Genomic DNA, 56,455 nt, shown 5'->3' on the forward strand with positions numbered 1-56,455 from the left:
GGAATTGGTAGACGCGCTAGCTTCAGGTGTTAGTGTCTTAACGGACGTGAGGGTTCAAGTCCCTCTCTTCGCACCAACGTTGTCATCCTCCGGCTTTATTCATGCTTTCTTCCTGTTCTGACCGTTTCTTTGCCGTTTCAGGCTCGCCTTCTGATTTTTACACCTTCTCTGTTACGTCAGCATGACGCCCCTGCACTGTTGCTAATTCAGATGAAAATTCACGGAAACCGCCGCCAGTCCGGTCGCTAATGCCAGGCAGGATGGCAGCAGCAGATAGTGACGCAGGCGCTGATGAAAGAGCATCACCACCGTCAGCAACAGCGCAACGATCATCACCATTCGCCACTGACTGAATCCCGGCTCCCATAGGGCAAACAGCGGCAGCGCTATGCACGGCAGCAGAACCCCCCACGCACTATCCAGTTTTTTACCCAGTGCCCAGCTGATTCCCCACAGGCCGCAGGCCGCTACAATCGCTATCCCCATGACGCCAACCTCAAATGATAAGCATTCCCATTATCATATGACAGTTTTTCCCGTTCTGCAGCCTGTTTTTGGCTGGCCCGGCGCTGAAGATGACAGATCATCTGGAAAATGCTAGATTGCGGCCGATAACACCTTTAATAACAGCACTAGCAATATTTGCTCATTGTCCTGCAGACCCCTCCTTTCTGCTGGCTTGCGCTTTGGTATTTCAGGGTCGTCACGAGTATTTATAATGAAATTACAATCATATGAAGAACTGAAGCAGAGTAAATACCGGCTTTCAGTGATGCTTTTCCTGTTTTTAAATATCGCCGTTTCCCTCTTTTATCTGCTGCCAATAATGAGCACGGAAAAAAGTGAGACGACGCTGCCGGTTATGTGTGTCGCCGCCTTCAGCTCCCTCACGTTAATTGCCCATTTAATCTGGCCCAAAGTTAAACTCCCCCTGTTAAATCCTGTTGCGCTGCTATTAGGGATCTTCTGGGCCTGGCATATTAATTATCGCTTCCATCTGGTGTTCTATTTTGATGGTGGCTTTCTGATTATCAGCCTGATCAGCGTGTTATTTATCAGCGCCATCGCCCTGAGCGATTATCTGGTGGCTTTCTGTCTGCACGTCGCCCCGCCCGTTCTGACCGTATTGCTGCTCGACAATGGTCAGCACCTGCCGCTAATTCTGCTGACCATCTCCCTGCCGCTGATCGGTTTTTCATTGCAGCACCTGATGCGCCGCCGGGCTGACAACTTTACCCTGCGTCTGATGCATCAGCTTTACGAAGAGAAAGAGACCTTCAGCGACCTCAGCATGCTCGATCCGCTGACCGGGCTGTATAACCGCCGTGGTCTGAAGAACCGGCTCGACAATATTCTGGAAAACCACGCCGGCAGCCACTTTGTGCTGTTGCTGGATATCGATCACTTTAAGGCCTACAACGATAATTATGGCCATGCGATGGGCGATCAGGCACTGGCGCGGGTCTCTGTGGCGATCCGTGATGCGGTGCGTTCGCGCGATGTCGTTACCCGCTATGGCGGTGAAGAGTTCCTGGTGCTGATGACCAACGTGAACAGCTCCATTGCGATGAAGCTGGCAGAGCGCATCCGTCAGTATGTGGTGGATTTAGAGATCCCCCATCTGTTCAATGAGACTGTGTCAACGCACGTCACCATCAGCGCGGGAATTGCGCCGATTTACGACAACGAGTTCGACCAGGCCGTCGCCAATGCCGACAGCGCCCTCTATGTCGCGAAGAACCAGGGCCGGAATACCATTCTCGCCTGGGAAGATTTACCCAGAGAGGCGCCTCACACCGCAGAAGAGCCCGTATAACCCGCTGATAACCGGCGTCTGCCCCTGTTGATCTGACCGATCTGTCGCGGTCATCGCCGGGCTGATTACTCCTCTCCTCCCCTGCTGTTTTTACCGCCAGCAACCGCACGCTTTTACGCCGCTTGTAGAGTTAATCAATAACGATTATCATTTGCTTTCTTATCTACACTTTTCGCGAGTCGTCATGGCAACCGCTTCAGCTCAGGAACAGCGTTTCAGCGCTCAGTCGATGATCTTCCGGCAGAATGACCGTCCACTGGCGGAAAGTCTGTATGAACGGCTGCAACAGCAGCGCAGCTATCTGCTGGATTCGACCAGGCTCAGCCAGTCAGCCCCGCGTGATGCGCAGACCCTTGCCGTCTGGTCACACGCTGACGCCTTCGCCCCGCTTATCCGGCGCTACAGTGACTACCTCTATCGCGATCATCCCGATGCGGTGCGTGAAGCGAAACCCGTGCTCTCACTCTGGGCGCAGTGGTATTTCGGTCTGCTGATCCCGCCGCTGCTGATGGCCCTGCTGCAGGAGTCCCGCGCGCTCGACTGCTCGACTGAACACATTCGTGTCGGTTTTCATGAGCATGGCCATCCGGCCACCTTCTGGATTGATGTGCAGGAGGATGAGGAGGCGCGCTATCTCAACCCGCTGCAGCGCATCGACCGCCTGATTCAGCAGCATCTCATCCCGGCCGTGAATGGCATTACGCAGCATGGTGACATCAACGCCCGCCTGATCTGGAACAACATGGGGTTCACCTTCCAGTGGTTCCTGGGTGAGCTGAAAAGCCAGATAGATGAGACGCTGGTCCTGCAGCTGGAACAGGCGCTGTTCTTTAATCAGCGGCTGCTGGATGGCAGCGACAATCCCCTCTATCGCACCATGATCCCGCGTGACGGTGAACTGGTGCGGCGCAGCTGTTGCCAGCGCTATCGCATTCCCGATGTTCAGCAATGCGGCAACTGCACCCTGAGCAGCAGCTAAACAGACCCGATTCCCGCGAATTCTCCGTTTATCCCGTTTACAGGCACAGAGGCTTGTGGCAATTTTTACGCCTTCGATCAGCCTGGAGAGAAAGATGAGTCTGGAGTCTGTGCGCCAGTTCTTCGCCGAACACGCCCCTGAAATTGAAATTATTGAACTGGCAGAGAGCACCGCAACGGTCGGGATGGCCGCTCGCGCCCACGGCGTGACGCCAGGCGAAATAGCAAAAACCCTGTCGCTGAAAGTGAAAAACGAGGTGGTGCTGATCGTAACGCGAGGCGATGCCCGGCTGGACAATCGCAAGCTGAAAGCGGCGCTGGGCGCGAAAGCGCGCATGCTGAGCGTTGACGAGGTGATTAACTGGACCGGCCACCCGGTGGGCGGCGTCTGTCCTTTCGGTCTGGAAAATCCGCTGACCGTTTACTGTGATGTTTCACTGCGCAGTTTTGAAGAAGTCTTACCTGCCGCTGGCGCTATCCATAGCGCCGTCCGCATTTCGCCGCAGCAGATGGCTGAACTGACGAATGCCCGCTGGATTGATGTCTGCGAAGCGATCTGACCCTTTACCTCTGCTCAGCTAATCAGGCGTCTGAAAGCCTGCTCAAGGATCGATAACAGCAGCGTGTTATCGACGCGATGCAGGACATGCACCGAGGCGCCGCACTGCTCGGGCACACCCACAGAGAGCCGGAGCGGCTGCCGATAACGCCAGCTTTTGCCGCGCGTGGCACCGGGACGCAGCTCAATGTCGACCCGGTAATCGATCCCTGAGGCGACACGCTGATTCAGCAGCCAGGCGACCACCAGCGCATCGTGTATCCAGCATCCCGCCAGCTGACGGGTCTGCATCGAATAGTCGATCCACGGACGCAGCGTGTCGCGCACAAAGTCGGCCAGCGGATGATCGACGGCGGTCAGCCGGGTCAGATCCTGCTGGGTCAGCAGCGTCTGCGTGGTGACATCCATTGGCACCAGCGTTACCGCAGCACCACTGTGCAGCACCTGGTGCGCCGCTTCCGGGTCCAGGCCAAAGTTGGTGTCTTTGATATAGTCATCCAGCGCAAAGACGCCTCCCATGACCACAATCTCCGCCACCGATTCGGCCATCGCGGGATAGCGCTGCATCGCCAGCGCCACGTTCGTCAGCGGGCCAATCGCCACCAGCGTAATCTCGCCCGGATTGTCGCAAATCAGCCTGCCGATAGCGTCAGCCGCGTCAAATCCATCCGCGCTGACATCGGCTGGCTGACGGACATCCTGCCAGAGATCGGCCAGCGCCAGCTGATTAACCCGGTTATCGAGCGTCTCGCGCCACGGCGCCGGATCTTCCTGCAGCGCCTGTGTCGCCCCCTGCACCACCGGAATGGAGAGTCCCAGCCGGGCAATCAGATCTTTCGCCACGCGCGCGCCCACCTCGCTCGGCGTATTGCCCGCCACGGTGGTGATTAATTCCAGCGACAGGCCGGGTGAGGCTAAGGCCAGCGCAATCGCCAGGCCATCATCGGTGTTGGCACCTGCAATCCCATTACCGGGATCGCAATCAATAATGATTCTTTTCATCTTCTTATTCGTTAACTCTGAGATTACGGCGTGCAGCCGCAGGATTCACCGATTTCAAGATAGTGTGGAAACTCCTTTAACTGGGCTTCGCTCTGCCCCTCTTTCAGCATGTGGATCGCCGCACGCGCCATCTCGCGCAGTGGCTGACGCACGGTCGTTAATGTCGGAACATGAAACGATGACTGATTGGTGCCGTTAAAGCAGACCAGCGCGACATCCTGTGGCACCCGGATCTGATGCTCCGAAAAGGCCCGCACTGCGCCAATCGCCTGACCTTCGTTGCTGGTGAACAGCGCGCGGGGCACGCAGCCACGGACGATCATCGTCTGCACCGCTTCATATCCCCCCTGTGGGGTGTAGCTGGCGGGAAACATCAGCGATTCATCAATCGGCAGGCCGCGCTCCTGCATGGCATCGCGCCAGCCCTGAATACGATCCTGCGCATTAAGCATATCGACCGGACCGGTGATGATGCCGACCTGCTGATAGCCGTGGCTCAGCAGATGTGCCGTGACCTGCCAGGCCGCCTGGCGCTCATTGACGCGCAGCATGTTCACGCCCGGCTGAGGTTCCACCCGTTCCAGCATCACCAGGGGCGTGCCGCTCGCCTTAATCAGGTCGATGTATGGATGGCGATCGACGCTGTTATAAAACAGGCCATCGACCTGCCGGTTGAGCAGCCCCTGAATAAGCTCCAGTTCGCGCCGGCGATCGTCACCGGCATCGCCCAGCAGCATGACATGACCGTGATTCATCGACTCCTGCAACAGCACGTGCGCCATGGACGCAACAAACGGATTGCCGATGTTCGGCACGACCAGACCAAAGGTTTTGGTGTTGCCGGACGCCAGCGCCCGTGCAGCCGCATTGGGCCGGTAACCGGTCGCTTTAATCGCCTCCAGCACCCGCTGCCGGGTCGCCTCGGCGACCGGACGCGGCCCGTTGTTAATGACATAACTGACAACTGCCACTGAGGTGCCTGCCGCTTTCGCCACTTCACTGCGGGTCACTTTTCCCGTTAACGACTTAGGCACATCACTTTCCTCCCTAAAAAAACAGGCCGCTTTACACGGCCTGCTGCTTATTTCGTTTTGCCCTGTCAGATGGCGTCATCAGGCAGATTGAGATCCCGCCCTCGCGTCTCAGGCGCAACAAAGGTGGTAAAGAATCCAGTCGCGGCCATCGCCGAGAAGTAGACCGCAATCGGCCACCAGTGTCCGGTATAAGAGAGCATAGCAGCCGCAATCAGCGGTGCCGTGCCGCCGGAGAGAATCGAACCCAGCTCCTTCGCCACCGCCATTTTGGTGTAGCGATGATGCACGCCGAACATCTCCACGCCCCAGGCGGCCTGCACACCAAAAATACCCAGCGACGCCAGTCCCATGCCCACCACAATCACCGGAATGACCAGCATCGGTTCACGCGTATCCAGCAGCATAAAAGCGGGCCAGGCGTAGAGCATCAGCAGCAGACAGAAGACGCGATACACGATCCGGCGACCAAAACGGTCAGAGAGCCAGCCCGCAAAAGGGATGATCAGGAAACCCAGCAGCGACGCAAGGAACACCGCCGTGGTCGGGACCGATTTATCCACCAGCAGAACCTTCGCGACATAGCCGACGATGAAGCCCTGCGACAGATAGGAGGGACCGTTTTCACCGATGCGCAGCCCCACCATCGTCCAGAAGGCGCGGGTGCGCTGGAAGAACGGCCGCGTATCCTTCACCGGCGGGGTCGCCAGCACACCGGCGCGCGCCGCTTCCATCTCCGCTTTTCTGCGCTCAAAAACCGGGGTTTCGCGCAGATGACGCCGGATCCACAATGCCACCAGCGCGATCAGCGCACTGCTGAGGAAAGGAATACGCCAGCCCCACGCCAGCAGGCTCTGCTGATCCATCTGCACCACCAGCAGCCAGACCAGCGACGCCAGCAGTGTGCCGCTGTTAGAGCCCAGCGCGATAACGGAAGCGACCAGCCCGCGACGCTCTGCGGGCGCATACTCGCCCAGCATGACCGTACCGCCAGAGAGCTCTGCACCCGCGCCGAACCCCTGCGTGAAGCGCAGCAGGACCAGACAGGCGGGTGCCCAGACGCCAATCGTGGCATAGCTGGGAATTAAGCCGATAAAGGTGGTGGAGGCCCCCATCAGAATGATGGTGGTGATCATGACCGCCTTTCGCCCTTTGCGGTCGCCGAGCCAGCCGAAGAAAAGTGCGCCGATAGGCCGGGCAACGAAGCCGACTGACCAGGTGGCAAAGCTGGAGAGCAGCGCCATGGCCGGTGTCGATTCGGGAAAGAAGACATCGCCAAAGATGATACCGGCAGCCAGACCATAGAGCGCAAAATCCGCGTACTCCATCGCCGTGCCGAGCCAGCATGAGAATGTGGCGCGCCAGAAATCTTTGCGGCCTGAGGGGGTGTTAAACCGCGCATCGGCGGCTGAAGTGGATGACAGTGATGCCTGCTGCTTAACGGAATTGTGTGCCGTCATAACCCTATCCCTGAATGCGTATGCAGATCGATAAACGCCCGTCCATGGGTCGATTCCCTGATAAAAGCGGAATTCCCCGGTGGCGACGTTCAGTTGACTAACCATGATGAAAGGTTAAAGGATTCCCTGGTGTTGGAATCATCTGCCTCGCCCGTTTTCGCCGATCTTTTTTAACCGGTCACTTAAACTGAGCGAATGTAACTTAACAATCGATGGAGCCGACTGTGCATCGAGCACCGTGAGCAATCACTGGGGACCTAGTGTATCTACGCGCGTAGATAAATCAAGCGATCCCGCCGAAAAATGTTATTCAGACTTCACTATCACAGTGCGTCATCATGGTTTTTTATCGCAAATTCAGCCAGTTAACAGCGCCTCACTTTGCACAAAAAAAAGTCATCACTCGCGTTAAGTCAGCACTTTCTCTAATCATTAAGCATGATAAACAGGCGGGGCTGCTTTCATCGGACTCTGTTGTCGCACAGCTCTGTGACCGCAGGATGACACTCAGGCTCAGGCTGAAAAATCGCTGCGCGCGCAAATAATGCGTTACCCTGAAAAAAAGGCCAGGCAGAGAATGTATGACCATTATTCTGATGCGACACGGTAAACCCGATCATCAGGCCGCAGGCCGTCTGAGCGTGCAGGCGCTGGCAGACTGGTGCGAAGCCTACGATCGGTCACAGGTCAGTGACGGACCGCCGCCGCGCACTGTCCACATTGCCCGTCAGGCGGCGGTTGTTGTCTGCAGTCCCCTGCCCCGCGCGCAGTCCTCCCTGAGTCAGCTTGGTCTGCAGCCGCATGAGGTGAATGCTCTGTTCAGTGAAGTTGCCGTGCCGATGCTGCGAATGGGCGCGATGCAGCTGCCGATCCTCTGCTGGCTGGCGCTGCTGCGGCTGCTCTGGTTCTGCGGATATGCGGGTGATGCGGAGTCGCTGCCTCATGCGCGCCAGCGCGCCGCAGCGGCCGCAGAAAAGTTAATCGGGTACTCCGCTCAGGGCACCGTGCTGCTGCTGGGCCACGGCATCATGAATAAGATGATTGCCCGGGAATTACGCAAACGCGGCTGGCAGGCGGAGAAGCATGCCAGCAGCCGCCACTGGAGTTCCGCGATCTATCATCGCCCGTTTATCTGATCGAGCGAAAAATAGCCCAGCACTTCACACCCCGTTCCCACACGCGGCGTGGCAATCACTTTACGCTGCGCCAGATCGATCACGCTCAGCGTGCCATCATCCTGATTGGCAATCAGCAGCTGCTTTTTGTCGGGGGTAAAACAGCCATCCATCGGCATGTTACCCACCGCGATGTCACCCAGCGGATTCAGCAAATCGTCAAACAGCGTGACCAGGGGTTCCTGATCCCCTATTGCCACCAGCTGTTCGCCATCGTCGCTGAAGCGCACCACCTGGCAGGGCTGCTGATGGCCCGGCAGCGTCAGGCGCTGACGGATGCGGTGGCTTTGCCGATCGATCACATAGAGCAGCGGCGCGTCAGCCGCGCTGGCGACCAGATAAGGGTGTTTCGGTGAGGCCGCGATACCGGCAATCGGGCCAGGCAGCAGAATGGTGTCGATGACCCGCCCTTCCGCCTCACACAGATCCACCACCGTGATGGTGGCATCCTCTTCGTTGTCGGTGAAGAGCTTGCGACCGCTGGGAGAGAGCGTCAGCCGATGCGCATTGTGCGAAGGGATCGGAATAACTTTTTCGACCTTATCACTCTGTGGATCGATCACCGCCACGGCGGCGCTCTCCTCACAGCAGAGGTAGACTTTACCGTCGCGCCCCAGCTGACCGCTGTGGGGTGCCCGCAGCGGCGAGAGATCGATAAACCCGCTGATCGTCCGACGCGCTAAATCAATGACCGCCACTTTATGACCCGGATGGGGATTGTCGCCATGCACGCCGTCGCCATAGACCGGCACATAGGCTTTACCCCAGGGGGCCAGCATCAGGAGTTCATGCGGGCGCGGTGGAAAGGCGTTCAGTTCCCGCTCAACCGCGAACGTCTCCGGATTAAGAAACAGGACGCGATTGCCCCGCTTATCGACCGCCAGCAAACCCCATGATTCACTCTGCATGTGCGCTCCTTTCTCAGTAAGTTCTTCTTAAGCGTAGACAATGCGCTTCAGGCTGTCTGATTCGGCGGATTGATGAGCCGGGCTTACGTCACACATTAAGCGCAATCACGCCCGCTCCCGCATTCCCGTAAGCACCACGGTCCCGCGATTCAGATATTCCTGAATAACGGCGCGTGCCGGGATGAAATAAATGATTAATTACGGCCATACCTTTATTTTTATTTCGTACCCGGCCTGATTCCGTTTTATCCTAAAGTCAAAAAAAGGCATAGCTAATCAGTAAATAATGTTTTATTAAAAAGGTGCAGTGCAATTCCAGATAGCCGTGAGGAAACTACCGCGCGCTCAGGCACTGCGTCGCCACCAGGGAAACCCTTTCAATAATTCCCGCACGCATCGGGGTTGCAGCCAGTCTGTAATACCGCCTGTTTGCGCCACATGCGAACAGGCAGAGTCTGCACTATGACGGGAAAATAAAAATAACAGGTATATCATGACTGCACATCGCCAACGTCCAGCGCATAAAATCTGGCGCAACTGGAAAAGAATATCGTTCAGCAGCCAGATGTTATGGAATAAAAAACAGCAAAGACTCTGTCGGGCGCCGGAATATGATCCGGGTCAGGAAGATAATGTCGTTTTAATCGCTCAGCAGAAAGAGCTGCCGGAGATTCCAAAGATTGTCTGGATGGTCTGGCATAATGAACAGCTGCCTGCCTCGATGGCGCTCAATATCAGCAAAATACGGCGGGATAATCCCGATCACCAGGTCTATCTGGTGACACAGCGCACCCTGTCGCAATGGCTGCCCGACCTCCGCTTTATCTCGGCCGATCTGACGCTGGCGCATAAAAGTGAGATCATCCGGCTGGAACTGCTTCACCGTTACGGCGGCATCGGCATTGACTGCAGCACCCTGCTGTTCGAGGATCTCGCCTGGGTGCATCGCGTTCACGAGGCGCGGTCACTGGATCTGATCGGCTACTACCGTGAGCAGTCAACGCTGAACCTGCTTGCGCCGGTCATTGAAAGCTGGTTTCTGGCCGCCCCGGCGCAGAACCCTTTTATCCGTGAATGGCTGAAACAGCTGGCGCCGGTTAAAAATGTCGGCATCCGCAACTATTTCCAAGAGCTGCAGAAGCGCGATGACTTTCCGCTGCTTGTGCAGAATATGGATAACCCGTCCCGTCAGCTGCTCTCACTGGCGCAGCAGGTGGCGATGCGTGAATACCGGCGGGCCAATCTCTATCTGCGTAAAGGTGAAGCCAGCGCCTGGTATTATCAGCGCCTGCACGCCGACAGCAGCAGCGCCTTTGCGCAGTCAGTGCTGTTTCAGCAGCGTCCCCAGACGCCGCCACCGATTATTAAGTTAACCGGCAATGAGCGGCTGCATCTCGACTTCAATCTGCGTATCGGCCTCTATAACCGCAGCAGCCTGATTGGGGAGATGATGCATAACCGTTCGCCGGGACTGGCACTGCCCTCAGTGGTTAAAGCGGGCGCGTAACCAGTGTGTAAAGGTGGTGACCGCGCGCGGCACCTGTGCCGCCCAGGGTCGCACGATCCACAGGCGGGCGGCAAAAGCGCCGACCGGCTGCCACTCCGGCAACACCCACTGTAACGATCCCGCTGACAGCGCCTCACGGGCGCTGAAGTCGGGCAGCATGGCAATGCCCAGACCCTGCAGGGCCGCATCGCGGATCGACTCACTGTTGTTGGTGGCAAAACTGCCCTGAATCTGCACCTGAACCGTTTCGCTCTCCCCCGGCGCGACAAACCGCCAGCGCGGTGACTCGACGCCGCGCGGATAGTAAAGGCAGTTGTGCTGCGCCAGTGCCTGCGGCCTCTCCGGCACGCCCTGCGCCCTGAGATAGGCTGGCGAGGCCACCAGTACGGTCTGCGTGTCGCACAGTGGCAGCGCCACGTGCGTTTCCGGCAGCGTGTCACAGTGGCGAATCGCCAGATCAAACCCCTCGCTGCTCAGCGAGACAAGGCGATCCGTCACATCCAGCTGCAGGCGCACCTGCGGATAGTCGTGCAGAAACTCGCCGATAACCGGCACCAGTTGCTGGCGGGCAAACGCCACGGGTGCGGTGATGCGCACCAGACCCCGCACCGGCCCGGCGGTATCCCGCACGCTGAAAAAACTCTGTTCGATGCGGGCAAAAGGCTCGCGCAGCTCCTCCACCAGCTTCTCACCGGCGGAGGTAAGCCGCACGCTGCGCGTGGTGCGCTGCACCAGCATCAGACCCGCTCTCTCCTCCAGCTCTTTGATCTTCTGGCTCATCGCCGCTTTGCTGACATCCAGCCGCGCTGCCGCACGGGTGAAACTGCCCTGCTCTGCCAGTACCGTCAGCCAGTGCAGATGCTCCCACAGGGTGTCCGTCTTCATCTCTTTCATCAGCATTGTTCACAATAATGAATAATCATTTCAGGCTACGCGCTTTTTCCCGCCGGATAAAGCCGTCACCATAGGCCTCTTATTTCTCAGGAGAAACCGCTATGCCACTGCTGCAATTTGATGTTATTGAGGGCCGTTCAGAATCAGAGCTGCGTACATTACTGGATGCCGCACACCGGGCCGTGCTGACCGCTTTTAACGTGCCGGAACGGGATCGCTACCAGATTGTTCATGAAAACAAACGCTATCAGATGGTGTTTCAGGACACCGGGCTGGGATTCAGCCGCAGCGATAATCTGGTGATGGTGCGGGTCTTTACCAGTCCGCGCAGCAGCGAACAGAAACAGCGGTTTATGGCGGAGCTGGCGCGCGAACTGCGTGAGCATTGCGGCGTGCAGGGCAACGATCTGATGATCAGCTTTATCACCAATGACAAAGGCGACTGGAGTTTTGCCGACGGCGAAGCGCAGTATCTGACCGGCAAACTCTGAAAAGCGGCCCGGACGCCTGCTCTGCTGACGGTGCGCGCCAGCCACCGTCACGTCTGCTGAACGCCCGGCAGGCACGACACAAAATCCCTCTGCGCTTCCTCGCACAAATCCGCCGGATATGTTGCAGCCCGATGACAGCCAATATAGATTGTCGAAAAACCATCCCCCGACGATGGCCGGTTGCGTGACGCCCCGCGCCCCCCTGCAGAGAGAGGATTTCCCGTTGTCCGAATTTGTGTCAGTCGTGCTGTTTCTGGCTGCTATTGCTATCTATTCCTGTAAAGCCGGGCGTAACAGATTCTGGTTTATGCTTGTTCTTGTTCTGCTGGTGATATTTGTGGTGCTGAACGCCACCCTCTACGCCAGTAACTATTTCACCGGCGACGGCATTAACGATGCGGTGATCTATACCCTGACCAACAGCCTGACCGGCGCGGGCGTCAGTAAATATGTGGTGCCGGCCATCGGGCTGATCATCGTGCTGTTTCTGCTGTTCTGCCTGCTCTCCTGGGTGCTGCGGCGGCGTAAGCGTCCCCATCATCTGGGCTGGTCGCTGCTGGCGGCCGCCTGCGCGATCGGCTCGGTGCAGACCACCCCCGCCTTTCGTCAGGTCGCGACGCTGATCGTATCGCACACCCAGCTGGCCGATTCTGACTTCGACACCTTCTATAAAGTGCCGCGTAACCGCATTGAACAGCCGCGCCTCAACGTGGTTTATATCTATGGCGAGAGTTTAGAGCGCACCTATTTTGATCCGATTGCCTTCCCCGGCCTGGCACCTGAACTGAGCCGTCAGAAAGAGCAGAGTATCGATTTCAGCCAGACTGAACAGCTGCCGGGCACCGATTACACGATCGCGGGCATGGTCGCCTCACAGTGCGGCATTCCGCTGTTTGCCCCGTTTGACGGCAATGCGTCGGCATCACTCTCCAGCTTCTATCCGCAAAATGTCTGTCTGGGCGACATCCTGAAAAACTCCGGCTATGAGAACTGGTTTATTCAGGGTGCCGATCTGCGTTTTGCCGGTAAGGATGTCTTCCTGAAATCGCACGGCTTCGATCCTGCCAACCTCTATGGTTCGCAGGAGCTGAAAAGCCGCGTCGCCGATCCCAGCTACCGCAATAACTGGGGCTATTATGATGACACGGTGCTCGACGAAGTCTTTGAGAAGTATCAGGCGCTCTCCCGGGCCGGTAAACCTTTTGCGCTGTTTACGCTGACCGTCGACACTCACCATCCTGACGGATTTATCTCGCGCAGCTGTCAGCGCCGAAGCTACAGCATTGAGGGGAAACCGAACCAGTCCTTCAGCGCGGTCGCCTGTTCACAGGAGCACGTCGCGCGGCTGATCGATCGCATCAAAGCGTCACCGTGGTTTAAAAATACCGTGATCGTGGTGAGTTCCGATCATCTGGCGATGAACAACACCGCGCATCCCTGGCTGATCAAGCAGCCGCGTCGAAATCTCTTTATGGTGATCCGCGGGGATAAACCGCAGGCGGAGCTGCTGGAGGCAAAGCGCAGCACGCTGGATAATGGCGCCACGCTGCTGGATATTCTCGGCGGCGATAATGCGATAGGTCTGGGCCGCAGCAGCCTCTCTTCGCTGTCGCTCTCAACGCAGTTTGACGATATGAAGAGCAAGGTCATGAGCTGGAAGCCCGATATCATTCAGCTCTGGAACTTCCCGAATAAGATGGAGAACTTCACCGTCGATCAGACGAAGAATACCTTCAGCTTCTCCGGGACCACTTTTAAGCTGCCGATTCTGTTCCGCATCAGCGACAAACACGTTGAGCCGATGCCGGAAGGGGAATATTCGGCACCGCTGCGCTATCAGCTGGCCGATTTCGCGGCAGCCGATAAATTCGTCTGGGTCGATCGCTGTTTTAAAATGGCGCGACTCTGGCAGCCGTCGCTGGCCCTCTCTGGCGATCTCTGTGTGGCGATGGGGCAAACCGGCGGCACACCGTCCGTTACCCACATCGACAAACCGCAATGGAAAGGCCGGGTGCAGTTCCCGGACGGGCCGATCAGCGATGCACGATATCAGCAAAATCTGGCGCAGATCCGTATCGAAGATAACAATATCCGCTACAGCGCTGACAGCTTCCGGCTTGATATCCCCGGCGCGCCGCTGAGTGTGAAAAGCTTCAGCGGCATCTCACGCCCGGAGAGCTGGGGACGCTGGTCGAATGCCAATCTCGCGCCTGAGGTGCATATCGACTACGTTGAAGCCCTGCCCGCGAAGTTCGATCTGGTGATCACGGCGCGGGCTTACGGCGCGAATGTGCACCGGCCGATTCCGGTTCGCGTGGGCAATCAACAGCAGCTGCTGTCGCTGGGCGAAGCGATCTCGACCCATACCCTGCATTTTGAGAACCCGGACGCCAGCCACCAGCTGGTGATCGCCCCGCCTGAACCTCAGCTGAGCAACACCGGCAATATCACGGGGCAGGACCCGCGCAAACTGGGCATTGGCATGGTCGAACTTAAAATCGTGCCCCAGCCTTAATCCCCTTTTTCTCTTCAGGCCTCTGCGTTTTTGCAGAGGCCTCTTACTTTGTCGCCACCGCTTCAGGGCCTGCCGCGCAGCGCCTCCAGCTTCTCACGCTGCTGACCATCGGCGGTAAAATTCTCCTCCGCCAGCCAGCGCTGCAGCCCGCTTTTCACCTGCGGCCACTCGCGATCGATTATCGAAAACCAGCTGGTGTCGCGCGAGCGACCTTTGTAGACAATGGCCTGCCGGAAATCACCTTCATACTGAAAACCGAGGCGTGCCGCGGCTCTGCGAGAAGGCGCATTGCAGCTGTCGCATTTCCACTCATACCGGCGGTAACCCAGGGTTTCAAAGGCGTACTGCATCAGCAGGAAATGCGCCTCTGTTGCCATGCGCGTCTGCTTCAGACGGGGCGAAAAAGCGACATGACCGACTTCCATCACCCCATGTTCAGGCTGGATACGCATTAACGACAGGCTGCCCACCGCCTCTCCGGTGGCGAGGTCGATCACGGCGAAATGCAGCGGGTCGCGGCTGGCCTCCAGCTGCCGGAGATAATCCTGCCACGCCTGGGGATCATCGAACGGCCCCATAAACATATAGGTCCAGTCGCGCCCATCTTCCGCCAGCGCCCAGGCGTCAGACAGGGCCTCTCCATGCCGCGCGGCGCTGAAGGGCTCCAGCCGACACGACTGACCGGTGAAAACCTGATGTTGTGGCAGAGGACGCGGCTGCCAGTCTGGCAAAGGCTGGCCGACCGGCTGACCATAGTGATTAAGGTGTTGTGACATATCGCCTCCCGGCTGCAGATAATGTCAGCAGAGTGCCACTGTTATGGTGGGTTAAAAAGTACCACAATCAGGGAAAATCATAGATCCATGGAAGCAGACGATGCCGACAGAAATCCCCCCGTTACTGCTGGCACCCTTAGCGCCGGTAGCCGGTACGACGCTACAGCAGCAGCTTTATCAGCGGATAAAGCAGGGCATTTTGCAGGGGCAGCTTGCTGCCGGAGCCGTTTTACCTGGCACACGGCAACTGGCTTCTGAACTGCAGGTTTCACGTAATACCGTGCTCAACGTCTGGACGCAGCTACAGGCAGAGGGCTATCTGATGAGCGATCGACAAGGCAGCCGGGTCACCCCGCTGGCTTTGCCAGCCGGACAGGTGGATGACGATACGCTTACCCGCTGGCCGCTGGCAAAACGGATCGATGTCTTTCAACGCAGACCCTGGGTCGACACCGGCACCTTGCCCCTGCGTCCCGGTATACCCGCTCTGAACCATTTTCCTGTGGCGGCATGGCGACGGGCGCTGAGTCAGGTGATGAGCCATACGCCACCGCAGCTGCTCGGCTATGGTGATCCCCTTGGCGATGCGGAACTGCGTACCGCGCTGGCGCAGCATCTGCGTATCACGCGCGGGGTGCGTTGTGACGCCAGGCAGATTGTGATCACGGAAGGGGTGCAGCAGGCGCTGATGCTGTGCGTTACCCTGCTTAGCAATCCGGGCGACCCTGGCTGGATTGAAGAACCTGGCTATCGCGGAGCCAAAGCGGCTTTTCGGGCCGGAGAACTTAACCTGATCCCGATCCCTGCCGATCATCAGGGGCTGGCCCCCCAGCCGGGACACTGGAAGCAGGCTCCGCCACGGCTGATCTATACCACCCCGACGCATCAGTATCCCACCGGTGCCGTGATGAGCGCGGCGCGACGCCTGGCGCTGATTGCGGCTGCACGACAGCATCGGGCCTGGATTATTGAAGATGACTACGATGGTGACTTCCATTACCACGGCGATCCCATTATGGCGATGCAGGGCATGACGGATAACGCCCCGGTTATCTATCTTGGCTCTTTCAGCAAGACCCTGTTCCCTGCGCTGCGTATCGGTTTCATGGTACTCCCCGCACCGCTGGTCAGTCGTCTGACACCGGCACTTCATCAGCTGCTGCGTGGTGGCAACCGTCCTGAACAGCAGGCCCTGACCCGTTTTATTCTCAGTGGCGATTATCGTCGCCATCTTGGCAAGATGCGTCGGCTCTATCGTCAGCGTCAGGAATTACTGCGATCCGAACTGCAGCGTGCGGCGGGTCAGTCGCTTCCATTGCTGGGGGGTGACAGCGGACTGCATCTGGTGCTGCCACTGGCTTCCCATCACAATGATGCCGTGATTGCCCGACAGCTGCATCAGTCAGGCTTTGCTCCCGCAGCCCTGTCTGAATTTTATCTGGCTGAACCGGTGCAGCAGGGCCTGGTTATGGGCTATGGCAACAGCAGCGACACGCAAATCATTGCAGCCACGCGCCAGCTAAGCCGGATGCTGAGCTGGCCGGGCTAGGCTGTGATTCAGCGCGCCTCAGGCCGGCGCAGCAATCGAGTGGCGAATCATCAGATGGGCATCGAAGCGCGGCACGGGGCCGGGGGTCTCACCGCGGATGGCGGCGATCAGACGTCGTGCGGCTTCACGGCCCATTTCATAGACCGGCTGCGCAATGACCGTCAGCGGTGGCGTCACAATCTCACTCCACGGGAAATTGTCATACATCACAAAAGAGAGATCGGCCGGGATACGCAGTCCGCGCTGCGTCACTTCGCGCAGCAGCCACATGGCGACCACGCTGTCAGACGCCACCAGCGCGGTGGGCGGCTGCGGACGCTGCCACAGCGCCGCGACGATACGGCTAATCGATGCCTCGTCCAGCGCGTTCACCTGCACCAGCGACGGATCAAACGGCACGCCTGCGTCAGCAAAGGCCTCCATCATGCCGCCCACGCGCTGGGCAACCGGCGTCAGGCCAAAATCGTCTGGCGTGCTGTAGTCAGTGGTCAGCGCCATGCTGGTGATATAGGCGATATGGCGATGACCTGCGGCCAGCAACCGGGCCGTGACGTCTGCGGCCACGTCGGTAAATTCACAGCAGACTGCGTCCACATCAAGACCGGTTACCGCGCGATCAAACAGCGTCAGCGCTCTGCCCTCTTCCTGCACCTGTATCAGATGCGCGTTCTGCTCCAGGGCTGAACAGCAGGGCGCAACGATAATGCCATCGACCCGCTTTTCCAGCATCACCCGCACCGCATCCTGCTCCGCCTGCAGCTTTTCATCACTGTTGCTCAGCAGCAGATGGTAACCCGCCGTGCGCGCCACGTCCGCCATGCCACGCAGGGCCAGACCAAAGTGAGGATTCTCAATATCGCCGACAATCACCCCGATAGTATTGGAGCGGCCGGTGTTCATACTGCGCGCCAGCGCATTGAGCCGGTAGCCCAGCGCGGAGGCGGCGCTGTTGACCCGCTCCTGCACCTCATCACTGACCGCGCCATAGCCACCCAGCGCGCGCGCCGCCTGGGCTTTGGAAACATTTGCTGCGCGCGCCACATCTGCCACGGTCGGCGCTTTGGATCGTCTGTTCTGGCTGGTCATAATTATTTCGAATCACAGGTTGATGACAGGAATATTGACGCCGAAAAAAGGCTGTGCTTAAACTCATTGTAACTCCTTGAGACCGGTCTCACAATGTTTCTGTCTTAAGGTGCCACCTGCGTTGAGACCGGTCTCAATCGGAATTACTGGCTCAACAGTCTCTGATGTTTAAACCTGCAAAAACGGATGAGCTATGAAATCGCAAATCACACTGGGCAAACTGCTCGGCACCGCACTCGCACTCTGTTCACTGTCGTTCCCGACGCTGGCCGCCAGCGATAACAATCCCTATGGGCTGATCGAACCGGGTCAGCTTCGCATCGCCAGCGTCGGCGACTCAAAGCCTTACACCTTCACCGACGCCAGCGGTCAGTTCACCGGCTTTGACGTCGAATTTTTCAGAAATGTCGCCCACCGCATGGGCATCGATAAGGTCGATTTTATCGGTCAGGACTTCTCGGCCATCATGCCCGCGGTCGCCAACGGTCAGTACGATGCGGCGGTGGCGGCGATTGGCATCACCCCGGCGCGGGAAAAAACGGTCGATTTCTCCACCGGCTATCTGGCCGGGTTCCTCACCGTTCTGACCCGTCATGACAGCGGCGTGAAAGATGTCGCCACGCTGGCAAAGCACCGGCTCGGCGTGGTTCAGGGCACGCTCCAGGAGAACTATGCCGTGGAGCACTTCCCGCAGACCGATCTGGTGCGCTTCCCGGATAACAACAGCGCGGTCTCTGCCCTCAACAACGGCACGCTCGACGCCGTCTTCCTCGACTATGAGGCGGCCAAAAGCTACGCCGAACGCTTTAAGCTGGTCTCTGCCGCCGATATCCCCTCTTTTGATGCACCGGCGGGCATTGCCATTGCCAAAGGTAAACCCGCCTTCAAGGCTGCGCTGGATAACGCCATCAAGGCTGCGATGCAGGATGGCACCTGGCAACGGCTCTATCAGAAGTGGTTCCCCGGATCGCCGATGCCAAAACAGTATCTGCCTGGCGGTCAGTAAAGAGGTGGACGTTTACGTCCTGAGTTAACCGGGGGATGCCCCGCTCTGCAAGGAGACGGCGATGGAGCTGCTCACGATTCTTTCCCGCACCTTCTTTGATTTTTCATCAATGAGGGAAGTACTGCCGCAGATGCTGACCACCGGGCTGGTCAACACGGTGATTATCTCACTGGCGGCGACGCTGCTCGGCACGCTGTTTGGCCTGCTGCTGGCGCTGATGGGCATCTCGCCCTCGCGCTGGCTGCGGGTGCCTGCCCGGCTCTATACCGATCTGTTTCGCGGTCTGCCTTCCATTCTGACCATTCTGCTGATTGGTCAGGGTCTGGCGCGCTTCAGCTATCAGCTGTTCGGCCCGACACCCTATCCGCTGGGGATCTTCGCCCTCAGCCTGATCGCCAGCGCCTACATGGGCGAGATTTTTCGCGCCGGTATCCAGAGCGTAGAACGCGGCCAGCTGGAAGCGTGCCGTGCGCTGGGGATGAGCTATGGCCGGGCCATGCGACGGGTCATCATCCCACAGGGGATCCGTCGCGTGCTGCCCGCCATCGTTAACCAGTTCATCGCCATCATCAAGGATTCGTCGCTGGTCTATCTGCTCGGCCTGATGACGCAGCAGCGTGAGCTGTTTCGCGTGGGACAGGATGCGGCGGTGCTGACCGGCAACCTGTCGCCCCTGATGCTGGCAGGACTCTTCTATCTGATGATCACGGTGCCGCTGACGCACATGGTCAACTATGTCGATGTGCGCTACCGCACCGGACGCCGTCGTCTGACGGCCCCGCAAAGCGGTCTGAAAGAGGTGGATGAGGTCAGACCGTCCGGCGGCGCCGTTCTGGTCACTCACCCCCGGATGGGAGGCAACCATGAATAATCTGAATGGCGCGAGCTGGCGCGGCGCCAGCCTGGAGCTGCGCAATCTGACCCTCGCCTATGGCCCGATTGAAGTGCTGCGTAAGGTCTCACTGCAGGTGGCCCCCGGCACCACCACCTGCATTATCGGGCCATCGGGATCGGGTAAATCGACCCTGCTGCGCGGTATCAACCGACTGCACGAACCGCAGTCGGGGGATGTTTTGCTGGCCGACCGCTCCGTGCTGCGCGACAAGCCTGATGCGCTGCGGCTGCGGATTGGCATGGTGTTTCAGCACTTCAATCTCTTCCCCGATCACACTGCACTGGAGAACGTCGCCCTCGCCCCCTGGTGTGTCAAAGGCCTGCCCAAGGCGCAGGCGATGGCGATTGCGCGTCAGCGGCTGGAAGAGGTCGGTTTAGGTCAGCGCGCCGATCACCGGCCGCGCGATCTCTCCGGCGGGCAGCAGCAGCGGGTCGCGATAGCCCGGGCGCTGGCGATGGACCCGGAGGTGATGCTGTTCGACGAGGCCACCTCCGCGCTTGACCCCGAACTGGTGAAAGGGGTCCTGACGCTGATGGCGGATCTCTGTCGTCGCGGCATGACGATGGTGGTGGTGACACATGAAATGGGCTTTGCGCGCAAAGTGGCGGATCAGGTGGTGTTTATGGACGAAGGCGAGATTGTGGAAGCCGGGCCGCCAGACGCCATTTTTGACGCGCCGCAGTCGCCGCGCCTGCAACGTTTTCTCTCTGAAGTGCTGTAACTGAGCAAGGAACCTGACAATGGCGGTAAAAACTGAAATGAAGGTGGTGGTACTGGGCGGCGGCGTGCTGGGTGTTTCGACGGCGCTGGAGCTGACAAAACGCGGGGCGGCGGTGACGCTGGTGACCGAGGCGGAGGTCTGTTCCGGCGCGTCGGGACGTTCACTCTCCTGGCTCAATTCGGCGGGTGAGCGCTCCCGACCCTATCATGCGCTGCGCATGGCGGGCATCGATCGCTATCGCACGCTGTTTGCGCAGCACCCTGATCTCGACTGGCTGCGTTTTGATGGCGGCCTTTGCTGGTTCAGCAACGATGCGGCCGGGACGCAGGCGCGACACGCCTATGAGAAGGCGCACGGCTACGACTCTCAGCTCATGAGTGCCGATAACGTGGCGCTGGCGGATGCGACGGTCGATCCCGATGCGCTGCCGTCGCAGGCGATCTTTAATCCGGGTGAAGGCTGGGTCAGCCTGCCGCACCTGGTGGATTATCTGCTGAACCAGTTCCGGTCACGCGGCGGCGAAGTGATCGAACACGCCGGTAAAGCCGCCGTGATCACCGATCAGGGCCGGGCCTGCGGCATCCGCAGTGACAAGGGGGAGATGCGGGCGGATGCGGTAGTGGTCGCCTGCGGCCCCTGGACCCCGGACGTGGTCGCCCCGCTGGGCGTGACGATCCCCAATGGTTCGCCGGTCTCGATGCTGGTGATCACGGAACCGGCCGGGCATCAGCTGAAAGCGGTGCTCAACACCCCGCGCGCCGCCATCAGACCAAATCCCGGCAACCGCTACGCGCTGGACCATGACTGGTATGAGGCGGATATCCAGCCGCTGGCCGACGGCGATTACCATATTGATGAACATGTCGTGGCCACGCTGGCCGCGGAGGCGAGCCGGCTGTTACGCGGCGACGAGCCGCTCAGCGTGCAGAGCTGGAAGATTGGCCTGAAGCCGATTCCGGGCGATGGCGATCCGGTGCTGGGTGAACTGCAGAAGGTGCCGGGCTGTTATGTGGCCTTCACCCATTCGGGTGCCACGCTGGCGCTGATTGTCGGCGAGCTGCTGGCGGAGGAGATCGTGACCGGTGAGAAGCATCCGATGCTGGCCAGTTTTGGGGCTGAGCGCTTCGGCTGAAAAAAAGCCGGTCATCACGACCGGCTGATTATTTTAGCCACGGAAGAAGATATCACCCGATTTCCCCATGACGATTTTGCCGGTGTCATTGGTAATCAGGATGTAGTTGGCGTTGATGTAGGCCCAGTGGGTGTTCTCCTGCGGGGCCGGCAGATTGCGTTTCTGCCACTCAACGATGGTGTAGGTTTTATCCGTGTACTTCTCTGGCACCGTGTCACCGATGTTGTACTGTTTGTAGTCGATGATGATGGTGCTGAGATCGTAATTCGGGCGCGCACTGTTGGCCGTTGACGGCGTGGTAGGCGTCGTCGGCGTAATGCCATCGTTAGACGGTGAGCTGGTCGGTGCCTGGCTCGGTGCGGCACCGTTGTCCGGCTGGGCGCTGCCTGCACCAGACTGCGGCTGGGCATCCGGGTTAGCGGGCTGGATCTGCGGCGGAGGCGGAACGCTGTCGGTTGCTTCGCCAGCCGCCTGAACAGCAGGGATCAGGCTCAGTGAGCCAACCAGTAATCCCATTGATAAAAGTACACGTTGAGTCCTGCGCATAATGATTTCCACGTTGAATTTTGACAGTCAGGCTAAATTTATCGCACTTCAGTTCCGGCGCGATGACGCTATGTGCCAGGCAACACAGCGTAATTCACTTTATGGCGCCCTGGTCAGCGGTAACGGATCGCTGTGCGACCACTTTATCCTGAGTTGCCAGATCGACCAACAGCGCAATGCCTAAATAGTTACTCCAGTTAAAACCGTTCTGCAGCACCACGATCGCGTTACCGTGACCTTTATCGTAGCCGATAAAACTCGCGTAGCCGCCGATGTAGCCCACCTGATAGGTGATCGGCTGCCCTTCTATCGTCTCGGTGACCCAGGCGATATTCTGCGTCTGTGCGCCCTGCCGGTACCAGGCACGGTTCACCGCCGCAAACGCCCTGTCCCGTTCTGCATCACCGGTGGCCGTTAGGTGCGCGCGCAGATAGCGACTCAGATCGCGCGCGCTGCTGTAAAGGCTGGCCGCCGCCACCATGTTGCCGTGAAAATGCCAGTCAGGCGTCAGCGCCCCGCGGCGGATAAATTTCGGCTGATCGCCGGCGTGGCCCAGCGCGCGCCACGGATAGCCCGCCAGTGTTTCCGGCTCAAAACTGCTCTGATCCATTTTTAACGGGGCGAAGATAAGCCGGGACGCCAGCGTCTGGATATCCTGATGAAAGCGCTCGCGCAGAATGAAGCCCAGCAGCGCATAGCCGAGGTTGGAGTAGCACGGCCTGCGAACCGCCGGAGCAGAGAAATCCGCCAGGTAACTCAGCACGCTATCGCTGTCCAGATTGCCGTAGAAGTTTTCGCCCGTGCCGAGATAGCGGATGAACTGGTGCAGCATCGGCAGATCCATATCCTGCCGCGGCAGACCGGAGGTGTGCGTCACCAGCTGCAGCAGCGTGATGCGGCGTGCGTCACGACTCAGCGGCACGCCCGCGGGCAGCAGATCGGCCAGCGTGTCGCTCCAGTGCAGTTTTCCCTGCTCCACCAGCTGAATAATCACCTCGGCCGTCACGCCCTTACTCAGCGATCCCAGCGCAAACAGGGTGTCCGGGGTCACCGGATAGCGATGCACCCGGTCGGTGACGCCAAATGAATAGTAGTGCGTTGGCTCGTCATGATGGATGACGGCAATACTGATGCCGGGAACCTGCTTCTGCTGCATGTAGTGCTGTACGATGTCATCGACATTTTCGTTGAAGGTGGCATGCGTCAGGTAGACACGATCGCTGACCGGGGCGGAGGTTTGCGACAGGGTGCCACAGCCGGTCAGCAGAACGATCGCCGCCGGGATCCCGCAGGGTCTGCCGATCCGCTGAGCGACCTGAGCCAGCCGTCTGAGGCAGAGCGCAGCGATCCGGCTGCCAGAAAATTCCTTTTTCATAGAGTAATCATTCAGTTAAGTAGTGTTATCGCGCAGCAGGCTGGCCGTAGCGCAAAAAGGTACCATAAAGTGCGGCGGGCTATCGCCTGCATAATGGGGTAAAAGGGGGATTAAACGCAGGTTAACCCTGCTGATGCCGGACAGCGTTAGCTGTGTTGCTGCCCGCAAGGGTGTACACTGCTGCGGTTTTAAGGCTCAACGCCGCGCTGAAATTTAGATATGCCCGGGAGGCAACCGCATGAAAGAAGGCCCACTGACCGAAAAAGAGCTGCAATGGCTGGAAGATATGCTGGAAAAGTATGGCAGCGAAGCGTCGATTCTCGATGTCTCCGAACTTGATGGTCTGCTGACGGCGATCCTCTCCGGTCCCGTAACCGTGGAACCCAGCCAGTGGCTGGTGGCCCTGTGGGGTGGCGAGAAACAGATTCCGAAATGGAGCAACGAGCGCGAAATGACGCGCTTTATGTCGCTTTGCTTCCAGCATATGAATGACGTGGCGGACCGCTTAGCGGAATTCCCGGAGCAGTTCGAACCGCTGTTTGGCATCCGGGAGATGGAAGGACTGGAGTTTACCGTGGTGGAAGAGTGGTGCTTCGGCTATATGCGTGGCGTCGCACTGACCGACTGGTCGGCGCTGCCCGCGGATCTGCAGCCTGCGCTGGACGCTATCGCCCTGCATGGCACCGAAGAGAACCTCGAAAAGCTCGACGCCATGACACCGGAAGAGATGGAAGCCAGCATCGAAGCTATCCGCCCCGCTGCGCTGGCGCTGCACGATCACTGGATCTCGCAGCCCGAGGCGGTGCCGGTGCCGCAACAGCCGGTGACCGTCGATAAGCAGCCTGGCCGCAACGATCCCTGCCCGTGCGGCAGCGGCAAAAAATATAAGCAGTGCTGTCTGCATTGATCGAACGGAGTGCGTTCTGATCGGCCGGGTGGGGTTCTGCCCGGCAGATTTAATCTGCCGATCGCCAGCGATCTGACCGCTGTCACCCCGCCCGCCCCCGCAATCCTGTAGAGTGGTCACGACTTGAACAGCTTCACGCTTATCGCTAAGGTAAGCGCGATTTTACCTGCCAGGAAACGCCATGATTACCCTCGCGCTGATTGACGATCACCTTATCGTCCGCTCCGGTTTTGCCCAGTTGCTCGCCCTGGAACCTGATTTTCAGGTGGTGGCGGAGTTCGGCTCCGGCCGTGAGGCGCTGGCAGGTTTACCGGGCCGGGGCGTCCAGGTCTGCATCTGCGATATTTCCATGCCAGACCTCTCCGGGCTGGCGTTACTGAGCCAGCTTCCGGTGGGGCTGGCCACGATCATGCTCTCTGTACACGACAGCCCGGCACTGGTTGAACAGGCGCTGAATGCCGGTGCGCGTGGCTTTCTCTCCAAACGTTGTCACCCCGATGAGCTGATCGCGGCGGTGCGCACCGTCTCCACCGGCGGCTGTTATCTGACGCCAGAGATTGCGGTTAAACTGGCCGCCGGACGTCAGGACCCGCTGACCCGTCGCGAACGTGAGGTCGCAGAGAGGCTCTCTCAGGGCATGGCGGTTAAAGAGATCGCGGCTGAACTCGGCCTGTCACCAAAAACCGTGCATGTCCATCGCGCCAACCTGATGGAGAAGCTCGGCGTCAGCAACGATGTGGAGCTGGCGCGCCGCATGTTTGATGGCTGGCAATGAGCCCTCTCTTCTCCCGGCTGATCTCAGTGGTCGCCAGCTTCTTCCTCTTCTCGGCAGCCTGGTTCTGCCTGTGGAGTATCAGCCTGCACCTGGTTGAACGCCCGGAGCTGGCGGTGCTGCTCTTCCCGTTTGGCCTGCGTCTGGGGCTGATGCTGCAATGCCCGCGCAGTTACTGGCCGGTGCTGCTGGCGGCAGAGTGGGTCATGCTGCTCTGGCTGGCGAAGGCCGTTTCCCTGGCGCATCTGCCGCTGTTGATGGCGGGCGGCGTGCTGACGCTGCTGCCGGTGGCGCTGATCTCCCGTTTCCGCCACCAGCGTGACTGGCGCACGCTGCTGAGCCAGGGCGCGGCGCTGATCGCCGCAGCGCTGCTGCAGTCTCTGCCCTGGGCCGGTCAGGCGGAGATGCTCAACACCCTGCTGCTGACGCTGACCGGTGGCCTGACGCTGGCCCCGACCTGCCTGGTCTTCTGGCACTACCTCACCCGAACCCGCTGGCAGCCGCTGGGTCCGTCGCTGATTTCGCAGCCGGTCAACTGGCGCGCCCGGCATCTTGTCTGGTATCTGCTGCTGTTTGTCATCAGCCTCTGGTTGCAACTTGGCCTGCCTGCGGAGCTGTCACGCTTTACCCCTTTCTGTCTGGCGCTGCCCATCATTGCGCTGGCCTGGCACTACGGCTGGCAGGGCGCACTGATCGCCACGCTGATGAATGCCATCGCGCTGATCGCCAGCCAGACCTGGCATGATCATCCCGTCGATCTGCTGCTCTCCCTGCTGGCCCAGAGCCTGACCGGGCTGCTGCTGGGTGCCGGTATCCAGCGGCTGCGCGAGCTGAACCACTCCCTGCAGAGTGAGCTGGCGCGCAACCGGCGTCTGGCGGAACGCCTGGTGGAGACGGAGGAGAGTGTGCGTCAGGAAGTGGCGCGTGAACTGCACGATGATATCGGGCAGACGATCACGGCGATCCGCACACAGGCGGGCATTGTGCAGCGCGTGGCGCCGGACAACAGCCGGGTGATCCAGAGTGGCGTCCACATTGAACAACTCTCGCTGGGCGTTTATGACGCGGTACGGCGACTGCTGGGGCGTCTGCGGCCGCGGCAGCTGGATGACCTTTCGCTGGAGCAGGCGATCCGTTCTCTGATGCGGGAGATGGAGCTGGAAGATGCCGGCATCGTCAGTCATCTTCACTGGCGCATTGATGAGACGCTGCTGAGTGAAGCGCAGCGCGTCACGCTGTTTCGCATCTGCCAGGAGGCGCTGAACAACGTTGTTAAACATGCCAGCGCCAGCGCCGTGATACTCAAAGGCTGGCAACAGGATGATCGCCTGCTGCTGGTGATTGAAGATGATGGCTGCGGTCTGCCGCCAGGCTCCGGTCAGCAGCGTTTTGGGCTGGTCGGGATGCGCGAACGCGTCACCGCGCTGGGCGGGTCGCTGACCCTCTCCTGCACCCATGGAACCCGCGTCAGCGTCCATCTGCCGCTGCGGGCTGTCTGAGGAACTGCCGTGTTTACCTTTCTGAAAACGCCTCCTGACGCGGCGCCGCTGCAGGATAAACGTGAGATTGACAGCCGCTATCGCTACTGGCGCCGCCACATCATGGCGACCATCTGGATCGGCTATGCGCTATTCTACTTTACCCGCAAGAGCTTCAACGCGGCAGCTCCGGAAGTGATCGCCAGCGGTGTCATGCTGCGAACCGATATCGGCCTGCTGGCGACGCTGTTTTACATCACCTACGGCCTGTCGAAGTTTTTCTCCGGCATCGTCAGCGACCGCTCTGATGCGCGCTACTTCATGGGGCTGGGCCTGATCGCCACTGGCGTGGTCAATATCCTGTTTGGCTTCTCCACCTCGCTGTGGGCCTTTGCGCTGCTCTGGACCCTCAACGCCTTTTTCCAGGGCTGGGGAGCGCCGGTCTGCGCCCGCCTGCTCACCAGCTGGTATTCGCGTAACGAACGGGGCGGCTGGTGGGCACTCTGGAACACCGCTCACAACGTGGGCGGCGCGCTCATCCCGATCATTATCGGCGCGGTGGCGCTGCAGTATGGCTGGCGAACCGGGATGATGATTGCGGGCAGTCTGGCGATCCTTGCCGGGCTGTTTCTCTGCTGGCGTCTGCGCGACCGGCCTCAGACCGTGGGCCTGCCTGCCGTGGGCGACTGGCGACAGGATGAGATGGAGATGGCGCAGCAGCAGGAAGGTGCGGGCCTGAGCCGCCAGGCAATTCTGACGCGCTACGTGCTGCTCAACCCCTACATCTGGCTGCTGTCACTCTGCTACGTGCTGGTCTATGTCGTCCGTGCCGCGCTTAATGACTGGGGCAATCTCTACATTTCGGAGACGCTGGGCGTCGACCTGGTGACGGCGAACTCCGCCATTACGCTGTTCGAACTGGGTGGCGTGATGGGCGCACTGGTGGCCGGCTGGGGATCGGACAGGCTGTTTAACGGCAATCGCGGCCCGATGAACCTGATTTTCGCCGCCGGCATTCTGCTTTCCGTGGGTTCACTCTGGCTGATGCCCTTTACCAGCTATGTGATGCAGGCAGCCTGCTTCTTCACGACCGGATTCTTTGTTTTCGGCCCGCAGATGCTGATCGGCATGGCGGCGGCGGAGTGTTCACACAAAGACGCGGCGGGTGCGGCAACCGGCTTTGTCGGCCTGTTTGCCTACCTTGGCGCGTCGCTCTCCGGCTGGCCGCTGGCGTGGGTGATCGACGTCTGGCACTGGAGCGGCTTCTTTGCGGTGATTGCCACGGCTGCGGGGATCTCTGCCCTGCTGCTGCTGCCGTTTCTGAATGCGCAGGCGCCGCGCCCCCAGCCTGAAGCGTGATACGCCTCTCTTTTTTGCCCTGAGTCGGGCAAAACTAAGACATTTTCCTGGTTTCGCCTGGACGCTGTCTCAGGCCGGTCTGGTCAGCGGTTTTTACAATGCCAGCCATTCGCTGCCGATGGCAGTTTTCCAACCAGGAGAATCCCCTTCCATGCTGGCCTTCCTCAAACAGGTGCGCAGACCCACGCTGGATCTGCCAATCGAACTGCGGCGCAAGATGTGGTTCAAGCCCTTTATGCAGTCCTATCTGGTGGTCTTTATCGGCTACCTGACCATGTATCTGATCCGCAAAAACTTCAATATCGCGCAGAACGATATGATCACCACCTACGGGCTGAGCATGACCCAGCTGGGGATGATTGGTCTGGGCTTTTCCATCACCTATGGCGTCGGGAAAACCCTGGTCTCCTATTATGCGGACGGTAAAAACACCAAGCAGTTTCTGCCGTTTATGCTGATCCTTTCGGCCATCTGTATGCTGGGGTTCAGCGCCAGCATGGGCAGCGGTTCGATCAGCCTGTTCCTGATGATCGCGTTTTACGCCCTGAGCGGCTTCTTCCAGAGCACCGGCGGCTCCTGTAGCTACTCCACCATCACCAAATGGACACCGCGCCGTAAGCGAGGCTCCTACCTTGGCATGTGGAACATCTCTCACAACCTTGGCGGAGCCGGTGCCGCGGGCGTCGCGCTGTTTGGTGCCAATGTGCTGTTCGACGGTCACGTGGTCGGAATGTTTATCTTCCCGTCGATCATCGCGCTGATTGTCGGCTTTATCGGCCTGCGCTACGGCAGCGACTCGCCGGAGTCCTATGGTCTGGGCAAAGCCGAAGAGCTGTTCGGCGAGGAGCTGAGCGAAGAGGATAAAGAGGCCGAAGATGAGTCGATGACCAAATGGCAGATCTTTGTTGAATACGTACTGAAGAATAAGGTGATCTGGCTGCTCTGCTTCGCCAACATCTTCCTCTATGTGGTGCGCATCGGTATCGATCAGTGGTCAACGGTTTATGCTTTTCAGGAACTGAAGCTCTCAAAAGAGATCGCGATTCAGGGCTTTACTCTGTTTGAAGCGGGTGCGCTGGTGGGGACGCTGCTGTGGGGCTGGTTATCCGATCTAGCCAATGGCCGTCGTGCGCTGGTGGCCTGCGTCGCGTTAGCGCTGATTATCGCCACGCTGGGGATCTATCAGCATGCCAGCAACCAGTATGTCTATCTGGCTTCGCTGTTTGCGCTGGGCTTTCTGGTGTTTGGCCCGCAGTTACTGATCGGCGTGGCCGCCGTGGGCTTCGTCCCGAAAAAAGCGATTAGCGCCGCCGACGGTATTAAAGGCACCTTCGCCTACCTGATTGGCGACAGCTTTGCCAAGCTGGGCCTGGGCATGATCGCAGACGGCACCCCGATCTTCGGCCTGACCGGCTGGGCAGGTACCTTTGCCGCACTCGATACCGCCGCTATCGCCTGTATCTGTCTGATGGCGATGGTCGCCGTAATGGAGGAGCGCAAGATTCGCCGCGAGAAGCGGCTGAAGATGGCGTAAAGATGTTATCGGGCCCGGCGGATGCCGGGCTTTTTTTGTGCCCAACCCGTCACAGGACTCTGTTTGGTTTTTGCTGACTCAATTCGCCGTTACGCTTAATGCCTGCAAACAGGCTGGAACAGGCATTTTATCCTCTCCTCTTCAATTTTATTTTCTTCCTGACAACGTAATAACAGGCAATCGTTAATAACAGATTTGATGCCAGAAACGCTGCGAGATTTAATGATGAAAAAGCCTGTTCATCCGGGAAAAAGGATGAATAAGGCAGCGTTCGAAAAAGCAGCCAAAAGATAAATGTGAACAAAAAGATTTTCCCCAACCGACGCAACGTTGAGAAAGCCCACTCTTTAGCAAGATAATCTGGCCTTATCCTTCGCGTAACGCCGTTGAAGAAAGTGGTGAGCACACTCATAACAGGCACGCTAATCAGAGTATTAACTAAAATGCTGATGTAGTCCCTTAATGAGTCCCAGACCTCCGGGTCAGGCTCACCCAGAATAAAAGAGGTCAATACCTGAGCGTTATGAAAATTAAATGATGCTGTTAAAGCGTTCACTCCCCCCTCATAGGGAACCGCTTTAGCGACAAGCAGCATAATTGCAGTAAACAACGCTATCCTGATAAAAAGATTAAAGGCACGCTTTGCCATGAGCAGTGACCTTAATATTTTCATAAACCATTAGCTCCTTCATGCAACAACCCTCTCTCTTTTGCATTCTCAAAGTTGCATTACGTAAGAGACCCTATGCACAAACTTTCCATGCAGAGCCATAAATAATTTCCTCATGATTTGTCTCTACCCTATTCTTTATCAACCAGGCGGAAGAATGATTTTTTCTGTCGTTTTCTGATTTCAATGTCTGACATCACTGAGAGGCATGCCCCATCTCATCAGTTGCCTGAAGCATCAACGTGCGGCTTCAGGCAACTGATGAGAGCAGATAAAAACGCTCCCGTATTCAGAGGCTGATGCTTTCGCTGGTGTGCCACCTGCAGCACAGCTGTCCGCCATCCGGCAAATCTGCCCGTCGCCATCACAATGACCATCACACCCAATCAGCCTTCTCTCTGACCGTTCATCCCGTCTCTGTTATTCCAAAACCCGCTGTCAGGTGGTCAGCCAGCCCCCCAAGTTGTGGCCATGTTTTAATATTTACAGGGTCTGGTGCCTTTGCTTAGATGATAACTCCCAAAGGCGAATAACTGATTAAGCGGAACCTGAAGATGATGAAGGCGCTGACAGAACGGCAACTGACCATTATGCGACAGCTTATTTCTCATAACAGTTATGTGAGCCTGCGCGCTATTTCAGAAAAAACGGCCATCACGCCAAGAACGTTACGCCGCGACATTGCCGATATTAATGAAAAACTCGCTGACCAGGGGATCACACTGAGCGGTAAAAGTGGGAGAGGCATCACAATTAAATTTGCTGACGCCACATCCGAAATAGCGGCCCGACGGATTTTTTCTGCAGAGGTGGATGATTTCAGCAGTAACGTCAGGATGCTGAAAATAGCCTCCGATCTGTTAATGCTCTCACCCCGAAGTTCGTCAATCAGTGAGCTGGCCGATAAATATTTTATCAGCCGTGCATCAATAGTGAATGATTTAAAAACATTAGATGCCTGGTTACATCAGTTTAATTTAACGTTATTAAAAAGTCGTACCGGCACCAGCATTAAAGGCAGTGACCAGAATATTCGCCTGGCGATGAAAGCGCTGGTATTAAAATCGATCTACAACCGTCAGGACATGATGGAGAGCCGCCTGGATGAAAGTACGCTGCAGGAGCTTTCAGAGAAGTTTGGTCAGCAGGCTGTCCATTTCACCCTGCAGCTCATCAATTTTATTGAACAGCAGCTGCACTATACGATAAGCGATCCTTACTACATTAATCTGTTCACCCACGTTCTGGTGCTGATTCACCGCAGCCACTCACCGATGCACAGCCCGGACGCCCGCGCCGTGGTCATGAACCGGGTCAGCGACCCGCACGCCTGGCAGGTTTCACTGGCGGTCATAGAGCGTATCGAGACGGCTTACAATACGCTGCTGGTCGCCGAGGAGGCGCACTCCATCTATCAGTATCTGGTGTCGTCCGGTAAAGCGGGCGGCGATGCCGATCGGCACGATGACGCGCTGATTTCAGAACGGGAAACCCGCTTTGCTGCGGCGCTGATCGACCGGGTGGCGCAGCGAATCAACATCGCCATCACCACCGATCCGAAGCTGCAGGCTTCGCTGACTTCACACATCAAGCCGATGCTGAACCGCCTCAGATATCACATCCGGATTAAAAATCCGCTGCTGCACGATATCCAGACCGAACTGGGCACCGTGTTCGCCGCCGTCAAAGCGGTGATCCGGGAGCTGACGCAGGAGTATCAGCTGGATGAAATCAGTGACGATGAGGTGGCCTATCTCACCGTGCATATTCAGGCGGCCATCGAAAACAGCATTAAGGTAAAGCGGGTGCTGCTGGTCTGCTCCAGCGGCCTGGGCACCTCGCAGCTGCTTTACGGACGGATCCTGCGCGCCTTTCCTGACTGGCAGATTATCGACATTGTGCCCGGTAAAAACATCGCGGACTCCCTGAAGCGACAGGCGTGCGACGTGGTGATCTCGACTATCCGGCTGGAACCGCTGGAAAAGCCGGTGGTGTATGTCTCCGCCCTCTTTTCGGCGAAAGATATCGCCAGGGTTACCGAATGTCTGGTAGCGAACTCAATTAATTAATGATGGAGAAATAAAATGACGACAGCCGTGGCGATTAATGAAGTGCTTAAAGAAGAGTGCATTATTCTCGATGTCGATTGCCAGACCAAAGAGCAGATTATTTCTCAGCTGACCGACCTGCTCTGCCAGACAGGAGCGGTCACGGATAAAGCCGCTTTTCTGAGAGATGTTTATCTGCGCGAAGAGTTAGGCTCAACCGGATTTGAAAATCATATTGCTATTCCGCACGGTAAATCGGCTGCCGTCGTTAAAACCCGGATTGCCGTCGGACGCCTGCGCCAGGATATTCCCTGGGAGACCATCGACGGCACCTGGGTACGGCTGGTGATCCTCTTCGCGGTTAAAGAGTCCGATAAAGATGTCGGCCATATAAAAATGCTCGCCAGAATATCCATTGCCCTCGGTGATGAAGAGGTGGTTGAACAATTACTGAATACAGAACATCGTGAAGAGATGTTTCATTTACTCCTGTCCCGCTCGGGAGCATGAATAACAGGGAGATCGTGACAAAATAAAACATTAAGGAGGTTTTCAGACAGTCGCCATCCATCAGTCGTTAAAAAGATAAAAATAAAATCGTTTCCTTTTACCGGAGAACGTTTATGAACATTATTGCCATTACCGCCTGTCCTACAGGTGTTGCCCACACCTACCTTGCCGAAAGTAATTTAAAAAAAGCGGCGAAAAAACTGGGGCTGAATGTATTAGTGGAAACCCAGGGTGCTATAGAAAGCGAATATATTCTCAGCGAAGACGATATTCATCAGGCTGATGTGGTGTTGATTGCCGCAGATAAAAAAGTCGAGATGGCACGCTTTCAGCATAAAAACGTGATTGAAGTGCCCGTGACCCGAGCGGCGAAAGATGCGGAAGGTCTGTTAAGCGCCATCGTGAATGGCGAGCTGGCACCGAAGCTGGTCGAATCTGCGTCACTGACCGGCGCTGCTGAACCGGCTTCTGCGGTCAGAGAAGCGTCGGCTTCCCGCTCCTGGGCGTCGGAGATTTATGTCCACCTCATCACCGGTGTGAACCTGATGATCCCGTTTGTGGTGGCGGGCGGCATTCTGATCGCGCTGAGTTTTTCCTTCGGGATTACGGCGGCCACACCAGGGGACGCACATTTCAGCCCGATAGCGAAGATGCTTTCTGACATCGGCGGCGGCTCCGCCTTTGCCCTGATGCTGCCGATTCTTGCGCTGGGCATCAGCCAGTCGATCAGCGGTAAAGCGGGCATCGTGGCGGGGGCCGTGGGCGGGATGATGGCGATCCACACCGGCTCCGGCTTTCTCGGTGCGCTGATTGCCGGCTTCCTGGCGGGCTACATCACGCTGCTCATCAACAACCATATCCACCTGCCCAAAGCGGTCGCCGGGCTGAAGCCCATTTTAATCGTGCCGCTGCTGAGCGTGCTGCTGACCGGCGCACTGATGGTGCTGCTGATTGGTGAGCCGATCAAGATGCTGCTCGGCTGGCTGACCGCCTTCCTCAGTTCGCTGGGTAACACCAATGCGGCCATTCTGGGCCTGCTGTTCGGCATGATGGTGGCTTTTGATATGGGCGGCCCGCTGAACAAAACCGTCTGTATGTTTGCGATTGGCCTGATGTCGAGCGGCATTTATGGCCCGATTGCCGCCTGTATGGCGGCGGGCATGGTGCCGCCGCTGGGCATCGCACTGGCGACTACCCTCTTCCGCCGCAAGTTTACCGAGCAGGAGCGGGAAACCGGCAAGGTAACCTATATCCTCGGCCTCTCCTTCATTACCGAAGGCGCCATCCCGTACGCGGTCGCCGATCCGCTGCGCGTCATCCCGGCGATTGTCGCGGGCTCCGGCTTAGCGGGCGCGCTGTCGATGATGCTGGGCTGCGCGTCCCGCGCTCCGCATGGCGGCATCTTCGTCATCTTCATTCCTAACGTGATCAGCAACGTCATGGGTTATCTGTTTGCGATTGCCGCAGGCAGTCTGCTGACGGCGCTGATCCTGTTGTTCCTGAAAAAAGATATCTCTCTTCCTGCAAAACAAGGATAAAACCTATGCTTTACAACATGAAAGACCTGCTCAGAGTTGCCCGGCAGCATCAGTTTGGCGTGGGTGCGTTTAACATCGCCAGCGCTGAGTTTGGACGCGTCGCGGTTGAGACGGCCGAGCGACTGGATTCACCGCTGATTCTGGAGATCCACCCTGATGAGATGGCGTTTACCGGCCCGGAGTTCATCGGCTATCTGCGGACGCTGGCGATTCAGGCGCGGGTGCCGGTGGTGATCCATCTGGACCATGGCCGCACGCTCGAAGAGGTGATGAAAGCGATTTACGCCGGTTTTACCTCGGTGATGATGGATGCCTCCTCGCACCCTTTTGAGCAGAACATTGCGCTGACGAAGAAGATTGTGGAGATCGCCCACGCAGTGAATGTCTCCGTGGAAGCGGAACTCGGCACCATCGGGGTGGCAGAAGGCAGCGGCGAAGGCGGCAGTAATGAGATTCTCTATACCGATCCGCAGCAGGCGGAGACCTTTGTGCGCGAGACCGGCACCGACACGCTGGCAGTCGCTATCGGCACCTCGCACGGCCTCTACCCTAAAGGCAAGCAGCCGAAGCTGGATATCGAGCGTCTGCAGCAGATCCGGAAGGTGGTGGATATCCCGCTGGTGCTGCATGGCGGTTCGGGTAATAAAGACAGCGAGGTGGCGGAGTCGATTCGTTATGGCGTCGGTAAGATCAACATCTCCAGCGACATGAAGAAGGCGTTTTTTGTGGCGCTGGAGCAGGAGCTGAAACAGGGCGGACACGAACCCAATGCGCTGTTTGTAAAACCGATGCAGGCGGCGGGTGAAGTCGTCGCGGCGAAGATGGCGCTGTTCAGTTCGGTGGGGAAAGCGGCACTGTACCGGTAAGGGGTTGTGTGGTGGATGGCTGGGATGAGGTTTCGTTACTCTGCGGCTGAAATGTCAGCGGGCGGCGCTGAAAGAATAGCGCAGCGTTTATCCAGTAGCGACTCAACAGAAGCCCGATTGCCCTTATCCCAGCCGCGCCGGGTCGTTAGCAGGATAAACCCTTTTTCTCCCGAGAACGTCGTCGGGATGAGCGCCACGCCAGACTCCGCCAGCTGCGGCGGGGAGAGATGGAAATGGCGTGCCACGGAGGAGACAGGATAGATCCCCATCGCCGTCGGCTGCATAACGCGACGGGCATAGTAGGTGTGATTCAGCAAACGATCGGGTAAGGGTCGCCAGTCATCATGAATAAAGGGGCGCTCGGCCTGAAGCTGACGATAGACATCCTCCCGCAGGCAGGTCAGATGAATATGTAGTTGATTCTGGCTGCGGCCATAAGCGGAATTGAGCGCCATGCCGAGCCGATCTTCAGGCACGGTAGCACCATAGGCCGCCATCAGACGATAACGCATTAACCAGGCGTAGCCGAAATAATCGGGACGCCCGGGGCGAGATAGCGCAATGCTCTCGATGCCTGACATCGCCACCGTCGGCACCAGAATAAAGTGCAGCCTGTGGCGGGGATTCTGGATGATGCTGTAGCCCTGAGTGTTGTCCTGCGGCAGATAGATTTGCTGGCAGGGTGCCGGATCGCGACGGTAGTGGTAGTTATTCATGCAGAGGTCATGCGTGACCGTCCACAGCGCATCAGAGCGGGCGCATCCTGTGAGCAGCAGCGCGATGACCAGCGGCAGAGGCCGGCATCGCCACAACGATTTTCCATTCAGACGTCTCAATTATTCAGAACCCTGGTCAGCTCAATCTCGTGGGTTGTAGGGTTAAAATAAAGATAGAACAGATCACCATCAAGCTGATCGGGCTTTGCCCATATTTCCTTCTCCCCCAGAGTGCGCTTTTGCTTCACGTATCCCAGCTTTTCGAGATAAGCGTGGAGCGATGCAGTATCTGTAGCGCCTTTGAATATGATGCTATTTGAAGGAGAATAGCCGTCTCCGGGGTGCGCCTCAAAATAGTAGTTGTCCGTTATTCGCGGGGCGTTTTCGATCTCTTTGTGCGTGAGCGTGTGATAGCTGAAGAAATCCTTTTCCGTGTAAACTGTCGTTTTATCAGAGCCTGAAGCTACGAGCCAGAGTAACAAGCCGCCAAAAGTAAGTGCGGTGATAGTAGCGAGTGCACCACATCTCATCATTCAGGCAGCCCCGAAAAGCAGAAAGCTTAATTTTTTACAAAGCAACATTATTAATTGACCGTTGTATCTAACCCGCAAAAAAATTGAAATAGCGTCAATAAAAAGGATGCTATTTTCATCTTTGACCTACTAATCACTACACAAGTCATTCCTTAGCATTAATTTTCTTCTCAACAATCCTTACTATTACCCGGTAACCGACTACCGTTACTATTGTACAGATCACTAACAATGCAATCCCCACGGATCCCTCGATATCACGTTGATTGAATAGCTTTGCTGACGCTGTCCAAAACTGCTGCTCTTCTTCTGTCGAGAGATCTGACGGCCTTGCAATAAGAAAAGTAATGACAAACAAGGACACTGCGATAAGGATTCTAAACCCTGCCGGGACACGTTTTGCTTCCATTTAAAACCACCTCAATTGTTCCATAAGACATTAGCCCGTTAGGTAATTTTACTTGTGGTGTAGAGAGTAATGCTTGCTGAATCTCAATGAAATCAGTTTTGTGTCGCTTAGCGATCACCCAAAACTTCCCCTTTCTTAGGCTAAGGGGTAGGCTTAAATTTTGTTCAACATCGGTCAGTTTAAAATCGATGCGCGACGATGGCGCTAAAGGGACATTATGCTTCATCACTATCAGGCAAAGTCACTGGACAATATCTATCTTGAGGACATTCCCCATATAATCCACCCGGACTATGCGGCACGAGATCTAGCGGATACCACCCTGCCAAACCGGAACATCCAGGAATGGAATTTACCTCAGGGCTACAGCCATTTTGTCAGCCGGTATCACCAGTTTCACTGGCAACGCCCCTGGATGTCATACCGTGATACACGGGACGACATCAAATCCGGAAAGGTTGTTCTGCTGAAAACAAACATGAGCGGCAATGCCTTAGCGGGTGTGCTGACCCCCTCCGGCAACCTTAGAAATGATCTGCCCTTGTTCCTTCACTCCCACCTCAGCTATCTCATATCAAAGCAACTAAAACGCCCGGTGTACTACGTTCACTCGTCAGCGCCCGTGCAACATGCTCAAGCAGCAAAAACCATCAACAGCAAATCAGCGGGCAGGCTTTTGGCCGCGGGAGGCGTTTATAACGGCAACATAGATGGATTCAGGAAGACAGCAGAGCAACTCGGCGGGGATGCGCCAGCGGGTTACAATCAGGTAATGGATAACAAAGGCCTGCTGATTGCAGGTGCATCTCTTGCCGCCGGGCTGACAATGGGAAGAATGCGTTTTCCTGAAATAGAGGAACTTGAGCATTTTGGGGCCAGAGGAGCAGCCTCAGGAAGAGATTTTGATCCTGAAAAAGCTGGAGGGCCGATTGAAAACCTGACAACGGATGGCGTTAATATAACTCATGAAGGGATCGCAACCGTTGAGAAACATATATCTCGTTTCGACCACGACCCGGCAAATGACGTAATGATAGGCAGGCTGAAAAACATCGCAAAAGGAGAAATGCCCCCTGAGCAAGTAGATTTAAACTACTACACTCATGAATGTCGGGAATATCAGCGTTACTGTAATCTGGGATGGGAAGCAGGTGAACCAGACGGTGTTGCAGGTTATGATATGTGGAACAATGCCCATACGGCAACGCTGGAAGATTTTAAACTTAAAGACGGTGATTTATTCCACCCGGATGCACTGAAATGAAGATAACGAATACCGAACTTAATGTATTAAAAGTCATGGCAGAAAAAGACATAGACTGGACATGGATGATACTGGATCGCACTCTTGCTACAAGGGGGATTCCAGGGTTTAGCAATGTTGCTAATATAGTAACCAACCTGATGAATGAGGGTATGGTCGATGCTGTTCATAACGAAAGCTCATCGAGACCACGTTATCGCGTATCAGAGCAAGGTCATCAGTTGTTGGGACAAATGACCGGGGATACAAGGCATTTCGATTAAGAAACTTACTGCTGGCGCGTTAACTTTGTATCAAAGCGGAATAATTTCTAAGCCAGTGATGAATTTTTTCAGGCAGGTAATATGGCACTGGCCTGTAAGGAAATAAATTTGGTCAACAGCGAAGAGATCTGGGCAACGGATGGCTGGTGGAAGTGATTGCGTCCTAATAGTTAACCGCTCCCGATGCGATATCGGGAGCGGCTTCTTATTCAGACGACTTTCTGTTTACCAGATATAACCTGAATAAACTCCTGCACCTGCTTTTGTTTCCGCGCCGACAGTTTGCACACCTGGCGCAGAGACTGCATTAGTTCGTTCTCCTGTAGCGCGGTGAGCACAATACAACCTTCCATTACCTTTACTTCTACGGCTGTGCCTGTGGCAAAACCGGCTGCTTCCAGCCATTGCCCTTTCATGGTGATGGCGGGAATCCGGCTGTAATCCGGATAGCGACTCGCGTAGCCAACCGTTAATTGACGGTTATTTGCCGGGGAGACTTCTGGTTCAGAGAGTTGTGCAATAGAATGGGCGTCAGTCATGATTACTATTCCTTTTCAATAGTGATTGTGATTAGCGGCGCGGGTGTGTTGCAGCACATCCGCACCGCGCTAAATGCCTGTATATATCATCAGGAAAGAGAATAAAAGTCCAGCTTAAACAGCTTGAGATAAGCTACTTATAAAATCATTTTGATATAAAAGCTTAAATTTTTTTAGCAGGAAATAATAAGAAACGCACCAGCAAGAGGTGCAAGAAAATAAGAATCAGGATTTTTTATGTGAGGCTTTTTTACCTGCACTGTCTGCACGTTCGGCTTTGAATTTTTTTCCAGTAATGCAGCAGCGCTTTTTTCACCGCTGATTAATTCCTGATTTTCTACACGCCACAAGGCGGTAAGTTCACGACGTAATGCTTTAGCCAGAATTGATTACGTTAACAGCGCATTGCTGGCCTGTTATAAGCTCGCTGTGTAGCTTCAATCGTTTGAATTTAATTCTTGCAATGACTTGTGACTTTGTAATTCTCTGGCCTGAATACATAGCTTACAAATAATTGGCATCACTATTCCTTGTTGCATCGCAAAGGAGTAAATACTCTTTTATTACAATGAGCAAGCAAAGCAGCATAGCATCAATGATGTATATTATTTTTTAGTATAATTTGCCCTAAGGAAGTCCTCATACTTCTTAGGTAATAAGGCTATCTCACCCCACTTTTTATTAGGAGACCAATAACCGGCACCTACTTTTTCAACCTTGCCAAAGAATATAAGTATACGTCTTAAAGCATTTTCCTCTTTGATTCCCCTTGCTTCTAAATCGCCTTTATCTGCAGAGATTCTAAAATCCACGTTACCTTGTAAATATGGATGTCTCAAGAAGATATGCGAGGTTAAATCATAATGCCTAAAGCGAACTATTTCTCCAAAATAGAATTTAGGCTCTTCATCTACATCATTTATTTCCGCAGCATCTTTTAAATCGCTATCCAAAACATACCTATACACATTTTCTTCAACAACTATATGAATTTCTCTGTGATAGTTGTGCCTGAAGTTTGTACAAAGAGATTGAACGCTCGTTATCTTGCTAGGAAGTCTGAAAGTTTCGCCTTCATGCCTTGAGACGGGAACCGCAACTTCAGGACCATCTTCACTTTCAAATTCGGTTTGTAATGGCTCCTGTTCACCGTCGAAATCAACTCGCGGGTTATTTTTTGGCCTTTCTTGCATAAAGCCACTGATTATAACTAAGTCTTGGTCCTCGACCGCCTGTCGCGCCTCTTCTTCAGAACTATATTTTTTGCCAGCCAATTGACTGCTTCGCAAGCGGCAATAAGGAGCATCTTCATCAGGAAAATGCCTAAATAAAGCCTCTCTTCCATTTGCCATTACAGCTATTGCAGGATCATTTGGAACACGAGTAAGAGGTTCGTAGCATGAAGGACAGTGCAGGTGTCCTTTCATTTCAACAAGATAATCTAAAGGTTCAATTTCAGTACGGACTAAAACAGCTATGGGATGTCTTGTCCGATCCCATTTCGGGTCATAATATGCGTAAGCAATTCTATTCAAAGCCATAGTCACCTCCATTGTTATCTTTTTTTAACATACTGTTTTTATGATAAAAAAACCATAACCAAAGTTCAGAAACAGGTAATAAAATGCTCGAATGACGCATTTTTCTAATTTATAAAATATTATCATTACATAAGTTAAATTGGACTTATTTTGGTAAAAACAGCCATAAAGCCCTTTGCTGGTACCACTAACAAACAGAGCGTAGCAGCTTCATCATTTGTCCAGAGTGAAAACACTTAATCAGGGTAACCGTATACCCTTACGGGAGCATGGCTGAAGCGCTGGCGGAGCCTGCATACAGTGTGCAGGTACGTTACCATCATAGGCCTGTTTGGCTGTTAAATGGCTGGACATCGGGCTTAGATACTTGTGATGAAACTGTGTTGGGAAGGTTTAGAGACGGTGGTAATGTCATAGTGATTCGAGTTAAGAAACTGTACGTGCTTGAAGCTTGTAACTACACGCCGCAATGAGTTCACATCCCATTTACCACTATCAGCTACAGCAGCTTTTAAACGCGAAAATAGAGAAGCAATCTGTACATTTATAAAAGTCAGACATAGTTAGATATCTTATTGATATATATACTTTAAATTACTGGCGCGAAGGCCGGACTCAAATAATAATTTGAGCATTTGTTTTAATGGTTTATTTTGAAATTAAAAACCAAAAGTGCCTCCATTTGTGCCCCCTGATTTTTTTAGCGATTTCAACTAGCAGGGTTCTCAATACGGATAAAAACTGGTCGTGTGGAAAACTATCAAACCCATTGGTTAGGTTCCGAAAGACGGAACCTAACCACGCTCTATGCCTTTCTGATGGAGCTGGGTGCACTTAAACTGATCAGTTGAAAAGCCATCGTCCAGCTTTTGCCGACTCAACAAGCATAAAAATCGTAAGGGGCTTTGGTTCAACATCAGGGACTCTTTGCGACTTAGACCTTAAGAAATTGGGCAGAAAGCCTTTTTCGTAAGGCCAGTATGCAAGAAAGTCAAATTCGCTAGTATCAACGTTAAATCTTTGGAAATAGTCATTCATTATTTCATCACCAGTCTCTCTGGCCCAAGGATACTTACCTGTTGAGAGGCTGGTTTCGAGCGTTAATTCAGGCTTATCTCTTGAGAAAAGGGGTTTAGAATTATAATTATTGTCGTACCACTCAAAAATAGCGCTTTCTATCGTGTCCTTTACCATAGCTTGTCACCATTCTTTGCAATCAGGTTATAGGTATGGGTTGCTTTCCATGCGATTTGTGTCACGTCATTTAATATAAAGCCAATCCCAAGTATTGGTATCCAGCGTCCAGCAAACGCCCCCAGATTATTAACGTAACTAAATTTAAGTCGTTTGATACTTTCAGTTGTAAGAGTTGGCCAGCGGTTCACTCTTATGTTCAACCAAATGCGGAGATTTGCACTCAAGATCGACGTCCCCTTAGTGGCCCCAGCCGGTTTTCCCCGCGTCGTTTGAGTTGGTTGTCCTAAAATTATAAGTGCCAAAGTAGCTATATCCTCGACACCAAGCTGTTTTTTAGCCTCATCCAGAAACACGAAGAAAAAAAGCTCTCCAGCGGTGAGATTGAACATTCCTTTGTAAAAATACGTTCCACCTAGCTCTTCAACTGTATCCATTTCGCACCTCGCTTGTAGCTGTCTGAATACCATATCTGTCGAATTGATGTTCGTCCAGAATCGACGTTGGTTAATAACGGCTCAATATGATGTCGTGATTCCCCATAAAAAAGATTTTATGAATAATCCTTCACACTGTTCACCTTTGATTTTTATTCATTTATATCAGACAGTTAACTGGTGATGAATGGGTGAAGGGTGATGCATATCCTTCACCACGGGTGAAGGATGGACGTCAAAAAACCGGCTTTCGCCGGTTCAGGTTGTCATGCTGCGTTCGGATCGTCGCACTTCGGCAGCCAGTCGGCGCTGTTTTCATCCGTCAGCCCGAGGTTGGTCTGCATACCGAGTTTCGTGCGCCGCTTCAGGTAGCTTTTCCCGTACTCGCGCAGGATGCTCTCCAGCGCCTAGCTGAAGGTCTTCATGCTGAGCGGGTTGCAGTAGCCGTTAGCCTCCATGTACGCCAGATAGGCGTGATAGAGGTAGCGACGGGGCTGCAGGGGCCGGATGCTGGCATTACCCATGTGCAGGCCGTTCGGCTCGGCGGTGGCAAACAGGTAGCCGCAGAAGTCCACCATCGGGTCGGCGTCGCGCTTGATGCGCATGGCCTCGCCGGAGTTCTGCTGCTGCTGAAGCAGCGCGCGGGCGTCCTGCGGGTTGCTGAAGCGCTGCATCAGCTGGCGCACGATGACGGCCAGCTCCGCCTGTATCTTCTCCTTCAGCTGCGGGTGGCGCTCGTTTGCCGGGATGATTTCCGCGAAGTGCAGTATAGCCCGGCGGCGCGACACGCCCCCGCTGCGGTCGGTGAAGCGCATCGGGTTGTTGTTCACGGCCAGAATTACCGCCGGGATGTGGGTTGAGTAGGCGTCGCGGTAATTGGGGTCAACGGACACCGCATCGCCGCCGGTAATCGCCTTGATGCCCGTTCGGGGAGCCTGGCAGGACCGGCGTAAGCGCAGGCTATTCTCCGGCAAGAAATAACCCCACAGCCCGGCACCTGCCGGGCTTTTTTGCGTCTTCTGCGCGAGTGCATGTCTATGCTGCATGAATACGCATGAGTCTCAGGCACCCAAAAGCGGCAGCAAAGGCCAGCGGCGGCGCGGCCCGGAGCCACTCATGCAGGTACATGAAAACTGCTACATGAAGTGCGCAGGCGTGGCGGGGTTACGAGCGCGCGCAATGGGTTAAAAGTGGAGCTCATGTTAAAATTCATTGGTGTTTTATACCCAATGCCCTAAAAGGTAAAATAAAATGCTTTACATCAAAACTTCTTCCTGTTGAGGCTTGTACAGATGTTAAAGCTAAGCTGTGCTCAGCTTACGAAGATACCATTTAAGGTGAAGCTTTTAAGATAGCCCCCACTTGCTCTCAACTTAAAACACATTAATAAAATTGCAAAAATAAAAAGAGGTGCAATACGCACCTCTCGTTAATATCATAATATGTCGTGCATTAATTCAAAATGATGTTTTATTGTCATCTTTTTGATATACGCCAAATTTGTTTTCTCACCCGGGGTATTGTAAATTGAAATCAACTCTTGGCAAGCCGTTGACCAATTTAGAATATCAGGCCTTTGATTGGTAACAAAAGCATCCAACTTCTCAAGTGCCTCATCGATTAAAATGGCAACATCTTCGGCAACAACTCTATGATCTGACAGGAAATGATGAATTAAAATTTCTGTTTCTTCGGTATCTTGATACGTCAAATGTATCACAGCAGTGATCGCTTGCCCCCCACCCTCTGCGAAATGATCGCCAACAATTGAAAAGTCACCAAAACCTTGAAAACCCATACTCCTGTAATTTAAATACAAGCCTGAGAAAAACTCAATAATATTATTGGCATAACCCGCATTTGTCTGTGTGCGATTTAGCCCATCCCGAATCAGAACTTTATCTGTGGGATTAAAACTCGACACGTAACTTACGCTGCACTTCCCATCAATGAATATGTTACTTTTAAATAAGGCATCAGAATTTTCAATATTAAGGAGTTGCTGGGCATTCGCGTAACTCCCCTTGTGAATAATGGATTTTTTTTGCTGCTGATAGACACTGAAAAAAGATCTTATCTGCGTGAAACTGGTAGTATCATCTACTATAAATCCTAGCTCAACTTGGGGGTAAGATTCAATCGCACCTTCAACTAATTCCTCTACTAGCCTTTCATTCCCTTCTAACTCGCCACATTTAGGATTTACTATTAAAATCACTCTTGCATTATGACTTTTAGCATCCCGCAGACAACTATATAAGTCTCGGTTGTTTTCCCTAACCGGTTCTAAAATAACGGCCATGTTTTTCTGTGCTATTTTTTGCAAACATGACCTAACAGCTAACAACTCATATTGCTTTGCTCTTAAATAAGAATAGTACATGCTGTGATTCCTTATCAATTAACATATAGTTTCTACCATGTTTTCCCTAAGTGTCATTAAGCTTTTCTGATTTAATCGCAGATTCAAAAGTGTAGCTAGTAAAGATTGAGGAAGGAAAAGGAAGTGATCCTTTTCAAATCTCTCAAGCCCCCTTGCTTTTAATATATTTAGCATTTCCATTTGCGCACTATCTATACTTAACTCAACAAAAACATCCCTGCACATTTCTTTAACATCGGCAGGCCTTCCAAATGGTTTACTTCTTGTAACCTTTTCATAAAGAACAATATATTCAGAAGGTTTTAAACAATTAAACATCTTTTCTTTAGATAGAAAATTCTTATTTGAAATCGCTGACCTTTCATAATTCAGGATATTTTTTTCGTTTAAAGTAATAATACCAGTATTATCATGCGCGACCTTTAATGCATGGTTTATTTTACTTTGAGGTATAACGACATATACAAATTCAAAAACGTCTTTATATACAGACAGTTGCTCGTCAAGCCTATCGAATGAGTCCAGCTCAGTTTTAATTTCATAGGCGGTAGACGTATCATTAAAAATCGCTACATCGGCGATACATCCATTGACCTTAAACTCATTAACGTAACTTACATTTTTAAACTTGTGAGTTTTCCTAATTATATTTTTTGCTATTTCATTTTTATAAATGTACTCATTTCTATACTTTTTTTTCAGTAAACCATACATTTCATCATATATCTTATAAATGGATTTCCCTTCTGTTTTGTAAGAGGGGCAGTTATCCATAATTATATCACGAAATAGTTCACATCGATTTTTTTTAGCAATTTCTAGAACAACATTTCGGCTAAAAATCTTACTTATAGCTTGATAATTCATTTATTTCACACCAAAAGAAACAAATCACCATGAATAAAGGGATTTATTAAAAATCATATAAATATTACAATTAATATGATTCAAAAAAATATATTTGTCAAACAGTTATTGATGATAAAACCCAATCATAGAAAGGTAAAATACCATTATATATCATTTAGTTATTGCCATTAAGTGGCAAAGTTGGTTAGTTACGCTTTGCATAATCATATGGAGACACGGCTTTTTGGCGATTGATATCGAGAAAGTCAGCCCACCACTGAACCATCAATCTCCGCTCATCTAAATGCTCTGATGTATGAATATAAGCCGCACGTACATTATTGCGCTCTGAATGGCTTCACTGCCGTTCTATCGCATCATCGCTCCATAACCCTGACTCACCGAGCGCACCACGCGCCATCGTCCTGAATCCATGCCCACAGACCTCCGTTTTTGTGTCATATCCCATCGCACGCAAAGCACTATTCACCGTGTTTTCACTCATGACCTTAGTTGCATCGTGATCCGCCGGAAACAAAAGCTCTTCATCACCACTGATTTGCTTGAGCTGCTCTAACAATAGTATCGCCTGCCGACTGAGAGGAACGATATGCTCCTCTTTCATCTTCATGCCACGATATGAGTAACGCACTCCTTTAATTTGTTCTCGTTTTGCCGGTATACGCCACAAAGATTTATCGCAGTCGAATTCATCCCAACGCGCGAAACGTAACTCACTAGAACGCACAAAAGTTAGTAAGGAAAGCTCGACCGCAATCCGCGTCATTACACGGCCACGATATGCAGCAAGACGTGCAAGAACTCTGGGAATCTGCTGGTAGGTAAAGCAGGATAGTGCCGCGCTTTAGTTGTCGATAGCGCCCCAGCCATGTCACTCGCCGGATTAGAGTCGATGTAATCATTTTGTACGGCATAACGCATAATGGCCGTGACACGCTGCTGAAGACGCTGCGCAACGTCATGCTTACCACTGACATCAACTTTTTTAATCGGGGCTAACAGATTGCTTGTTTTGAGCTGACGAATGTCGGACGAACCGATATGAGGAAAAATATAAAGCTCAAGATAGCGAATAACGCGCGATCGATGGTCTTCACTCCAGCGCTTGTTATTGGCATGCCATTCATGAGCAATAGTTTCGAAAGTATATGACTCCGAATTCTCGGCCTGAGCTTCTTTCTGCTCAGCTTTCGCATCTATACCCTGCACCAAGAGCTTTTTAGCTTCGTCACGCTTTGATCTCGCCTGAGCAAGCGTCACTGTAGGCCAAACACTAAAAGCGAGGCGATCCTCTTTTTTGTCAGGGGGGCGTCTGTATTTCATGCGTCAGTATTTGGAACCCTTGGCCGAAACTTCGAGATACAAACCGCCACCATCGGCCATTTTGTAGGTTTTGTCTTTTGGCTTTGCGGATTCGACCTTTTTGGCGTTGAGCTTTATTTGGGGCACATTTCTAATCGAAGTTAATATGCCGCCAATTATGCCCTCAATGACATCCGGATTTCAACGGACTATCTCGGACACCCCGGGACGCTAGAACCGTTGCAAGCATTGATTCTAAAGGGATAACTGGACTTTCTCGGATGGTCTTGGAAGTACTAATGGTGCCGAAGGCCGGACTCGAACCGGCACACCTTTCGATGGTTGATTTTGAATCAACTGCGTCTACCGATTTCGCCACTTCGGCACTGAAGGGATGCGGAAAACGTTGGGGATTATACCGTTACCCCCTGTTTCCGCAACCCTTATCCGCAGGCTAAGGTACAACTGCTGAAAAAACCATCTTTTCAGATTTTACGTTCATCAGATGGCAGCCTTGCTGACGCAGACCACTCCCCCTCGCCCGCTCTAAAGCAGTTCCTCCAGCACTCATGGTTCCCTGGCGTAACGAAAGCGCTAACCTGAAACAGGCTTCACATCCGCGACCAGCGTAGGCAGATCCCAGGTGCCGCCAGCATGGATATAGCGGCACATCCCGGTTCCGCCGTCATAGCTTTTGCGGAAAGCCTGACCATCCCATACCCAGCTCTCCTGGTTCATGCAGTCGCCGATGCCCCGGCCTTTCTGCACGCTGGTGATCTCGCCCTTGTCGTAATCCGACCCGGATACGGTTACCAGAACCGGCTGGCCTTTTAGCTGATTATCGATCACCCAGTAGCCATAGCCTTCGTTGTAAGCAGCTCGCCAGCAGAGCGCCGAAAGCAAGGCATGTGTCTCATCCAGTGGCGTCAGGGTGAGTCCGTCGGTCTCCGGATCGCTGTTTTCAGCAGGTGAGTACAGGCTGTCGCACGTGTCATCGTCATTGCGATTGACGGTTGAAAGCAGTCGGGTTTTCAGCGCGTTGATTTCCGCATCGGTCAGCAGACGGGGTTCGCCGCTGACGGTTTTTGCTGTCTGGATAACCGGTGCGGGTACAGCCTTAGCCACGCTGCTCTCCGGCTTATTGCCCTTTTTGGTGAGTGCGCCTGGCGTGCCGATCCGGCCCTGCACGTCATCCGCTTTCACCAGCACGGCATAGGCGCCTTCGCCGGAAAGCAGGAAAGGCTTTGTGCCGCCTTTAAATTCGACTTTACCGTTGCCTTTGACGGCGCTGATGACCGCAGAAGTCTGACTGGCCGACATGCGCCAGTTGTCGTCAGCCGCCACCAGATCGCCAGCTGATTTCCCGTCGATCCACAGCGTCAGCTTTTCCGCCGGTTCGCTGTCATCTTCGGTGTCGCCCAGCGTCACCTCTCCCACCATCTCTGTTCCGGGTCCGGCGGCACGGGTGAGCAGGATGGAGCCGGACGGATCCTCTTCTTTGCCATAACCCGCAATGCGGCAGGTCAGCGTATTATCACAGGCGACTTCCCAGTCTTTGTGCTCAAAGGTGGTGCCGCTCTGGCTGGCCTGAGCCGACAGGGAGAGCATCGCCAGAACGAACAGCATCGGTTTACGGTTCACTTTATTCCCTCATGTTTTACGTCTGATATCAGCGTGGGTATCACTCTGTCACCGAGGGTACGTGGAAACCAGCAGCCATCGTTGATTTCCACAAGGCTTTGACGAAACGCTCTGCCATCCCAGACCCACTCTTCTTTAAACACGCAGCTGCCGGCACTGCTTGCCAGCGAAACATTGGTGATTACCCCCTTTTCCCAGGTTTGTGCGTCGGTGGTGACGGCCACCGGCTTCGCTTTGCGTTGCGGGTCGGTAACCCAGAAGCCGTATCCCTGGTTATAGGCTGCGCCCCAGCACTGGGTGGAAAGCAACGTGTGCGTGGCATCCAGTGGCGTGGCGGTAATATCGCCGCTGATAATATGGTCGTTGACGTCCTTTTCTCCGACTGCGGTCAGATAATCGCACTCCTGATCCTGGGTTAATGCGGCCAGCAACTGCGGCCTGAGCGCTGCCGCCTCTTCTTTCGTCAGAACAAAGGGCTGAGAGTGACTGATCTGTGCCGCCTGGATAACCGGAACAGCCACGGCTTTTGCGACGCTTTTTTCGGGCCTGTCGCCTTTTTTCACCCAGGCACCCGGCGTGTTGATGCGGCCCTGCACGTCATCCACTTTCAGCAGGGCTGCATAGGCGCCATCACCGGAAAGCTGAAGGGTCTCATTATCCCCTCTGAACTCCACCGTGCCGCGGCCTTTGATAGCCTGAATCAGCTCCAGCGACTGCGCATCTGACAACCACCAGCGATGCGCTTTCTGCGTCGCATCACCCACACGCTGGCCGTTGATCCAGAGCGTGAGCGCTGTTACCGGCTTCTGATTTTCATCATCCTCCGGCAGCATGATTTCGCCAGCGGTGGCGGTATCCGCGCCCGCTGCACGCGTCAGCAACACGCCGCCCAGATTCTCTTCTGTGGTTTGCCCGCCGACACGGCAGGTTAAGGTGTTATCGCAGGCGACTGACCACGCCTTGTGATTAAAAGATACGCCGCTTTCCTGGGCGATAACCGGGGTGGCAAGCGCTGCCACTAGCATTACCCGCTTCTGAATAACCGTCACGCTGCTTCCTGTTCCCTGAATATGAGGTGAGTGAAATGACAATCTGCCGCTAAGCAGAGGACCTCCCTGCGGATGGACCCGGCAACAGCGGCTATCATAATCTCTTTATGACCTTTTAACGCCTTTTTATCCCTGAAAGCGCGCCCTCCTCATCCCGCCCCTTACGGTTTACATTTACCTGTGTTTGTTATCTGATCCTGTTACGTGAATTTTCGAGCTGCCTCGCAAAACAGGAACCTGCATGCGCTTTTACCAGGCCGATCCCCGCCTTGAAAACTACTGGCGCGGCGTTATTCTCTTTGGCAAAAATGTCGCCTCCTATAAGTTTGCCCTGGCCCATGCGCTCTATAATCTGAAGCAGCCAGACAGCGATCTGATTACGCTGGAAGCGCTGGCCGTGCCCTTTACGCGTCATTTATGTGCTCACCTGCGGGATGCCCCAAAACAAATCACCAGCAAAAGTAGCGGGTTTCTGGAGGCGTGCAGGCAATTCAATGCGGGCGACATCACCGAAGACCAGCTGATTGCCATTACCGTGAAGCGCGGCTTTGCGAATGTCATTGATGCCTTTCATAACGTGAATTACGCGGAGATCGACAAACGTTTCTTTCTGGATGAACGGCGTAGCCATAAAGGCATCCGGCTGACGGATAACTTTTATCAGCTGACAGAAAATGATCAGTTTGCCAGTCTGGTCGCGGAAACAGAGGCCAGATGGCGGCTGGTTGAAGAAGCCTGGGCGATGAACGTTTCACGTAACCTGATTGCGGTTGATTATGACGATAACGACAAGATGCTTTTCAGCCGTCAGAGTGGTCGTCGCGTCACCATTACCAGCTGTCGCAGCAGCCTGAACGGCTACCAGAAAGGCCGGTGCTTTTATTGCTTCCGGCCGATTGGCGTGACGGGCGGTGAGGAGAACCTGGCTGATGTCGATCACTTCCTGCCGCTGATGCTCAGCGAAGAGATCGGCAACCTCAACGGCGTCTGGAATCTGGTGCTGGCCTGCCAGACCTGTAATCGCGGCGCTCAGGGTAAGTTTGCACGTATCCCCTCAATCTCGCTTCTGCAGCGCCTGAACGATCGAAACGAATACTTTATTAACAGCCACCTGCCACTGCGGGAAACGCTAATCCGTCAGACCGGCGATACACCCCAACAGCGGCATAGCTTTCTGCAGACAAACTGGAACAGGGCAAAATTTGCCCTGCTGCATGAGTGGCAGCCAGCGGCACAGGGAGACAGCCTGTTTTGAGCAACGAAGAGTATTACCGGGAGCACGCTCAGCGTTTTTTTCGCGATACGGCCAACGTAGATATGTCGGCACTTTATCGGCCTTTTATCAGCGAATTGCCGCCAGGCGCACGCATTCTGGATGCAGGCTGCGGTTCAGGGCGTGACGTCAGAGCCTTTAGTGACATGGGCTTTGCCGTCGAAGCCTTTGATGCTTCCGCCGAACTGGTCGCGCTGGCCCGCCAGTTTTCCGGGAACGCGGTGGCGCAGAAGCATTTTCAGGAGGTTGATGCGGTTGAAATATACGACGGGATCTGGTGCTGCGCCTCCCTGCTGCACATCTCCGGGGCGGAGCTGCCTGGCGTCATGACCAGGCTGGCCATCGCGCTGAAACCAAACGGCGTCTGGTATCTTTCGTTCAAATATGGCCGCGGCGAGCGGGAAAAGGATGGCCGCAGATTTACAGATATGGATATGGCCGGGTTACAGAAACTGATTGATGGCGTTAATACTCGCGGCGTTCAGACGCTGACGGAAAATAAGCCGCTGACGACAACAGAAGCGGATTCCAGGAAGAACAGGTTCGCTCTTGAAACAGCACACCTCTGGCAGACCGGTGATTTACGTGCCGGCCGGGGCGATGAGATCTGGCTGAATGCGATTCTCAGGAAAACGCTAAGCTGACATCTCTGCCTCTCAGGCGAGGTTTCGCCCCCACAAAAAAGCCAACCTTGCGGTTGGCTTCTTCGTGCATGCTCAGCATCGGGCATTGCCCTCAGCGCCTGTTGTCAGGGTTGGCGCCTCAGTGCGAATGGTCGTAATCACGATGATGCAGCTTGTTTTCAACCTTATCCTTCACTTCGCTGGCTTTCTCGCTCACCTTCTCCGTCAGGCTCTCTTTGTGGTCGCGGTTCTGCACGCCGGGTGAGGCCGTGCCTGCGGTTGCCGGTTTGCCTGGTGCCGCTGAACCCGGCAGCTCGCTATCCAGACCGCCACGGGCGTGGTCGATATCCACTTCCTGACGACGCACCGTGTCATTAATGGTCTCGGTGCGGTCACTGCCATCGGTACGCACCACCACTTCTTCTTTCACATGAGCCGTTTTATTGATCACCGGCTGCTCATGGGTCTCCGCCACTTCGACGGTTTTCTCGGACCAGTCCACCTCTCCGGCCAGCGCGGGTTCATTCACCGAGCGGCGGAAGATGTCAGCGTGCTGCTCATGCAGCGAAATCTCTTCAGAGACGGTATCGGTCACCGTATAGCGGCGTACACGGGTAGAGCCTTCGCTGACCAGACGTTTACCCACTTCAATCTGTTCTTCAGCCAGACGCAGAATATCGGCTTCGCTCTCGTCACCGGTCAGCGAGGTGCGTCGCGGCTCAACCTGACGGTCGTTGGTCTCACCGGCAAACTGCTTACCCGCCGTCGGGTTAACGCCCGGCGTGGTCGCGCCGTTATCCAGGCTGCTCTGCATACGTGACGGGACATCCACCGAGTCATGCGAATGGAGAATCGTCATGGCGCGAGCCAGCTTCTCCTCTTCGGTGCGCAGCGTCAGAACCACGCCGCCTTTATCCATCGCCCGGGTATAGACATCCGCCTGATCTTTATCGACGGTATGGCCAAACAGGCGCTGCCAGAGGCTCGGATGACGGACTGACTGCCCTTCCTGCTCTAAACGCTCTCCACTGATAAGACTGATGTCCCGATCGGAAAAGCCTGCTTTCACGAGATTTCTTTTCGCGGCCTCTGCCTGATTTGCAGAATCGAACAGTGTTACGATTTTTTCCTGTGCCATGATAGGTTCCTCTCTGTTAGCGGGTTTGATCGTCATCTCTCTCAATGTTCACCTGCTGCTCACGTCGGGTCACCACTTCCTGAAAAGGAACGTGTTCCTGCACTTTTCGGATGTGGATTTCCTCTTTAAGCACCAGTTTTCTGACGATTTGGATTTCTTCTTCAACTACCGGGACAATCAGTACACCGTTTTCTTCCCTGATATCGGGCATCGTCTCTACGGGTTGTGCTTTTGCTACATGCTCAACCTCAACCTTATCCCGGTTAAGCAGTGTACTGATGACCTCGTCATGCTCGGTTGTGGAACGGGTAACCCGGACATGTCCATCCACAATCTTTTGCTTCGTCAGGGCTATTTTCTCTTCAGCGAGTTTAAGCGCGACTTCTGCAGAGTTATTGTGTTCTGGCTGCCCAGCCATATTGATTCTCCCGTTAAGATTAAATATCTGCCACAACTGCCTGACACAGTGATTAAGCATGAACACTCTCGCTGATTTCGCAAGCCGGAATAATAAAATTTCCGGCGGATTAAATTTATATTTAGCCCCCTCGATTGACATCAAGCCAAATAAAAAATCTTTTTCTACCGCTGCGCTAAAAATAGAAAAACCCGTAAAAACAGAAACCTGAAAAGAACTGATTTCACTGGTAAATAGTTACCTTCCGGCAGGTGCCATCAGGATTTATGCCGATAAAAAGGCCACAAAAATTCGCGGCAACCAGGATTATTCCTGCCATGACTGGCGAGAATATTAAATAATGTTTCAGCGCCAGATCTTTATTTACACAGCTATCAGATTGCGCCGTGAAATAACCCAGACCGTGCTTTACTTCATTATTCGGCGCCATGATTACAGAAGAGTCTTAAAGTCGAATCAAATAAAAAAGTTCAGGAACTTTCTGTGCCTTTTCCTCTCTTAGCAAAACTGAATACGCAGATACCGAGGTTGAGATGAAACAGGCACAACGCAGTGTGTGGGGATGGGGACTGGCCGCGCTTCTGGTCGCAGGCAGTGCATCAGCAGCAAGCTGGCAGGATCAGCTGAGCAGTGCAGCGTCGCAGCTCAGCCAGCAGAATAGCGGTAACACCACCAGCACCACGCAGCAGAATGGCGGGCTGTCGCTCTCCTCCATTACCAGCATGCTGGGCGGCGGCGATAAAGCGGTCAGCGCCAGTAGCATGACGAACGCGGCTGGCGTGATGCAGTATTGTGTCGAGCATAACGTGGTGAAAAACAATGTGCAGTCGGTGAAAGATCAGGTGCTGAGCAAGCTGGGCCTGACCACGCCCGCCGCGCAACAGCAGCAGACAGACTACACCCAGGGCCTGGCAGGCCTGCTGAACACCGGTAACGGTCAGCAGCTTAATCTGCAGAGCCTGAGCAACTCGCCAATGGGTGAGAAACTCAAAACCAAAGCCTGCGACGTGGTCCTGAAGCAGGGTAAAAACTTTATCTCCTGATCCCCTCTCTGCCTCCCTCTCCTCGCGGTTCAGCGGGGAGCGGGAAACTCCCCCGTGCTGTGATGCCTGACATTCCCTTAACCTGGGGTTGAGCGCTATAGTGTTGTTTTGGTTTCTACAGGACAGCACGCATGAAAGGCATCAACATCGCACTTTACTTCGACCCCGATCAGATCCAGGCCTGCGTCCACCAGCAGGACGGCAGCTATCTCAGCAAAAAATTCGAGTATGACGATGGCGTGATTGAAGAGATCTATCAGTGGCTGGATCAGTACGAACCCAACCGCACGCATATCTGTCTGATAGAAAATGAAACCGCCGAACTGCTGGCCGATGAGCTGGTCGACAGCGGCTATCGTGTTCACCAGGTCACCATGCACCAGCTGCTGAGCTGGTTCGCAGCCGAACCCCCTGCTTCCCCTGACGGCACGCCGATGCGCGCCATGCTGCGCTTCCTGGAGGAGGAGCATCCGCGCGAATATGAGTCCCGCACGCCGCAGACCGAAGCGCTGATGGAGATGTTCGACGAGCTGGACGCGCTGGAGATGGTCGATGACGGCGACGACGAAGACGCCCTGCCGGGCGATCTGCTGCGCGCCATGAAGAAGCACAAAATCACCGCCAGCGCCGCGGCCCAGCGACTGCTGCCGGAAGTCAATGAACGCATCCGCGAACATCTGATGCAGTATCCCGAACTGATGACGCCTGAAATCCTGCAGGACTTCTTCCCCGAGTTGCTGGAAGCGCTGGAGCGCCCCAAACATTAATCAGGGGGATTTGACATGCTGGAGCTGATCAAAGCGGTAAGCCTGGGGCTGGTCGTGCTGCTGCCGCTGGCGAATCCGCTCACCACCGTGGCGCTGTTTTTAGGGCTGGCGGGTGACATGAACTTCCAGGAGCGCAACCGTCAGGCGCGGCAGGCGTCTCTCTACGTGTTCACCATCATGCTGGTGGCGTGGTATGCGGGCAATGCGGTGCTGAACACCTTTGGCATCTCGATTCCCGGCCTGCGTATCGCCGGTGGACTCATTGTCGCCTTTATCGGTTTCCGGATGCTCTTTCCGGCGAAGCCTGCCAGCCATTCGGTGGAAGCAAAGCAGAAACTGGATGAGCTGGACGAGGCCAAAGAGCCGGTGAACATCGCCTTTGTGCCGCTGGCGATGCCGAGCACGGCCGGGCCGGGAACCATTGCGATGATCATCTCTTCCGCCTCGACGGTGAAAAGCGGCGTCGATTTTCCCGCCTGGGTGCTGAGCGTCGCGCCGGTGCTGACCTTTCTGCTGGTGAGTCTGATTTTGTGGGTCTCGCTGCGCAGCTCCGGAGCGATCATGAAACTGGTCGGCAAAAGCGGTATTGAGGCGATCTCGCGCCTGATGGGATTTTTACTGGTCTGCATGGGCGTGCAGTTTGTGATTAATGGCGTGCTGGAAGTGGCGCGCACCTTCCACTGATCCGGGCGTTCCCCTCTACTGACCGGCCGAGGGGAAGCCCTTCTTCGTTACTTCAGCGTTTTACGCACCTCGGCCACCTGATCTTTACTCACGGCTGGCGCGCTGTTGCTCCAGCCCTGACGAATAAAGGTCGCCAGCTGCGCCACTTCATCATCACTCAGCCGTCCGGCAAAGCCAGGCATCGCCAGTTTTGACGGGGCCTTAGCGACAGAGGGTTGCTGCGCGCCTGCCAGGATCGTATGGATCAGACCGGTGGGGTCGCTGGCGTTGACGATCGTCGCCTGATCCAGTTCCGGGAAGACGCCCGGCGCGCCTTTGCCGGTCACGAAGTGACAGGCACCGCAGTTATCCAGATAGAGACGCTCACCTTCGCTGAGGTTTTTCGCCGCGGTAAGTTTCGCTTCCGTTGCCTGCTGCGCCTGCACGTTATACGCCTGCAGGGGTGGATTGCCGCCCAGGAACTTCAGGTAAGCGGCGATGGCGTTGAGATCGGCGTCGGTCATGTGCGAACTGCTGTGCTCAATCACAGAGGTCATCTCGCCGCCCACCGCCGCCTTATCGTTACGCCCGGTCTGCAGGTAATCCACGATCTCCTGCTGGCTCCAGTGCGGCAGGCCACGCAGCGACGGCACTGCCCAGTGGTTCAGGCTGCCACCTGCCAGGAATTGTTCGTCACCGCTGTCGAGGGCTTTTTCGTTCATGCCCAGGCCGCGCGGCGTATGGCAGCTGCCGCAGTGACCCAGACTCTCCACGATATAGGCACCGCGGTTAACGTCGGCTGATGCGCCACCGATTGGCCGGAACGGCTTATCGGACGTGAACGCCCAGTTCCAGAAACGCATGCCCCAGCGCTGGCTGAACGGGAAGCTCAGATCGGTTTCGGGTGGCTGTTCTGCGCTCGGCTGCACGCCTTTCATAAAGTAGACGTAGAGCGCGTGGATATCGGCATCGCTGATTCTGGCGTAGTCGGGGTAAGGCATCGCCGGATAGAGACGGGAGCCGTCCGGCAGGATGCCTTTACGCACCGCGTCAGCAAACTGCTGCTCACTGTAGTTACCGATGCCGTGTTGCTTATCGGGCGTGATATTGGTTGAGAAGATGGTGCCGAGGTTCGAGGTAATCGCCAGTCCGCCCGCATAGTCAGGCTTGCCCGGCAGCGAGTGGCACGCCATGCAGTCACCGAGCCGGGAGAGGTATTCGCCCTGCCTGATCAGTTGTGCCTCATCGTCGGCGTGCACCGGCAGCGCAGAGAGGCTGCCCAGCA

The 56,455-nt window shown here is 54.9% G+C and carries 54 protein-coding genes, 1 tRNA gene and 3 pseudogenes (1 of these 58 cut by a window edge); 29 read left to right on the forward strand and 29 right to left on the reverse strand.

The genetic code is table 11. The features are described from left to right. Positions 1-201 precede the first annotated feature (201 nt). Entirely contained in the window at positions 202-486 is a 285-nt protein-coding gene (locus tag HFD97_RS10815; protein WP_111207685.1) for a DUF1435 domain-containing protein, read from the reverse strand. A 232-nt stretch (positions 487-718) separates the two neighbouring features. Here HFD97_RS10815 and HFD97_RS10820 point away from each other — a divergent pair, with 232 nt between their 5' ends. The 3 genes from HFD97_RS10820 (at position 719) to HFD97_RS10830 (ending at position 3,354) form a co-directional block, all read left to right on the forward strand. Then, positions 719-1,816, forward strand: coding sequence for a diguanylate cyclase (locus HFD97_RS10820; protein ID WP_046101167.1), 1,098 nt, complete (start codon positions 719-721; stop codon positions 1,814-1,816). 184 nt (positions 1,817-2,000) lie between these two features. Continuing rightward, positions 2,001-2,795: a siderophore-iron reductase FhuF gene (fhuF, locus tag HFD97_RS10825; protein ID WP_167431997.1), complete on the forward strand. Its 795-nt coding sequence runs from the start codon at positions 2,001-2,003 to the stop codon at positions 2,793-2,795. Positions 2,796-2,889: 94 nt separating this feature from the next. After that, positions 2,890-3,354 (forward strand): YbaK/EbsC family protein, encoded by a 465-nt coding sequence (locus HFD97_RS10830; RefSeq protein ID WP_046101165.1) that lies wholly within the window; start codon positions 2,890-2,892, stop codon positions 3,352-3,354. Between the two features lie 14 nt (positions 3,355-3,368). Here the strand turns inward: HFD97_RS10830 and HFD97_RS10835 are convergent, their stop codons facing one another. From HFD97_RS10835 to HFD97_RS10845, 3 genes are all read right to left on the reverse strand, one after another. Further along, positions 3,369-4,355: a nucleoside hydrolase gene (locus HFD97_RS10835; protein WP_154928488.1), complete on the reverse strand. Its 987-nt coding sequence runs from the start codon at positions 4,353-4,355 to the stop codon at positions 3,369-3,371. A gap of 23 nt (positions 4,356-4,378) precedes the next feature. Next, complete coding sequence (locus HFD97_RS10840; protein ID WP_167431996.1) at positions 4,379-5,389, reverse strand: LacI family DNA-binding transcriptional regulator; 1,011 nt, start codon at positions 5,387-5,389, stop codon at positions 4,379-4,381. Positions 5,390-5,454: 65 nt separating this feature from the next. Then, complete coding sequence (locus tag HFD97_RS10845) at positions 5,455-6,846, reverse strand: MFS transporter (protein WP_167431995.1); 1,392 nt, start codon at positions 6,844-6,846, stop codon at positions 5,455-5,457. 581 nt (positions 6,847-7,427) lie between these two features. Between HFD97_RS10845 and HFD97_RS10850 the strand changes: the two genes are divergently transcribed. After that, positions 7,428-7,982: a histidine phosphatase family protein gene (locus HFD97_RS10850; RefSeq protein ID WP_009092279.1), complete on the forward strand. Its 555-nt coding sequence runs from the start codon at positions 7,428-7,430 to the stop codon at positions 7,980-7,982. On the opposite strand, the gene HFD97_RS10855 is transcribed toward HFD97_RS10850, so the two are convergent. Beyond that, positions 7,964-8,929, reverse strand: coding sequence for a WD40 repeat domain-containing protein (locus tag HFD97_RS10855; protein ID WP_140028830.1), 966 nt, complete (start codon positions 8,927-8,929; stop codon positions 7,964-7,966). The genes HFD97_RS10850 and HFD97_RS10855 overlap by 19 nt on opposite strands. Before the next feature lie 493 nt (positions 8,930-9,422). Here HFD97_RS10855 and HFD97_RS10860 point away from each other — a divergent pair, with 493 nt between their 5' ends. Continuing rightward, positions 9,423-10,436 (forward strand): glycosyltransferase family 32 protein, encoded by a 1,014-nt coding sequence (locus HFD97_RS10860; RefSeq protein ID WP_167431994.1) that lies wholly within the window; start codon positions 9,423-9,425, stop codon positions 10,434-10,436. On the opposite strand, the gene HFD97_RS10865 is transcribed toward HFD97_RS10860, so the two are convergent. Continuing rightward, a complete protein-coding gene (locus HFD97_RS10865) occupies positions 10,413-11,330 on the reverse strand; it encodes a LysR family transcriptional regulator (protein ID WP_167428828.1) in 918 nt (305 codons plus the stop codon). The two genes, HFD97_RS10860 and HFD97_RS10865, sit on opposite strands and share 24 nt — an antisense overlap. 101 nt (positions 11,331-11,431) lie before the next feature. Here HFD97_RS10865 and HFD97_RS10870 point away from each other — a divergent pair, with 101 nt between their 5' ends. Together HFD97_RS10870 and opgB are read left to right on the forward strand one after the other, a co-directional pair. Next, positions 11,432-11,821: a tautomerase family protein gene (locus tag HFD97_RS10870; RefSeq protein ID WP_009092284.1), complete on the forward strand. Its 390-nt coding sequence runs from the start codon at positions 11,432-11,434 to the stop codon at positions 11,819-11,821. A gap of 223 nt (positions 11,822-12,044) precedes the next feature. After that, on the forward strand, positions 12,045-14,336 hold the full coding sequence (opgB, locus tag HFD97_RS10875; protein WP_167431993.1) for a phosphatidylglycerol--membrane-oligosaccharide glycerophosphotransferase: 2,292 nt from the start codon (positions 12,045-12,047) through the stop codon (positions 14,334-14,336). Between the two features lie 62 nt (positions 14,337-14,398). On the opposite strand, the gene HFD97_RS10880 is transcribed toward opgB, so the two are convergent. Then, positions 14,399-15,112, reverse strand: a complete 714-nt coding sequence (locus HFD97_RS10880) for a GNAT family N-acetyltransferase (protein ID WP_167431992.1) — start codon at positions 15,110-15,112, stop codon at positions 14,399-14,401. 100 nt (positions 15,113-15,212) lie between these two features. Here HFD97_RS10880 and HFD97_RS10885 point away from each other — a divergent pair, with 100 nt between their 5' ends. Continuing rightward, positions 15,213-16,661: a PLP-dependent aminotransferase family protein gene (locus HFD97_RS10885; RefSeq protein ID WP_167431991.1), complete on the forward strand. Its 1,449-nt coding sequence runs from the start codon at positions 15,213-15,215 to the stop codon at positions 16,659-16,661. 18 nt (positions 16,662-16,679) lie between these two features. Here HFD97_RS10885 and HFD97_RS10890 read toward each other — a convergent pair whose 3' ends face one another. Then, positions 16,680-17,747, reverse strand: a complete 1,068-nt coding sequence (locus HFD97_RS10890) for a LacI family DNA-binding transcriptional regulator (RefSeq protein WP_167431990.1) — start codon at positions 17,745-17,747, stop codon at positions 16,680-16,682. A gap of 193 nt (positions 17,748-17,940) precedes the next feature. Here HFD97_RS10890 and HFD97_RS10895 point away from each other — a divergent pair, with 193 nt between their 5' ends. The 4 genes from HFD97_RS10895 to HFD97_RS10910 all read left to right on the forward strand — a co-directional run bounded on the left by HFD97_RS10895 (position 17,941) and on the right by HFD97_RS10910 (position 21,501). Then, positions 17,941-18,753: an ABC transporter substrate-binding protein gene (locus tag HFD97_RS10895; protein WP_140028824.1), complete on the forward strand. Its 813-nt coding sequence runs from the start codon at positions 17,941-17,943 to the stop codon at positions 18,751-18,753. A gap of 61 nt (positions 18,754-18,814) precedes the next feature. Further along, positions 18,815-19,624, forward strand: coding sequence for an amino acid ABC transporter permease (locus HFD97_RS10900; RefSeq protein ID WP_009092289.1), 810 nt, complete (start codon positions 18,815-18,817; stop codon positions 19,622-19,624). After that, positions 19,617-20,369 (forward strand): amino acid ABC transporter ATP-binding protein, encoded by a 753-nt coding sequence (locus HFD97_RS10905; protein WP_009092290.1) that lies wholly within the window; start codon positions 19,617-19,619, stop codon positions 20,367-20,369. Before HFD97_RS10900 ends, HFD97_RS10905 begins: the two co-directional genes overlap by 8 nt. A gap of 19 nt (positions 20,370-20,388) precedes the next feature. Continuing rightward, positions 20,389-21,501, forward strand: a complete 1,113-nt coding sequence (locus tag HFD97_RS10910) for an FAD-binding oxidoreductase (RefSeq protein ID WP_009092291.1) — start codon at positions 20,389-20,391, stop codon at positions 21,499-21,501. A 33-nt stretch (positions 21,502-21,534) separates the two neighbouring features. Here the strand turns inward: HFD97_RS10910 and HFD97_RS10915 are convergent, their stop codons facing one another. Then, entirely contained in the window at positions 21,535-22,047 is a 513-nt protein-coding gene (locus HFD97_RS10915) for an RcnB family protein (protein WP_111207674.1), read from the reverse strand. 94 nt (positions 22,048-22,141) lie between these two features. Continuing rightward, positions 22,142-23,422, reverse strand: coding sequence for a serine hydrolase (locus HFD97_RS10920; RefSeq protein WP_185155352.1), 1,281 nt, complete (start codon positions 23,420-23,422; stop codon positions 22,142-22,144). 238 nt (positions 23,423-23,660) lie between these two features. On the opposite strand from HFD97_RS10920, the gene HFD97_RS10925 reads away from it, so the two are divergent. The 5 genes from HFD97_RS10925 (at position 23,661) to uhpT (ending at position 29,472) form a co-directional block, all read left to right on the forward strand. Then, positions 23,661-24,329: a YecA family protein gene (locus HFD97_RS10925; RefSeq protein ID WP_046101153.1), complete on the forward strand. Its 669-nt coding sequence runs from the start codon at positions 23,661-23,663 to the stop codon at positions 24,327-24,329. Between the two features lie 181 nt (positions 24,330-24,510). Beyond that, positions 24,511-25,104, forward strand: coding sequence for a transcriptional regulator UhpA (gene uhpA / locus HFD97_RS10930; RefSeq protein WP_167431989.1), 594 nt, complete (start codon positions 24,511-24,513; stop codon positions 25,102-25,104). Continuing rightward, entirely contained in the window at positions 25,101-26,600 is a 1,500-nt protein-coding gene (gene uhpB / locus HFD97_RS10935; RefSeq protein ID WP_111207672.1) for a signal transduction histidine-protein kinase/phosphatase UhpB, read from the forward strand. The genes uhpA and uhpB overlap by 4 nt, the downstream gene beginning before the upstream one ends. A 9-nt stretch (positions 26,601-26,609) precedes the next feature. After that, complete coding sequence (locus HFD97_RS10940; RefSeq protein WP_167431988.1) at positions 26,610-27,938, forward strand: MFS transporter; 1,329 nt, start codon at positions 26,610-26,612, stop codon at positions 27,936-27,938. A 151-nt stretch (positions 27,939-28,089) separates the two neighbouring features. Continuing rightward, complete coding sequence (gene uhpT, locus HFD97_RS10945) at positions 28,090-29,472, forward strand: hexose-6-phosphate:phosphate antiporter (protein WP_167432006.1); 1,383 nt, start codon at positions 28,090-28,092, stop codon at positions 29,470-29,472. A gap of 127 nt (positions 29,473-29,599) precedes the next feature. Here uhpT and HFD97_RS10950 read toward each other — a convergent pair whose 3' ends face one another. Continuing rightward, entirely contained in the window at positions 29,600-30,121 is a 522-nt protein-coding gene (locus tag HFD97_RS10950) for a hypothetical protein (protein ID WP_167431987.1), read from the reverse strand. Between the two features lie 575 nt (positions 30,122-30,696). Between HFD97_RS10950 and HFD97_RS10955 the strand changes: the two genes are divergently transcribed. The 4 genes from HFD97_RS10955 to HFD97_RS10970 all read left to right on the forward strand — a co-directional run bounded on the left by HFD97_RS10955 (position 30,697) and on the right by HFD97_RS10970 (position 35,104). Beyond that, positions 30,697-32,211, forward strand: a complete 1,515-nt coding sequence (locus HFD97_RS10955; RefSeq protein WP_167431986.1) for a transcription antiterminator — start codon at positions 30,697-30,699, stop codon at positions 32,209-32,211. A gap of 15 nt (positions 32,212-32,226) precedes the next feature. Next, positions 32,227-32,700, forward strand: coding sequence for a PTS sugar transporter subunit IIA (locus HFD97_RS10960; RefSeq protein WP_167431985.1), 474 nt, complete (start codon positions 32,227-32,229; stop codon positions 32,698-32,700). Positions 32,701-32,813: 113 nt separating this feature from the next. Continuing rightward, complete coding sequence (locus tag HFD97_RS10965) at positions 32,814-34,238, forward strand: PTS fructose transporter subunit IIC (RefSeq protein ID WP_167431984.1); 1,425 nt, start codon at positions 32,814-32,816, stop codon at positions 34,236-34,238. Between the two features lie 5 nt (positions 34,239-34,243). Further along, complete coding sequence (locus tag HFD97_RS10970) at positions 34,244-35,104, forward strand: ketose-bisphosphate aldolase (protein ID WP_167431983.1); 861 nt, start codon at positions 34,244-34,246, stop codon at positions 35,102-35,104. 35 nt (positions 35,105-35,139) lie between these two features. Here the strand turns inward: HFD97_RS10970 and HFD97_RS10975 are convergent, their stop codons facing one another. The 3 genes from HFD97_RS10975 to HFD97_RS10985 all read right to left on the reverse strand — a co-directional run bounded on the left by HFD97_RS10975 (position 35,140) and on the right by HFD97_RS10985 (position 36,762). Then, entirely contained in the window at positions 35,140-35,916 is a 777-nt protein-coding gene (locus tag HFD97_RS10975) for a CDP-diacylglycerol diphosphatase (protein WP_167431982.1), read from the reverse strand. A gap of 20 nt (positions 35,917-35,936) precedes the next feature. Next, a complete protein-coding gene (locus HFD97_RS10980) occupies positions 35,937-36,353 on the reverse strand; it encodes a hypothetical protein (RefSeq protein WP_167431981.1) in 417 nt (138 codons plus the stop codon). A gap of 145 nt (positions 36,354-36,498) precedes the next feature. Beyond that, the gene (locus HFD97_RS10985; RefSeq protein ID WP_167431980.1) at positions 36,499-36,762 is read right to left on the reverse strand and encodes a hypothetical protein; all 264 of its coding nucleotides are present in this window, start codon (positions 36,760-36,762) and stop codon (positions 36,499-36,501) included. Between the two features lie 217 nt (positions 36,763-36,979). On the opposite strand from HFD97_RS10985, the gene HFD97_RS10990 reads away from it, so the two are divergent. Together HFD97_RS10990 and HFD97_RS10995 are read left to right on the forward strand one after the other, a co-directional pair. Then, positions 36,980-38,026: a hypothetical protein gene (locus HFD97_RS10990; protein ID WP_167431979.1), complete on the forward strand. Its 1,047-nt coding sequence runs from the start codon at positions 36,980-36,982 to the stop codon at positions 38,024-38,026. Next, positions 38,023-38,289 (forward strand): MarR family transcriptional regulator, encoded by a 267-nt coding sequence (locus HFD97_RS10995; RefSeq protein WP_167431978.1) that lies wholly within the window; start codon positions 38,023-38,025, stop codon positions 38,287-38,289. Before HFD97_RS10990 ends, HFD97_RS10995 begins: the two co-directional genes overlap by 4 nt. A gap of 209 nt (positions 38,290-38,498) precedes the next feature. Here the strand turns inward: HFD97_RS10995 and symE are convergent, their stop codons facing one another. The 12 genes and pseudogenes from symE to HFD97_RS11055 form a co-directional block, all read right to left on the reverse strand. Further along, positions 38,499-38,828, reverse strand: a complete 330-nt coding sequence (gene symE / locus HFD97_RS11000; protein WP_167431977.1) for an endoribonuclease SymE — start codon at positions 38,826-38,828, stop codon at positions 38,499-38,501. A 225-nt stretch (positions 38,829-39,053) separates the two neighbouring features. Beyond that, positions 39,054-39,217, reverse strand: a pseudogene (locus tag HFD97_RS22365) (type I restriction endonuclease subunit R); the annotation flags it as partial. A 216-nt stretch (positions 39,218-39,433) separates the two neighbouring features. After that, positions 39,434-40,369, reverse strand: a complete 936-nt coding sequence (locus HFD97_RS11005; RefSeq protein WP_167431976.1) for a hypothetical protein — start codon at positions 40,367-40,369, stop codon at positions 39,434-39,436. Between the two features lie 843 nt (positions 40,370-41,212). Then, positions 41,213-41,563 carry a DUF1493 family protein gene (locus HFD97_RS11010; RefSeq protein ID WP_167431975.1) on the reverse strand — a complete coding sequence of 117 codons (351 nt, stop codon included), beginning with the start codon at positions 41,561-41,563 and terminating at the stop codon, positions 41,213-41,215. Further along, positions 41,557-42,000, reverse strand: coding sequence for an STM2901 family protein (locus tag HFD97_RS11015; RefSeq protein WP_167431974.1), 444 nt, complete (start codon positions 41,998-42,000; stop codon positions 41,557-41,559). The genes HFD97_RS11010 and HFD97_RS11015 overlap by 7 nt, the downstream gene beginning before the upstream one ends. A gap of 266 nt (positions 42,001-42,266) precedes the next feature. Next, positions 42,267-42,923, reverse strand: a pseudogene (locus HFD97_RS11020) (primase-like DNA-binding domain-containing protein); the annotation flags it as partial. Positions 42,924-43,435: 512 nt separating this feature from the next. Beyond that, entirely contained in the window at positions 43,436-44,383 is a 948-nt protein-coding gene (locus HFD97_RS11025; protein ID WP_167431973.1) for a sce7725 family protein, read from the reverse strand. An 18-nt stretch (positions 44,384-44,401) separates the two neighbouring features. Further along, positions 44,402-45,250: a sce7726 family protein gene (locus HFD97_RS11030; RefSeq protein WP_167431972.1), complete on the reverse strand. Its 849-nt coding sequence runs from the start codon at positions 45,248-45,250 to the stop codon at positions 44,402-44,404. 187 nt (positions 45,251-45,437) lie between these two features. Then, positions 45,438-46,693 (reverse strand): annotated as a pseudogene (locus tag HFD97_RS22370) (tyrosine-type recombinase/integrase). A 162-nt stretch (positions 46,694-46,855) separates the two neighbouring features. Next, positions 46,856-46,940 (reverse strand) — tRNA-Leu (locus tag HFD97_RS11045). 209 nt (positions 46,941-47,149) lie between these two features. Further along, on the reverse strand, positions 47,150-48,181 hold the full coding sequence (locus HFD97_RS11050; protein ID WP_167432004.1) for a DUF1176 domain-containing protein: 1,032 nt from the start codon (positions 48,179-48,181) through the stop codon (positions 47,150-47,152). An 11-nt stretch (positions 48,182-48,192) separates the two neighbouring features. Then, the gene (locus HFD97_RS11055; protein ID WP_167431971.1) at positions 48,193-49,221 is read right to left on the reverse strand and encodes a DUF1176 domain-containing protein; all 1,029 of its coding nucleotides are present in this window, start codon (positions 49,219-49,221) and stop codon (positions 48,193-48,195) included. Between the two features lie 265 nt (positions 49,222-49,486). Between HFD97_RS11055 and HFD97_RS11060 the strand changes: the two genes are divergently transcribed. Further along, on the forward strand, positions 49,487-50,500 hold the full coding sequence (locus HFD97_RS11060) for an HNH endonuclease domain-containing protein (RefSeq protein ID WP_167431970.1): 1,014 nt from the start codon (positions 49,487-49,489) through the stop codon (positions 50,498-50,500). Further along, the gene (locus HFD97_RS11065) at positions 50,497-51,162 is read left to right on the forward strand and encodes a bifunctional 2-polyprenyl-6-hydroxyphenol methylase/3-demethylubiquinol 3-O-methyltransferase UbiG (RefSeq protein WP_167431969.1); all 666 of its coding nucleotides are present in this window, start codon (positions 50,497-50,499) and stop codon (positions 51,160-51,162) included. The genes HFD97_RS11060 and HFD97_RS11065 overlap by 4 nt, the downstream gene beginning before the upstream one ends. A 118-nt stretch (positions 51,163-51,280) precedes the next feature. On the opposite strand, the gene HFD97_RS11070 is transcribed toward HFD97_RS11065, so the two are convergent. Both HFD97_RS11070 and HFD97_RS11075 read right to left on the reverse strand, forming a co-directional pair. Next, entirely contained in the window at positions 51,281-52,279 is a 999-nt protein-coding gene (locus HFD97_RS11070; protein WP_167431968.1) for a YsnF/AvaK domain-containing protein, read from the reverse strand. A 16-nt stretch (positions 52,280-52,295) separates the two neighbouring features. Next, positions 52,296-52,697, reverse strand: a complete 402-nt coding sequence (locus HFD97_RS11075) for a DUF2382 domain-containing protein (protein WP_167431967.1) — start codon at positions 52,695-52,697, stop codon at positions 52,296-52,298. Between the two features lie 58 nt (positions 52,698-52,755). Here HFD97_RS11075 and HFD97_RS11080 point away from each other — a divergent pair, with 58 nt between their 5' ends. The 4 genes from HFD97_RS11080 (at position 52,756) to HFD97_RS11095 (ending at position 55,191) form a co-directional block, all read left to right on the forward strand. Beyond that, positions 52,756-52,908 carry a hypothetical protein gene (locus HFD97_RS11080; RefSeq protein ID WP_167431966.1) on the forward strand — a complete coding sequence of 51 codons (153 nt, stop codon included), beginning with the start codon at positions 52,756-52,758 and terminating at the stop codon, positions 52,906-52,908. Between the two features lie 322 nt (positions 52,909-53,230). Next, positions 53,231-53,740 (forward strand): DUF2501 domain-containing protein, encoded by a 510-nt coding sequence (locus tag HFD97_RS11085; protein ID WP_009092330.1) that lies wholly within the window; start codon positions 53,231-53,233, stop codon positions 53,738-53,740. Between the two features lie 131 nt (positions 53,741-53,871). Continuing rightward, a complete protein-coding gene (locus tag HFD97_RS11090) occupies positions 53,872-54,507 on the forward strand; it encodes a hypothetical protein (protein WP_046101128.1) in 636 nt (211 codons plus the stop codon). A gap of 15 nt (positions 54,508-54,522) precedes the next feature. Beyond that, the gene (locus tag HFD97_RS11095; RefSeq protein ID WP_167431965.1) at positions 54,523-55,191 is read left to right on the forward strand and encodes a MarC family NAAT transporter; all 669 of its coding nucleotides are present in this window, start codon (positions 54,523-54,525) and stop codon (positions 55,189-55,191) included. 47 nt (positions 55,192-55,238) lie between these two features. On the opposite strand, the gene HFD97_RS11100 is transcribed toward HFD97_RS11095, so the two are convergent. After that, positions 55,239-56,455, reverse strand: the 3' portion of a protein-coding gene (locus tag HFD97_RS11100) for a cytochrome c (protein ID WP_167431964.1). The gene runs 46 nt beyond the window's last position; only the last 1,217 of its 1,263 coding nucleotides appear in the window; its start codon lies beyond the right edge, outside the window; its stop codon occupies positions 55,239-55,241.

The sequence above is a fragment of the Pantoea sp. EKM103V genome, assembly GCF_011800365.1.
Taxonomy (GTDB): domain Bacteria; phylum Pseudomonadota; class Gammaproteobacteria; order Enterobacterales; family Enterobacteriaceae; genus Pantoea; species Pantoea anthophila.

Coding starts and splice junctions, on each gene's coding strand:
- HFD97_RS10900 (WP_009092289.1), top strand. CDS start 18,815: ATGGAGCTGCTCACGATTCTTTCCCGCACCTTCTTTGATTTTTCATCA.
- HFD97_RS10960 (WP_167431985.1), top strand. CDS start 32,227: ATGACGACAGCCGTGGCGATTAATGAAGTGCTTAAAGAAGAGTGCATT.
- HFD97_RS11085 (WP_009092330.1), top strand. CDS start 53,231: ATGAAACAGGCACAACGCAGTGTGTGGGGATGGGGACTGGCCGCGCTT.
- HFD97_RS11015 (WP_167431974.1), bottom strand. CDS start 42,000: ATGGATACAGTTGAAGAGCTAGGTGGAACGTATTTTTACAAAGGAATG.
- HFD97_RS10850 (WP_009092279.1), top strand. CDS start 7,428: ATGACCATTATTCTGATGCGACACGGTAAACCCGATCATCAGGCCGCA.
- HFD97_RS10890 (WP_167431990.1), bottom strand. CDS start 17,747: ATGACCAGCCAGAACAGACGATCCAAAGCGCCGACCGTGGCAGATGTG.
- uhpT (WP_167432006.1), top strand. CDS start 28,090: ATGCTGGCCTTCCTCAAACAGGTGCGCAGACCCACGCTGGATCTGCCA.
- HFD97_RS11060 (WP_167431970.1), top strand. CDS start 49,487: ATGCGCTTTTACCAGGCCGATCCCCGCCTTGAAAACTACTGGCGCGGC.
- HFD97_RS10920 (WP_185155352.1), bottom strand. CDS start 23,422: ATGAAAAAGGAATTTTCTGGCAGCCGGATCGCTGCGCTCTGCCTCAGA.
- HFD97_RS11030 (WP_167431972.1), bottom strand. CDS start 45,250: ATGAATTATCAAGCTATAAGTAAGATTTTTAGCCGAAATGTTGTTCTA.
- HFD97_RS10985 (WP_167431980.1), bottom strand. CDS start 36,762: ATGGAAGCAAAACGTGTCCCGGCAGGGTTTAGAATCCTTATCGCAGTG.
- HFD97_RS11005 (WP_167431976.1), bottom strand. CDS start 40,369: ATGGCTTTGAATAGAATTGCTTACGCATATTATGACCCGAAATGGGAT.
- HFD97_RS10815 (WP_111207685.1), bottom strand. CDS start 486: ATGGGGATAGCGATTGTAGCGGCCTGCGGCCTGTGGGGAATCAGCTGG.
- HFD97_RS10970 (WP_167431983.1), top strand. CDS start 34,244: ATGCTTTACAACATGAAAGACCTGCTCAGAGTTGCCCGGCAGCATCAG.
- HFD97_RS10860 (WP_167431994.1), top strand. CDS start 9,423: ATGACTGCACATCGCCAACGTCCAGCGCATAAAATCTGGCGCAACTGG.
- HFD97_RS10910 (WP_009092291.1), top strand. CDS start 20,389: ATGGCGGTAAAAACTGAAATGAAGGTGGTGGTACTGGGCGGCGGCGTG.
- HFD97_RS11090 (WP_046101128.1), top strand. CDS start 53,872: ATGAAAGGCATCAACATCGCACTTTACTTCGACCCCGATCAGATCCAG.
- HFD97_RS10955 (WP_167431986.1), top strand. CDS start 30,697: ATGATGAAGGCGCTGACAGAACGGCAACTGACCATTATGCGACAGCTT.
- HFD97_RS11050 (WP_167432004.1), bottom strand. CDS start 48,181: ATGCTGTTCGTTCTGGCGATGCTCTCCCTGTCGGCTCAGGCCAGCCAG.
- HFD97_RS10870 (WP_009092284.1), top strand. CDS start 11,432: ATGCCACTGCTGCAATTTGATGTTATTGAGGGCCGTTCAGAATCAGAG.
- HFD97_RS10950 (WP_167431987.1), bottom strand. CDS start 30,121: ATGGCAAAGCGTGCCTTTAATCTTTTTATCAGGATAGCGTTGTTTACT.
- symE (WP_167431977.1), bottom strand. CDS start 38,828: ATGACTGACGCCCATTCTATTGCACAACTCTCTGAACCAGAAGTCTCC.
- uhpB (WP_111207672.1), top strand. CDS start 25,101: ATGAGCCCTCTCTTCTCCCGGCTGATCTCAGTGGTCGCCAGCTTCTTC.
- HFD97_RS10895 (WP_140028824.1), top strand. CDS start 17,941: ATGAAATCGCAAATCACACTGGGCAAACTGCTCGGCACCGCACTCGCA.
- HFD97_RS11080 (WP_167431966.1), top strand. CDS start 52,756: ATGAACACTCTCGCTGATTTCGCAAGCCGGAATAATAAAATTTCCGGC.
- HFD97_RS11025 (WP_167431973.1), bottom strand. CDS start 44,383: ATGTACTATTCTTATTTAAGAGCAAAGCAATATGAGTTGTTAGCTGTT.
- uhpA (WP_167431989.1), top strand. CDS start 24,511: ATGATTACCCTCGCGCTGATTGACGATCACCTTATCGTCCGCTCCGGT.
- HFD97_RS10830 (WP_046101165.1), top strand. CDS start 2,890: ATGAGTCTGGAGTCTGTGCGCCAGTTCTTCGCCGAACACGCCCCTGAA.
- HFD97_RS10915 (WP_111207674.1), bottom strand. CDS start 22,047: ATGCGCAGGACTCAACGTGTACTTTTATCAATGGGATTACTGGTTGGC.
- HFD97_RS10965 (WP_167431984.1), top strand. CDS start 32,814: ATGAACATTATTGCCATTACCGCCTGTCCTACAGGTGTTGCCCACACC.
- HFD97_RS10990 (WP_167431979.1), top strand. CDS start 36,980: ATGCTTCATCACTATCAGGCAAAGTCACTGGACAATATCTATCTTGAG.
- HFD97_RS11070 (WP_167431968.1), bottom strand. CDS start 52,279: ATGGCACAGGAAAAAATCGTAACACTGTTCGATTCTGCAAATCAGGCA.
- HFD97_RS10845 (WP_167431995.1), bottom strand. CDS start 6,846: ATGACGGCACACAATTCCGTTAAGCAGCAGGCATCACTGTCATCCACT.
- HFD97_RS11095 (WP_167431965.1), top strand. CDS start 54,523: ATGCTGGAGCTGATCAAAGCGGTAAGCCTGGGGCTGGTCGTGCTGCTG.
- HFD97_RS10995 (WP_167431978.1), top strand. CDS start 38,023: ATGAAGATAACGAATACCGAACTTAATGTATTAAAAGTCATGGCAGAA.
- HFD97_RS10880 (WP_167431992.1), bottom strand. CDS start 15,112: ATGTCACAACACCTTAATCACTATGGTCAGCCGGTCGGCCAGCCTTTG.
- HFD97_RS11055 (WP_167431971.1), bottom strand. CDS start 49,221: ATGCTAGTGGCAGCGCTTGCCACCCCGGTTATCGCCCAGGAAAGCGGC.
- fhuF (WP_167431997.1), top strand. CDS start 2,001: ATGGCAACCGCTTCAGCTCAGGAACAGCGTTTCAGCGCTCAGTCGATG.
- HFD97_RS10820 (WP_046101167.1), top strand. CDS start 719: ATGAAATTACAATCATATGAAGAACTGAAGCAGAGTAAATACCGGCTT.
- HFD97_RS10980 (WP_167431981.1), bottom strand. CDS start 36,353: ATGATGAGATGTGGTGCACTCGCTACTATCACCGCACTTACTTTTGGC.
- HFD97_RS10855 (WP_140028830.1), bottom strand. CDS start 8,929: ATGCAGAGTGAATCATGGGGTTTGCTGGCGGTCGATAAGCGGGGCAAT.
- HFD97_RS10885 (WP_167431991.1), top strand. CDS start 15,213: ATGCCGACAGAAATCCCCCCGTTACTGCTGGCACCCTTAGCGCCGGTA.
- HFD97_RS10835 (WP_154928488.1), bottom strand. CDS start 4,355: ATGAAAAGAATCATTATTGATTGCGATCCCGGTAATGGGATTGCAGGT.
- HFD97_RS11010 (WP_167431975.1), bottom strand. CDS start 41,563: ATGGTAAAGGACACGATAGAAAGCGCTATTTTTGAGTGGTACGACAAT.
- HFD97_RS11075 (WP_167431967.1), bottom strand. CDS start 52,697: ATGGCTGGGCAGCCAGAACACAATAACTCTGCAGAAGTCGCGCTTAAA.
- HFD97_RS10925 (WP_046101153.1), top strand. CDS start 23,661: ATGAAAGAAGGCCCACTGACCGAAAAAGAGCTGCAATGGCTGGAAGAT.
- HFD97_RS10865 (WP_167428828.1), bottom strand. CDS start 11,330: ATGAAAGAGATGAAGACGGACACCCTGTGGGAGCATCTGCACTGGCTG.
- HFD97_RS10905 (WP_009092290.1), top strand. CDS start 19,617: ATGAATAATCTGAATGGCGCGAGCTGGCGCGGCGCCAGCCTGGAGCTG.